At 59.1% G+C, this 57671-nt stretch carries 42 protein-coding genes, 1 tRNA gene, 2 rRNA genes and 1 riboswitch (2 of these 46 running past the window's edge); of the genes, 21 read left to right on the top strand and 24 right to left on the bottom strand.

Annotated features, from left to right (window positions below; all coding sequences use genetic code 11):
- Together cls and Asbog_RS02870 are read right to left on the bottom strand one after the other, a co-directional pair.
- Window positions 1-536, bottom strand: the start of a protein-coding gene (gene cls, locus Asbog_RS02875) for a cardiolipin synthase (RefSeq protein WP_062165677.1). It extends 913 nt beyond the left edge of the window; 536 of the gene's 1449 nt are visible here — the first part of the coding sequence; the start codon lies at window positions 534-536; its stop codon lies off the left edge, out of view.
- Between the two features lie 118 nt (window positions 537-654).
- Window positions 655-1167, bottom strand: a complete 513-nt coding sequence (locus tag Asbog_RS02870; protein ID WP_062164022.1) for a hypothetical protein — start codon at window positions 1165-1167, stop codon at window positions 655-657.
- Window positions 1168-1411: 244 nt separating this feature from the next.
- On the opposite strand from Asbog_RS02870, the gene Asbog_RS02865 reads away from it, so the two are divergent.
- The 4 genes from Asbog_RS02865 to cyoD are packed head-to-tail and all read left to right on the top strand — an operon-like array spanning window position 1412 to window position 5412.
- Window positions 1412-2344 carry a cytochrome c oxidase subunit II gene (locus Asbog_RS02865; RefSeq protein WP_062164021.1) on the top strand — a complete coding sequence of 311 codons (933 nt, stop codon included), beginning with the start codon at window positions 1412-1414 and terminating at the stop codon, window positions 2342-2344.
- A 37-nt stretch (window positions 2345-2381) separates the two neighbouring features.
- On the top strand, window positions 2382-4445 hold the full coding sequence (locus Asbog_RS02860) for a cbb3-type cytochrome c oxidase subunit I (protein WP_062164020.1): 2064 nt from the start codon (window positions 2382-2384) through the stop codon (window positions 4443-4445).
- Window positions 4445-5098: a cytochrome (ubi)quinol oxidase subunit III gene (locus Asbog_RS02855; RefSeq protein ID WP_062164019.1), complete on the top strand. Its 654-nt coding sequence runs from the start codon at window positions 4445-4447 to the stop codon at window positions 5096-5098. The genes Asbog_RS02860 and Asbog_RS02855 overlap by 1 nt, the downstream gene beginning before the upstream one ends.
- Complete coding sequence (cyoD, locus tag Asbog_RS02850; protein WP_062164018.1) at window positions 5095-5412, top strand: cytochrome o ubiquinol oxidase subunit IV; 318 nt, start codon at window positions 5095-5097, stop codon at window positions 5410-5412. The genes Asbog_RS02855 and cyoD overlap by 4 nt, the downstream gene beginning before the upstream one ends.
- 9 nt (window positions 5413-5421) lie before the next feature.
- Here the strand turns inward: cyoD and Asbog_RS02845 are convergent, their stop codons facing one another.
- From Asbog_RS02845 to Asbog_RS02830, 4 genes are all read right to left on the bottom strand, one after another.
- Window positions 5422-7512, bottom strand: coding sequence for a Hint domain-containing protein (locus tag Asbog_RS02845; RefSeq protein WP_062164017.1), 2091 nt, complete (start codon window positions 7510-7512; stop codon window positions 5422-5424).
- A gap of 471 nt (window positions 7513-7983) precedes the next feature.
- Window positions 7984-8862 (bottom strand): SDR family oxidoreductase, encoded by an 879-nt coding sequence (locus tag Asbog_RS02840; protein WP_062164016.1) that lies wholly within the window; start codon window positions 8860-8862, stop codon window positions 7984-7986.
- A gap of 180 nt (window positions 8863-9042) precedes the next feature.
- Window positions 9043-10665, bottom strand: a complete 1623-nt coding sequence (locus Asbog_RS02835) for an NAD(P)/FAD-dependent oxidoreductase (protein ID WP_062164015.1) — start codon at window positions 10663-10665, stop codon at window positions 9043-9045.
- Between the two features lie 205 nt (window positions 10666-10870).
- A complete protein-coding gene (locus tag Asbog_RS02830) occupies window positions 10871-12559 on the bottom strand; it encodes a M28 family metallopeptidase (protein WP_371861659.1) in 1689 nt (562 codons plus the stop codon).
- Window positions 12560-13275: 716 nt separating this feature from the next.
- Here Asbog_RS02830 and Asbog_RS02820 point away from each other — a divergent pair.
- The 4 genes from Asbog_RS02820 (at window position 13276) to Asbog_RS02805 (ending at window position 17979) form a co-directional block, all read left to right on the top strand.
- Window positions 13276-14394, top strand: a complete 1119-nt coding sequence (locus Asbog_RS02820; RefSeq protein WP_083510922.1) for a cation diffusion facilitator family transporter — start codon at window positions 13276-13278, stop codon at window positions 14392-14394.
- Complete coding sequence (locus Asbog_RS02815; RefSeq protein WP_023979167.1) at window positions 14388-15287, top strand: cation diffusion facilitator family transporter; 900 nt, start codon at window positions 14388-14390, stop codon at window positions 15285-15287. The genes Asbog_RS02820 and Asbog_RS02815 overlap by 7 nt, the downstream gene beginning before the upstream one ends.
- A gap of 140 nt (window positions 15288-15427) precedes the next feature.
- Window positions 15428-16864 (top strand): chloride channel protein, encoded by a 1437-nt coding sequence (locus Asbog_RS02810; protein WP_062164013.1) that lies wholly within the window; start codon window positions 15428-15430, stop codon window positions 16862-16864.
- Between the two features lie 119 nt (window positions 16865-16983).
- Complete coding sequence (locus tag Asbog_RS02805) at window positions 16984-17979, top strand: LLM class flavin-dependent oxidoreductase (RefSeq protein ID WP_062164012.1); 996 nt, start codon at window positions 16984-16986, stop codon at window positions 17977-17979.
- A 143-nt stretch (window positions 17980-18122) separates the two neighbouring features.
- On the opposite strand, the gene Asbog_RS02800 is transcribed toward Asbog_RS02805, so the two are convergent.
- The 8 genes from Asbog_RS02800 to Asbog_RS02765 all read right to left on the bottom strand — a co-directional run bounded on the left by Asbog_RS02800 (window position 18123) and on the right by Asbog_RS02765 (window position 31226).
- Window positions 18123-19955, bottom strand: a complete 1833-nt coding sequence (locus tag Asbog_RS02800) for a glycoside hydrolase family 15 protein (protein ID WP_062165675.1) — start codon at window positions 19953-19955, stop codon at window positions 18123-18125.
- A 111-nt stretch (window positions 19956-20066) separates the two neighbouring features.
- On the bottom strand, window positions 20067-21581 hold the full coding sequence (locus Asbog_RS02795; protein WP_062164011.1) for a carbohydrate porin: 1515 nt from the start codon (window positions 21579-21581) through the stop codon (window positions 20067-20069).
- Between the two features lie 217 nt (window positions 21582-21798).
- The gene (locus Asbog_RS02790) at window positions 21799-24249 is read right to left on the bottom strand and encodes a TonB-dependent receptor plug domain-containing protein (RefSeq protein ID WP_083510920.1); all 2451 of its coding nucleotides are present in this window, start codon (window positions 24247-24249) and stop codon (window positions 21799-21801) included.
- 136 nt (window positions 24250-24385) lie between these two features.
- Window positions 24386-25042 carry a histidine phosphatase family protein gene (locus Asbog_RS02785; RefSeq protein WP_083510678.1) on the bottom strand — a complete coding sequence of 219 codons (657 nt, stop codon included), beginning with the start codon at window positions 25040-25042 and terminating at the stop codon, window positions 24386-24388.
- Window positions 25039-26358 carry a cobyrinate a,c-diamide synthase gene (locus Asbog_RS02780; protein ID WP_062164008.1) on the bottom strand — a complete coding sequence of 440 codons (1320 nt, stop codon included), beginning with the start codon at window positions 26356-26358 and terminating at the stop codon, window positions 25039-25041. Before Asbog_RS02780 ends, Asbog_RS02785 begins: the two co-directional genes overlap by 4 nt.
- Window positions 26359-26448: 90 nt before the next feature.
- The gene (cobN, locus tag Asbog_RS02775) at window positions 26449-29796 is read right to left on the bottom strand and encodes a cobaltochelatase subunit CobN (RefSeq protein ID WP_062164007.1); all 3348 of its coding nucleotides are present in this window, start codon (window positions 29794-29796) and stop codon (window positions 26449-26451) included.
- 3 nt (window positions 29797-29799) lie between these two features.
- Window positions 29800-30813 carry a cobalamin biosynthesis protein CobW gene (cobW, locus tag Asbog_RS02770; protein WP_062164006.1) on the bottom strand — a complete coding sequence of 338 codons (1014 nt, stop codon included), beginning with the start codon at window positions 30811-30813 and terminating at the stop codon, window positions 29800-29802.
- Window positions 30810-31226, bottom strand: a complete 417-nt coding sequence (locus tag Asbog_RS02765; RefSeq protein WP_083510677.1) for a DUF1636 family protein — start codon at window positions 31224-31226, stop codon at window positions 30810-30812. The genes cobW and Asbog_RS02765 overlap by 4 nt, the downstream gene beginning before the upstream one ends.
- Window positions 31227-31369: 143 nt before the next feature.
- Window positions 31370-31574: riboswitch (cobalamin riboswitch) on the bottom strand.
- A gap of 164 nt (window positions 31575-31738) precedes the next feature.
- On the opposite strand from Asbog_RS02765, the gene Asbog_RS02760 reads away from it, so the two are divergent.
- The 3 genes from Asbog_RS02760 to Asbog_RS02750 all read left to right on the top strand — a co-directional run bounded on the left by Asbog_RS02760 (window position 31739) and on the right by Asbog_RS02750 (window position 34776).
- Window positions 31739-32443: a response regulator gene (locus Asbog_RS02760; RefSeq protein WP_062164005.1), complete on the top strand. Its 705-nt coding sequence runs from the start codon at window positions 31739-31741 to the stop codon at window positions 32441-32443.
- Entirely contained in the window at window positions 32440-33867 is a 1428-nt protein-coding gene (locus tag Asbog_RS02755; RefSeq protein WP_062164004.1) for a HAMP domain-containing sensor histidine kinase, read from the top strand. Before Asbog_RS02760 ends, Asbog_RS02755 begins: the two co-directional genes overlap by 4 nt.
- A 141-nt stretch (window positions 33868-34008) precedes the next feature.
- Window positions 34009-34776, top strand: coding sequence for a DUF3313 family protein (locus Asbog_RS02750; RefSeq protein WP_231944644.1), 768 nt, complete (start codon window positions 34009-34011; stop codon window positions 34774-34776).
- Between the two features lie 457 nt (window positions 34777-35233).
- On the opposite strand, the gene Asbog_RS02740 is transcribed toward Asbog_RS02750, so the two are convergent.
- The gene (locus tag Asbog_RS02740) at window positions 35234-36736 is read right to left on the bottom strand and encodes a Hint domain-containing protein (protein WP_062164002.1); all 1503 of its coding nucleotides are present in this window, start codon (window positions 36734-36736) and stop codon (window positions 35234-35236) included.
- A gap of 685 nt (window positions 36737-37421) precedes the next feature.
- Here Asbog_RS02740 and chvE point away from each other — a divergent pair.
- The 5 genes from chvE (at window position 37422) to Asbog_RS02715 (ending at window position 43058) form a co-directional block, all read left to right on the top strand.
- Entirely contained in the window at window positions 37422-38501 is a 1080-nt protein-coding gene (chvE, locus tag Asbog_RS02735) for a multiple monosaccharide ABC transporter substrate-binding protein (protein WP_083510675.1), read from the top strand.
- Window positions 38502-38505: 4 nt separating this feature from the next.
- A complete protein-coding gene (mmsA, locus tag Asbog_RS02730) occupies window positions 38506-40104 on the top strand; it encodes a multiple monosaccharide ABC transporter ATP-binding protein (protein ID WP_062164000.1) in 1599 nt (532 codons plus the stop codon).
- A 5-nt stretch (window positions 40105-40109) separates the two neighbouring features.
- Window positions 40110-41366, top strand: coding sequence for a multiple monosaccharide ABC transporter permease (gene mmsB / locus Asbog_RS02725; protein ID WP_083510674.1), 1257 nt, complete (start codon window positions 40110-40112; stop codon window positions 41364-41366).
- 190 nt (window positions 41367-41556) lie between these two features.
- Window positions 41557-41868: a hypothetical protein gene (locus Asbog_RS02720; RefSeq protein WP_146926463.1), complete on the top strand. Its 312-nt coding sequence runs from the start codon at window positions 41557-41559 to the stop codon at window positions 41866-41868.
- Between the two features lie 5 nt (window positions 41869-41873).
- Window positions 41874-43058 (top strand): glutathionylspermidine synthase family protein, encoded by a 1185-nt coding sequence (locus Asbog_RS02715; protein ID WP_062163998.1) that lies wholly within the window; start codon window positions 41874-41876, stop codon window positions 43056-43058.
- A 231-nt stretch (window positions 43059-43289) separates the two neighbouring features.
- Here the strand turns inward: Asbog_RS02715 and Asbog_RS02710 are convergent, their stop codons facing one another.
- Window positions 43290-44165, bottom strand: a complete 876-nt coding sequence (locus Asbog_RS02710) for a peptidylprolyl isomerase (protein WP_231944643.1) — start codon at window positions 44163-44165, stop codon at window positions 43290-43292.
- 441 nt (window positions 44166-44606) lie between these two features.
- Here Asbog_RS02710 and Asbog_RS02705 point away from each other — a divergent pair, with 441 nt between their 5' ends.
- Window positions 44607-45404, top strand: coding sequence for a hypothetical protein (locus tag Asbog_RS02705; protein WP_146926461.1), 798 nt, complete (start codon window positions 44607-44609; stop codon window positions 45402-45404).
- Window positions 45405-45554: 150 nt separating this feature from the next.
- Here Asbog_RS02705 and Asbog_RS02700 read toward each other — a convergent pair whose 3' ends face one another.
- The 5 genes from Asbog_RS02700 to Asbog_RS14470 all read right to left on the bottom strand — a co-directional run bounded on the left by Asbog_RS02700 (window position 45555) and on the right by Asbog_RS14470 (window position 51685).
- Entirely contained in the window at window positions 45555-45893 is a 339-nt protein-coding gene (locus Asbog_RS02700) for a TfoX/Sxy family protein (RefSeq protein WP_062163995.1), read from the bottom strand.
- A 93-nt stretch (window positions 45894-45986) separates the two neighbouring features.
- The gene (locus Asbog_RS02695; protein ID WP_062163994.1) at window positions 45987-49142 is read right to left on the bottom strand and encodes an error-prone DNA polymerase; all 3156 of its coding nucleotides are present in this window, start codon (window positions 49140-49142) and stop codon (window positions 45987-45989) included.
- Window positions 49139-49402 (bottom strand): hypothetical protein, encoded by a 264-nt coding sequence (locus Asbog_RS02690; RefSeq protein ID WP_062163993.1) that lies wholly within the window; start codon window positions 49400-49402, stop codon window positions 49139-49141. Before Asbog_RS02690 ends, Asbog_RS02695 begins: the two co-directional genes overlap by 4 nt.
- Window positions 49402-50961, bottom strand: coding sequence for a Y-family DNA polymerase (locus Asbog_RS02685; protein ID WP_171840653.1), 1560 nt, complete (start codon window positions 50959-50961; stop codon window positions 49402-49404). Before Asbog_RS02685 ends, Asbog_RS02690 begins: the two co-directional genes overlap by 1 nt.
- On the bottom strand, window positions 50852-51685 hold the full coding sequence (locus Asbog_RS14470) for an ImuA family protein (RefSeq protein WP_171840652.1): 834 nt from the start codon (window positions 51683-51685) through the stop codon (window positions 50852-50854). The genes Asbog_RS02685 and Asbog_RS14470 overlap by 110 nt, the downstream gene beginning before the upstream one ends.
- Window positions 51686-51866: 181 nt before the next feature.
- Between Asbog_RS14470 and Asbog_RS02675 the strand changes: the two genes are divergently transcribed.
- From Asbog_RS02675 to Asbog_RS02660, 4 genes are all read left to right on the top strand, one after another.
- Window positions 51867-52769 carry a hypothetical protein gene (locus Asbog_RS02675; protein ID WP_062163990.1) on the top strand — a complete coding sequence of 301 codons (903 nt, stop codon included), beginning with the start codon at window positions 51867-51869 and terminating at the stop codon, window positions 52767-52769.
- Between the two features lie 4 nt (window positions 52770-52773).
- On the top strand, window positions 52774-53766 hold the full coding sequence (locus tag Asbog_RS02670; protein ID WP_171840651.1) for a DUF2961 domain-containing protein: 993 nt from the start codon (window positions 52774-52776) through the stop codon (window positions 53764-53766).
- Window positions 53767-53929: 163 nt separating this feature from the next.
- The gene (locus Asbog_RS02665) at window positions 53930-54625 is read left to right on the top strand and encodes a DUF421 domain-containing protein (RefSeq protein WP_062163988.1); all 696 of its coding nucleotides are present in this window, start codon (window positions 53930-53932) and stop codon (window positions 54623-54625) included.
- A 251-nt stretch (window positions 54626-54876) separates the two neighbouring features.
- Window positions 54877-55629 (top strand): glycosyltransferase family 32 protein, encoded by a 753-nt coding sequence (locus Asbog_RS02660; RefSeq protein WP_171840650.1) that lies wholly within the window; start codon window positions 54877-54879, stop codon window positions 55627-55629.
- A gap of 103 nt (window positions 55630-55732) precedes the next feature.
- Here the strand turns inward: Asbog_RS02660 and Asbog_RS02655 are convergent.
- The 3 genes from Asbog_RS02655 to Asbog_RS02645 all read right to left on the bottom strand — a co-directional run.
- A tRNA-Met gene (locus Asbog_RS02655) sits at window positions 55733-55809 on the bottom strand.
- Between the two features lie 35 nt (window positions 55810-55844).
- A 5S ribosomal RNA gene (gene rrf, locus Asbog_RS02650) occupies window positions 55845-55959 on the bottom strand.
- A 113-nt stretch (window positions 55960-56072) separates the two neighbouring features.
- Window positions 56073-57671, bottom strand: a 23S ribosomal RNA gene (locus Asbog_RS02645) (it continues 1142 nt past the right edge of the window).

Genomic DNA, 57671 nt, shown 5'->3' with positions numbered 1-57671 from the left:
TCATCGGCCATCACACGGCAGGTCACACCGCGCGAGGCGGCACGGCAGATCGCATCGATGATCTTGGTACCGTTGTGATCGGTCAGCCAGATATAGAAGCAGATATGAACATGATCACGGGCCGCATCGATATCACGTACTATCGCGTCGATGGCAGTGTTGGAATCTGGCAGCAGGCGCGCCTTGTTTCCTCCCTCGGGCGGGTAACCGCTCGCTGACTGGCCGACCCTGAAAAGGGGCGCGAGGCGCGGCGGCAGATGATATTTCTCTTCAGCGTCGATCAGGGCTTCGCTGGTCTTGCCGGGAATACGGAGCGTCTTGCGGGCTTCGGTGATGCGGCTCACCAGCCTGCTGCCCATATTGGTCTCGCCCAGCATCAGATAGGCGAGCGTACCCAGAATGGGCAGCGCCGCAATGATCGCGACCCAGGCTACTCGTGAGGCAGGCTGACGGTGCGGACGCATCAGGGCGCGCCCGATAAAGATCATCTGAACGATGAAGCTCAACGCTGCGCCAGTCAGACGCCAGCCGGTCATTTCCATCCGCAAAAATCTCGATTGCTGAGGGGATCAAGAGAAGGGAACAAGGCAACGGTTCAGGTCCTGCGAACCGGGAAGCGCGCCCTCTACCCCGGTTCGGCGCCTGGCGCGGTTCTTATTGGGCCGCCAGCTTTTCGGTCTTGTCCGGCAGGATCCTGAAGCGCAGACGCATCACAGAGGCCCCAACATGGGCACCTTTGATGCTCATGGTCAGGTTGAGTTTGACGCCATACTGGTTCTCGAGCACCGCAGCCCCGACACCGGAGCCGATGGCGGCATCTGCCTTGACCGTCCAGTACGTGCCATCGAACTGATCAAGGCGAGCCAGATCCTTCACCGTGCCGGTACCTTTGACGGTGATATAGCCAAGAGACGCGATCCCGCCCCCGCCGATCTCGAAGGCATAATCCCTGCCATTGTGGTGGAGGGTTCCCTTGCCCCATTCGTACCCCAGACCACCCCCGATTTCTTTCAGACTGAAGGAGATGGTGGAGTCAGTCGTGGCGGCGTCGGCTGGCTTTTCCTGCGGCAGGGCGGATGTCGCCATACCGGGCAATGCATGAGCGGTTGTGGCGAGGAAACACAGAGGGAGTGACGCGGCAAAAGCCGCAAAAGAACGTGGGGTCATGACCTTCGCCTCCTTTTTTTGTTCGCTCAGGCTTGCTGTTCAGACGCCTCAGCCACCGCGCAGTTGCCTGAGGCCCAGTGTAGCGCCGAAAGAACAGCCTGCCTATCGCCCAACCGGCAGGCGTTCCAACGCCTTGGGGGACGAAAACATCAGACATGAAAAGACATTTTAAGGAGAAAAGAGGGAAACACTGATCACGATTCAGAGTTATCAGCCCGAACCCTTGCCATGGAACACGCCCCACGTGCCACGCCTCGCCCCGAACAGGTCGGCCCTGCGCCCTGGCCGACGTGTCCTTGCCCTGACAGCCATGGCACTGCCGCTCCTCCTGCTCGGCGGATGTCAGACAGACCATATCTCTTTTCTCGCCCCCGCAGGCCCTATTGCAGCATTGCAGAGACACTGGTTCGAGCTTCTGGTTGCAGGCCTGATTCTGGTCATTCTGCCCGTGCTGATCGGCGTGCCGTTCTGCCTGTGGCACTACCGGGCTGAGAACAGACGAGCGACCTTCCGACCGGACTGGGATTTCGCCCTGCCCCTCGAATTTCTCGTCTGGGGCTTTCCTGCTGTTGTTGTGATTGCTTTCTCCCTGCTCGTATGGGGGCCAGAGCGTCGTTACAGCCCGGAGCAGCCGATCACTGACGGTGCTCCGCTCAGCGTGGATGTGGTGGCCCTGAACTGGAAATGGCTCTTCATCTATCCCGATGCGCATGTCGCGAGCCTTGACCATCTGGTGCTGCCCAAAGGACGCGAAATCGTCTTTCACCTCACCTCCGATGCCACCATGCAGTCGTTCCTCATCCCGTCTCTGGGTAGCCAGATCTATGCCATGGCGGGCATGGTCACCCGGCTTCATCTGCTGGCCGACCGACAGGGCCGGTATCTGGGCGAAAACACCCAGTTCAACGGCATGGGCTTTCAGGATCAGAAATTCGCCGTCGATGTGGTGCCGCCCGACCAGTTCGAGCAGTTTCTGACGCAGGCCGGCCAGAGCAACCTGCATCTCGATACCCAGACCTATGACGCCGTGCGCAAGCAGGAAAATGGTCGCAAGACAGCGCAGACGCTGCTGCATGATTCCAATGCCACCATGGCCAGCTTTTCGGCCGTACCCGACACTTTCTTTCATGACATCGTCAGCCGCTACGACGACTCCATGCCCCATGATCACGACTGAACTGCCGTGACCCCGCCGTTGCTCACGCACCGCCCCCATGACCGGAGACCCGCTTTTGCGCCATTTTCTTTTTGGTGAGCTCGGCTATGACGCCCTGCCATTTTATAGCGCAATCGCAACGGTTGCCGCGTCGGTGGTGGTGCTGGGGGCTCTGGCCGTGCTGGTTTTTGTCACCTGGCTGAAAGGCTGGAAGGCACTCTGGACCGAATGGCTGACAAGCGTGGACCACAAGCGCATCGGCATCATGTACGTGGTGGTCTCATTCGTCATGCTGGCCCGTGCAGTAGTCGAGGCCGCTGTCATGCGTTCACAGCAGGCCGTGGCCTACAACAACCCCGGCTTCATTCCGCCGGAACATTTCGCCCAGCTTTTCACCACGCATGGCACGATCATGATTTTCTTCATGGCCATGCCGTTCCTGATTGGCGTGTACAACTTCGCCATGCCGCTCCAGATCGGCGCGCGGGATGTCTCCTTCCCCGCCATGAACTCCATCAGTCTGGGCCTGACCAGCGCGGGTGCGGTGCTGATGATGGTTTCGCTCTGCGTGGGCAAGTTCTCGACAGGAGGCTGGACCGGTTATCCCCCTTATACGGAGCTGTCATTCAGCCCCGGCGTGGGGGTTGATTACTGGATATGGGCGCTCACGCTCAGCTCCATTGGCAATACGATGACCGGCATCAATTTTGCCGTCACGATCTACAAGAAGCGTGCGCCGGGCATGACCCTGTTTCGTATGCCGCTTTTTGCCTGGACGGCGCTGTGCATCTCGATCCTGATGATCTTTGCCATGCCGCCGCTCACGGTCGCGACACTCATGCTGGCGATGGATCGCTATCTGGGCATGCATTTTTTCACGAACGAGCTTGGCGGCAACATGATGAACTACATCAACATGTTCTGGCTGTTCGGTCACCCCGAGGTCTATATCCTCATTCTGCCCGCCTTTGGCGTCTATTCCGAAACCATCGCGACGTTCTCGAACAAGCGACTGTACGGTTACACCTCTCTGGTCTGGGCCACGATCTCGATTGCCGTTCTGTCCTTCACTGTGTGGCTGCACCATTTCTTCACCATGGGGCAGGATGGGAACGTCAATGCGGTATTCGGCATTGCCACCATGCTGATTGCCATTCCCACCGGGGTGAAGGTGTATGACTGGCTGCTGACCATGGTGCGTGGGCGCATACGGACCAGCGTCCCGATGCTCTATGCCTGCGCCTTCATGGTGCTGTTTGTGGTCGGTGGCGCAACCGGTGTCATGCTCGCCAATCCGGGCTTCGATTATCAGGTGCACAACACCCTGTTTCTCGTCGCGCATTTTCATAACATGCTCATTCCCGGCCTGCTTTTCGGTATGTTGAGCGCCTATCATTACTGGTTCCCCAAGGCATTCGGGTTCCGGCTTCATGAAGGCTGGGGCCGCGTGATTTTCGGTTGCTGGGTCGGCGGCTTCATTCTGGCTTTCATGCCGCTCTATATTGTGGGTGCGCTTGGCATGCCGCGACGGAGCCAGGAGTTTTTCGAGGCGGTCTATCGCCCTTATCTCTGGGTCGCGCTTTGCGGCGCATTACTGGTCCTGTGTGCGCTGGCTAGCATGGTCATTCAGCTTTGGATAAGCATCCGTGATCGCCAGCGCCTTGCTGTGCCGGCCGGCGATCCATGGAATGGCCGCACCCTCGAATGGTCGGTGGCGGCACCGCCACCCGAATACAACTTTGCGCTCATTCCCCAGATCGACAGTGTCGATGCCTTTCATCAGGCGAAGAAGCAGCATACAGCGTGGCGCGCACCCGAGCATTATTACGATATCGAACTGCCTTCGAGCACGCCGGTCGGGTTTGTCTGCTGCGTGGCCAGCGGCGTGTTCGGCTTTGCGCTTGTCTGGCACATCTGGTGGGCGGTCCTTCTTGGCGCAGCGGTGTTTTTCGGGGCGATTATCGTACGCAGCTTCAACCGCAATACGTCCTATGTGATCCCGGCTGCGGAGATACGGGCGACCGAGGAACGCTGGCTGCTGACCCTGCGCGAAAGCCCGGCCATTTCCAATGATGCCATGTTTACCACCGCCAATCGCGGTCTGGTCAGGGAGCCTGTCTGATGGCGGCGGATGTTCACGGCAAGGGGCCGAGCCATATCGGGATCCGTCTCAGCCATTCAGCACCGGAATCACACCAGGAAGCTGTGCGCTCCCAGGCCGAGGAAGCCCTGTTCGGGTTCTGGGTCTTTCTGATGAGCGACCTCATCATCTTTTCGATGCTCTTCGCCACCTATGCGACAATGGGGCACTCTCTGGCCGGTGGGCCCGGCCCGCATGAACTGTTCGATCTTTCCTCCGCAGCGTGGGAGACCGTGGCCCTCCTGCTGAGCAGCTTCACCTGCGGTCTTGCGACGCTAGCCATGCGTTATGACCGCTCGACGGGCAAGACACTATTCTGGTTTGCAATCACCCTGGCGCTGGGCATCGTGTTCCTGTCGCTTGAGCTGCATGACTTTATCAGCATGGCGCAAAAAGGCGGTGTTCCGTCGCGATCCGGCTGGCTCTCGGCAAGCTGGGCGCTGATCGGCACGCATGGCCTGCATGTCACGAGTGGCTGCATCTGGATGCTGATCATGTTTGCGCAGGTCGCGAAATTCGGCCTTGATCCGCTGGTGCAGACACGCTTCATGCGCCTGGCCCTGTTCTGGCATTTTCTCGATATTGTCTGGATCGGGATTTTCTCGATCATCTATCTGCTGGGAGCCCTGTCATGAGCGATCGTCATGCGCAGGAGCGCCGTCAGGAACTGCACGGCTACATCATCGGCCTGGTGCTTGCACTACTCCTGTCCGCCATACCTTTTGCGGGGGTCATGCTCGGGCTGTTACCGCGCCCGAGCCTGATCTGGATCATCGCCCTGCTGGGGCTTGCTCAGGTCGTGGTGCATTTCCGGTTCTTCCTGCACATCGACCTGTCACGCTCCCATCGTGACGACCTGCAGTTGATCCTGTTTTCGCTGCTGATCGTCATTCTGATGGTGGGTGGAACGCTATGGGTGCTCGGCAACCAGCGCCATATGATGGGCTAGGGCCGCCAGTCAGGCAGCTCGTGCTTTACGAATGGCCTGCCTGTCGCAATACGGTCCGGCGGCGACAATGCGTACGCTGAGCAGTGCAGGATCGTCCTGCACGGGCAGGTCGAGCGGCAAGGTGGCGTGACCCAGCGTCCAGCGACAATCCCCGCCCTGTGCCCCGTCCCATCCCGGCAAGGCGTCCTGTTCCAGATGGGTCCGGATGTCATGCGTGCCATCCGGGCGATAGAGCGTGATATCACCGACCAGCACACCGAGTTCGCGACGGTCATCAACGAAGGGCCCCAGCGTATCGAATGGTCGCGCACGGCGTGACACAAGCCTGACGCGCTCTACCCCCGGCGGGAGAGAGAACAACACCTGATCGCCAGCACGTCGCCGCTGTTCGATACGTCGCCCGCCGTCAGTCACAAGATACAACCCGTGATCGTGGTCAGAAGCGCCTCTCGCTGTCTGCTCACTGCTGCACCGCGCCAGAATAGCGTTGTATATCGGCTCGACAAAAGTCCGATCAACACGCAAGGGCGCTGCCCCGTGAGACGCCCAGCTGCGATAGCGTGTCAGACCCTTGCCTTCGCGATCATGCAGCGGCGTGACGGTATCGAGATAGCTCTCGGTAAGGACGTTGTTGGCGCAGATGATGCCATGTCGGGACAGTTCGACATGGTAGTAATCATAGCTTTCATATTCGCGCGCATAGCGAATAGACTGCCCTTTGACGAGCATCCGGGCCGGTATGAATCCGCCATCAAAGTAAAGGCAATGCTCGGCCGTTACCAGCAGATCCCGGTCGGGTATGTTCTGCCCGAGACTATGCGCGCTGATCCGGACCGGGAAACCGGCCATATCGTCATCATGCAGGTTCTCGACGATGGCGCGCGCTTTACAGACGCGTGAAACTATCTCGACACAACGCACATCATCCCGACAGACCACGACTTCCTGTCCTGCCCTCAGGGCCTCGACGGCGCAGGGGCCTTGCGGCGTCTCGATCATGGCACCCGCAAGAAAGCAGGTTGTGGCGGTACCGCCGTAAATCGAGAGCTGCCCGCCGGACGTTACCACCGGATCAATGATCGTCGCGCCACTGCTGATGACGACAGGTGCCCCTGCCGAAATCGTCGGGTTGATGAGAGTCGCCCCATCAAGCGCGTAAACCGTATCAGCCGTGTAGCCGCTATTGAGAAAGATATCATTGACCGAACTTGCGCCCGCACTGTAGCGCACCGGGTTCGAATTCAGCAGGTTGCCACTCGTGATCCCGCCGCCATCGACATAGACATACCCGTTATTGATCTGGGAATTGAGCAGGGTTCCTCCGTTGAGCACCGAGACGACAGGCGTCCCCCCCAGGACGAGCAGCCCGGACACGGTCGCACCACTGGCAATATAAAGCGTGCCACCACTCAAACGGAGGGGAGCCTCGACAGCCGTGCCGGCAGCGTTTTTGTAGATGGTCTTGCCGCCACTCAGCACCGCCGACCAGACACCTGTCACCGTTGTCACCCCGCTTGTGGGCATGACAGGCGCCGAGTTCACTGGCGTACCAACAATCGTACTGATGAAGGCCGAGCCACCCGGCTGAATATTCAGCCCTGAGACAACCGAACCCGCACTGAACGTGACAACCCCGCCGGACGACACGGTGACGCCATTGACCGTAGCACCTGAGTAGAAAATCATCGGGCCACCAGCAGATGTCGTGGCGTTGGTTACAATCGAGCCTGCACTGAAATAGGCGGTATCGGTGCCATAACCGCCACCAGCGTAATATGAGTCGCCAATCGACTGGGCGCCACTGAAGTAATAGGCCGGGTCGGAATTGAAAACATTACCGCTGGTTGTAGCCCCCTGAAGCGCGGAGACATAACCATTGGTGATGGTTGAGCTGAGCAATGTGCCGCCGGAAGACACAATGATGTTGGGGATATTGCCAGAATTGGACACACCGGCAGCGGTTGCACCACTTGTCACATAGAGCGTTGCCCCCCCGACAAGCTGTACCGGGCCTTCCTGGATCGTCGTGCCGCTTTGATAGACCGTCTCACCTTTGTCGTTCAAAACTGCGGACCAGGTTCCCGTGATGTTGGTGGCCACTCTCGCATTCCTTCAGCATCCGTGCCGCCTGCGATAACCATGACGCACGCAATCACACCAGGAAATTGGAGAATACGTCACGATCTACACAAATACAGACAGCAAATATATAATATTATCACGTAGAGATAAAATATGGAGTAGAGATTATACTCCATACATACATCAACGAATTTGCATTGATTGCATTTTAACAGTCATTAATCATAATAACAAACAGGTTTATATGAGTTATCGTGTCAAATGCGTCAAATTATTATTTCTTATACTAATGAGTGATTATGTTTGAATTGAACGGCCTCGGTTAACTCATTATTTGGGAAGAGTTCCGTATTCGGCCCAATAGGTCGTCTCCTTAAGCGCGGGCCGCCTGTCCGAGCTGCCGAACCGATCTTGATTACCTGCAAGAACACCCGATGCAGCGATCACGCCACATCGGGTGTCAGTTCCTCGGTGGACTTATGCCCGGCCTTAGAGTTGCGGCATGCCGCCATGCACCGGCAGCAGGGCTCCTGTCGTGTAGCTGTTATTCGGGTCTGCCAGATAGACGTAGGCTCCCGCCAGTTCAGCCGGCTGGCCAGGACGCCCCATGGGGGCCTGCGAGCCGAAATCCTTGTGCTGTTCGGGCGGCATCCCGGTTGCAATGAACGGTGTCCAGATCGGGCCGGGGAGCACTGCGTTTACGCGGATACCCTTCTCGACCAGGCTTCCGGCAAGCCCAACGGTGAAATTGGCAATCGCCGCCTTGGTCATGGAATAGGGAATGAGAATGGGCATCGGCGTGCGTGTGTTCACCGATGAGGTATTGATGATCGAGGCCCCCGGCTTCAGATGCGGTAGGGCTGCCTTGGTGATGTAGAACATCGCATGGATATTCGTGTCGAAATGGCGACGCCATTCCTCATCCTCAATATCAAGAAAATTCTCTCTTGGATGCTGGAAAGCGGCGTTATTGACCAGAATATCGAGCCCGCCGAAGGCCTCAACCGTCTGGCTCACCAGATGCTCGCAATGGGATTTTTCGCGGATATCGCCGGGCAGGAGCAGGCAACGACGACCGGCCTTCTCCACCGATTGCGCAATATCCTGCGCGTCCTGCTGTTCGGCTTCGAGATAAGACAGGGCAATGTCCGCCCCTTCCTTTGCATAGGCGACTGCCACGGCGCGCCCGATGCCGGAATCACCCCCTGTAATCAGGGCGACGAGACCGCTCAGGCGATTACTGCCCTGATAACTCTCATCACCGTAATCGGGCTCGGGCTTCATCCTTGCGGAGACACCCGGGAATTCCTGCGGTTGCACCTCGAAAGGAGGGCGGGGATAACGCGTGCGGGGATCGATAAGGGTCATGATGGCTCAACTCTCTCAAGGTGGTGAGCCTGCAACGACGGCCAAACGACGCGGTTCTGCCTATTTATTATCGCGCTGCCATGCAACTCGTGGGCCGGACCGCAGGCGCAGTGAAATTACCCCGCTCCATGCAAAGCAGATGCTACCCCTTCGTATGAGCGAATATGCCGCCGCCGAGACTCAGCCCTCGGCACTGGCCTTAGCGCCCTGATGATACCCGATCACCCATTCGGCGGCGCGTATGCCATCGATACCCGCCGAAAGAATACCCCCGGCATAGCCTGCGCCCTCACCCGCCGGGAAAAGGCCGACCAGCCCGGGGCTCTGCCCCGTTTCGTCACGCGGCATCCGGATGGGCGACGAGGTACGTGTTTCCACCCCGGTCAGCACGGCATCGCCCACCGAGAACCCCTTGAGCTTGCGCTCGAAAGCCGGCAGCGCCTCGCGAATGGCCTCGACCGCGAAATCTGGCAGGCAAAGCGACAGATCCGTTGGTGTTACACCTGGCTTGTAGGAGGGCACGACCTCACCCAGATGGGTCGAGGGGCGATTGGCCAGAAAATCCTCAACGCGCTGGGCGGGCGCGCGATAATCCCCGCCACCCGCGACAAAGGCAGCCCGCTCCCAGTGGCGCTGGAACGCAACGCCGCCCAACACATCCCCCGGATAGTCACGCTCGGGCGAGACATCCACCACAATTCCGGCATTGGCGTTACGCTCGGCGCGCGAATACTGGCTCATGCCATTTGTCACGACCTGTCCCGGTTCGGAGGTAGCGGCGACAACCGTGCCACCAGGGCACATGCAGAAAGAATAAACCGCCCGACCGTTTTTTGCATGATGCACAAGCTTGTAGTCGGCCGCACCCAAAAGCGGGTGGCCACCCTGATCGCCAAAGCGTGCGCAATCGATCAGCGATTGCGGATGCTCGATACGCACCCCGATGGAGAACGGCTTGGGCACCATGGCCACGCCCGCGTCACGGAGCATCTCGAATGTATCACGCGCGCTGTGACCCACCGCCAGAATGGCGCGGTCGGTATCGAGCGTGCTGCCATTGGAAAGAACGAGCCCCGTCAGACGTCGTGGTTCGCCCTCGGTACGCAGACCATCGACACGCACACCAAAACGATACTCGCCCCCCAGACGCTCGATCTCGGCACGGATATGCTCCACCATCGAGACCAACCTGAAGGTTCCGATATGAGGCTTGGAAACGTAGAGAATTTCTTCCGGTGCGCCTGCCTTGACGAACTCTTCCATCACCTTGCGGCCCAGATGGCGAGGATCGCTCACGCCGCTATAAAGCTTGCCGTCCGAGAAGGTCCCTGCCCCACCTTCACCGAACTGCACATTGCTTTCAGGAGTCAGTTCTGAGCGACGCCACAGGGCAAACGTATCCACCGTGCGCTCACGCACGATCTTTCCGCGCTCGATAACGATGGGCTTGAGACCGGCCTGCGCCAGAACCAGCGCCGCCATCACACCGCAGGGCCCGGCGCCGATTACCACGGGACGAAGAGGGCCCGGTTGAGCCGAAAGCGCCTTGTAGCTTATCTCTGGTGTCGGCATCACCGAGACCGTGTTTTCATGGGCGGCGAGAACGGCGTCTTCATCCTCGACCGCGCAATCGATGCTGTAGATCAGCATGATGCGCCCGCGCTTGCGGGCGTCATAGCCACGCCGGGCAATAGTGAATGCGGTCAATGCCTCGGATGGCACACCGAGACGCTGGAGAATGGCCTCGCGCAGGGCATCGTCTGAATGGTCGAGAGGGAGCCTGAGTTCTGTTAGCCGGATCATGTGGGCTGCAAGTCACGAACTGGGCGTGTCTTGTCAAGAAGAATAGCGCGATCCTCCTCGATCTGACGGTCTATGCTGGCAGGACGAGCCCTCCTCTGCACAATGTCACCTTGTGCTGTCGCCATCGGGATACGTGCCCACTGCATTGCTGATAGCCCTATGACAGGCAGGGCTGAGGCCATTCCCGGCCTCCACCCCACACCCGTCAGAGTGCGGGGCGCTGCGACTCCGTGTGTTCACGGATCGCCTTGAATTCCGAACCCTGCTTCCAGCTTGGCCACATGCGCGAGAAGGCCAGACTTCTGCCCACTTCGTAAAGTGCCGCGGCGTCCTCAGCCGCCCCGCGCAGATCCCAGCTGGCGCTCCAGGCATCGCAGGGCTGATGATAGCAGGCCATATACCCCTCAAGCCATTTGCGACCCGCAGGAACACCGCCGTTTACGAGGTCCGGGTATCCGGCCAGATCCATGATCGGCAGCACCGGTACACCGGCACGGGCAAAAGGCAGATGATCGGCGCGATAGAAAGCCCCGCGTTCAGGCAGGGCTTCGTTGACGGTCACACGCCCCTGCGCGGAAGCGATCGTCGCGAAGTCATCCTGCAGACTATCCTGCCCGGCCCCTACGAGGAAGGCATTGCGCGAAAGACCTCCCATCTGCAGCACGTCGATTGTGAAATTCGCAACCGTCTTGGGCAGGGAAATCAGGGGATGCTCGACATACCAGGTCGACCCCAGAAGCCCACGTTCCTCAGCTGTCCAGGCGCTGAAGAGAATCGTCCGCTCCGGCTGAGGGCCGGATTTGAAGGCACGGGCAATTTCCATGACCGCCGCAATGCCCGAAGCGTCGTCAATGGCGCCGCGCCGTATCAAGGCCTCGCCATTGGGACCGCGGCTTTTGCCGAACGCATCCCAATGGGCCCCGTAAACGATCGTTTCGTCAGGATGAGTGCTGCCCGGAAGCTTGGCCAGAACATTCCGGCTTTGCAGATGCGACGTGGTGACATCCAGCGTCGTGGTCATGGTGACACCCGGCAGGGTGACAGGCGTGAAATCGGCGCGACGTGCCTGCACGCTCAGCTTGTCCAGATCGAGACCCGCACGAGCAAACAGGTCATGGGCCGCCTGCCCCTCCAGCCAGCCTTTGACGACCAGCGATTCCGCCTTGCCCTTGCGCTCGAGATCGAAGGCCTCTCCTCCCGCCGCAATGACGGTGCTCCACGGATAGGAAGCGGCCTCTGTATCATGAACGATCAGAGCACCAACGGCGCCCCTGCGGGCCGCTTCCTCGTATTTGTAGGTCCAGCGGCCATAATAGGTCATGGTCCGACCACCGAAGCGGCCCTTCACAGGCTCATCCGCAGCCGCCTTGAAGTCAGGATCGTTGATCAGGATGACCGCAATCTTGCCCTTGAGATCGACATTCTTGAAATCATCCCAGTCGCGGGCCGGTGCAGTGACGCCATACCCGACAAACACGAGCGGCGCGTCCGTAATGCGTATCTGGGACGAAGGTGTCCCGGTAGTCAGATAGATCTGTTCCGATTGATGGAAATCGAGCCCTTCCGCCCCACCGGCCTTGAAATGAATCAGGGAGTCGGGCGCGATCCGCGTATGGATCATCGGGACTTCCTGGGTCCAGCTCCCGTTATCCCCCGCCGGCTCCAGACCAATCGCCTGAAACTGGGAGACGATGTAATTGACCGTCCGGATCGCCCCCATCGTGCCGGGTGCCCGTCCCTCGAATGGATCTGAGGCAAGCGTACGAATCACATCCGACATGCGGCCGGGCTCCATTGGCGCATAGACCAGCGGTTCAGCCGCACGGGCTGGCATTCCGGCCAGAACCGTTCCGATGATGAGGGCTGCAACGGAAGGGCGTAGCGATCGCATCATGTTTTCCTTGCTTTTATGGGACGCGATAACGTCTCGGTCACGCTGATCCGCTGAAAGCGGCACGGTGGTGATAGAGTAATGAGCGACAATTCCGCTCCGGATCCTGTGTTTTATTCCCACCGGGGAGGACACATCGCCCTTCCGGGAGTGAAGAGATCCGGCTGAAGCCGGACATGGAAACTGTGACGCCGCAGCCCCTTGGCACATCTGCCCGATGGACGACCGGAACTGGCCGCGCACGACCGGAACTGTCCTTTCGGAAGCCGGAAGACCCGAGGCGCAAACTCGGAAAAGCTGAGAGACCTTCACCAGAATACCCAATAACGTTAAAAGCTCATTAACGGCCAGTAGCCCAACTTCGTGCCACGCATACCACCCCAATAAAGCCGATAATTCAATAACGAAATTGAATGATTTGATGACAAACCCTTTCTGGACGGAATAACCACCCGAATCATTCACTTTCCATTCTATTCCTTTATCAGAAACCGGGCACATACATGTCGTTAAACAATCGATGCATTACAATTTGACTAAGTGTTTCGTAGTAACGATTTTAGAATTACGTTAACTTTTGAGACAGAATCACCCATATTGTGCGCCGCACGTCATTTCTCGCCCACAGTTCGGCTTCGCCTTGGCGGGTATCGTGTCGATGCCCTATATGATCCCTGACCAGCACAATCCCTGTGGCAATTTCTTTCGAGAGCAATTTCATGGCCGAACACGCCTGCGACCATGCCCACCACCATGATCATGACCCGCATGGACATGACGCGGATACGCATGAACACGGTCATGACGATCACGAAACGCACGGGCATGGGCATGGGCATGGGCATGGGCATGGGCATGGGCATGGGCATGGGCATGGGCATGGGCATGGGCATGGGGGACATCACCATGTTCATGAGCCCGCAAGTTATGGCGGTGCGTTCCTTCTGGGAATGGCGCTGAACATTGCCTATATCGTTGCCGAGACCATTTGGGGATTACTGGCTCATTCCCTCTCGCTCCTTTCGGATGCTGGCCATAACCTTTCCGATGTGCTTGGACTTGGGGCCGCATGGCTTGCCCATAGTCTGGCCCGGCGTGCGCCGACCACGCGCTTTACCTATGGGCTCAAGCGCTCCACCATCCTCTCGGCCCTAGGCAATGCGGTACTGCTGCTGCTGGTGACCGGCGGCATCATCTGGGAGGCTATCACGCGGCTTGTCGCGCCGGGGGAGGTTGCCGGGCGCGTGGTCATGCTGGTGGCGTTCGGGGGGATTCTGGTCAATGGCGCGACAGCCCTGCTTTTCATGCGGGGCGGCAAGGATGACCTCAATCTGCGCGGTGCCTTCCTGCATATGGCCGCCGATGCGCTCATGTCCTTTGCTGTGGTCATTACGGGTTTCGTCATCATGATGACGGGCTGGACCATTCTCGACCCCATCGTGAGCCTGCTGGTCTGTGTGTCCATCATCATCGGTACGTGGTCCCTTCTGCGCGCCTCACTCGATATGGCACTCGACGGCGTGCCCGAGCAGATCCGTCTGGATGAGGTCGAAGCCGGCCTGCTGGAGCTGCCTGATGTTGAGGGCCTCCATCACCTGCATGTCTGGTCGCTCAGCACGACTGAAACCGCGTTGACCGTTCATCTTGTCAGCAATGCCGACGCCACGAGGCAGGCCGGTATCCTGCGGGAGGCGACCGCCATGCTCGCCAAGCGCTTCAGGATCGGCCATGCGACCTTCCAGATCGAGGCAGCCGGGTCACCCTTTCCCTGTAGCCCTCATGATCACGGGATGACATGCGGCGACAATCCTGCCTGTCAGGGTGCCGTTTCATGCTGAAGCAGCCCGAAAAGATCGTTTTCGGCTGGTTCTCGCTGCTCGTCAGCCTTGTTGCCCTCGGGCTGAAATACGTGGCCTGGCGCGTCAGTGGCAGTTCTGCCCTGCTGTCGGACGCGCTTGAGACGATCATCAATGTCGCTGCCGCTCTGGGGGCTCTGTGGGCACTGAAAGTGGCGCAGCGTCCAGCGGATGAGAACCATACCTACGGGCATGACAAGGCCGAGTATCTCTCTGCCGTGAGCGAGGCTGTTCTGGTGGTGCTCACCGCCATAGGGATCGCCTGGGTCGCGTGGCAGAGCTGGTGGGCGCCCAATCATGATCTCGCCCCGTGGCGTGGCATCGTGTTCAACGCGCTTGGCGGTGTGGTCAATCTGGTCTGGGGGCTCGTTCTGGTGCGTCAGGGCCGCATGCGCCGCTCGCCCGCCCTCACAGCCAATGGCCGCCATGTCATTTCCGATGTCTGGACCACAGTCGTCCTGGTGATTGGTATCGCGCTCATTCCGCTCACCGGCTACACGCGCCTCGATGCCATTCTTTCGGCCCTTGTGGCCGTGAACGTCCTGCGCGTCGGATTCGACATGATGAAGCAATCCATCGCCGGTCTGATGGACGAAGCGCCGGACACGGACACACTCCAGATGATCCGCGCAGTCATCTCTGAACATGCCAGCGGTGCGATCGAGGCCCATGACATCCGGGTACGTACCGCAGGCAGTGTCAGCTTCATCGAATTTCATCTGGTGGTGCCTGGCACCATGACGGTATCGGACTCGCATGATATCTGCGACCGGGTCGAACACGCCTTGCGCCGTCATATCGGACGCGCCCTTATCCATATTCATGTCGAGCCAGAAGAAAAGGCCAAGCAGACCGGCATCCCGGTGCTGGCCTGAAACGATGAACGGGCGAACCGGAAAAGGCGACGCCCGTTACGTTTTTTCGTGACAAGAGTTTCTTGACCAGTCGCCTGGGGTGCTGGCAGGAGCGTTCCTCATCGGTCGGGGCTTCCTGACCCTCAGCCAGGCGAGAACCTATGCGCCCCAGCACCGCTTTGCGGCAAAAGAACCGGATTCTGCACCTGCGCCGCTCTGCGCGCCGAACCACCACGCAATGGCGACGCACCCTAACCTACTGGCTGGGCGCCATTCTGGTGGGCGTCGTGGCTGTCGCTTTCGCTGGTACGGCGGACTGGGCCGCACGCGCCAGAGGCCGTCTGCTGCACTGGGATCCCTATGTCATGCTGGTGGTCGTACCCGCGGGTCTGGCCCTTTCAACCTGGCTCACCCGTCGCTTTTTTGCAGGTGCGCAAGGCAGTGGTATCCCCCAGACCATCGCCACACTGCATATCGAGAACTTCTCGATCGTTAATCGTGTTCTCTCGCTGCGCATCGCCTTCGCCAAGATCATCCTCACCTGTTTTGGCCTGCTTGTAGGCGCATCTATCGGCCGCGAGGGTCCTACGGTGCAGGTTGGCGCCGCGATCATGCACGGCTTTTCGCGATTGCTTGGCATCTCGAACGTGGCAGCCCGTCGCGGCGCCATTCTTGCTGGCGGTGCCGCAGGCGTCTCGGCTGCCTTCAATACGCCTCTGGCCGGAATCGTTTTTGCCATTGAGGAACTCTCGCACTCCTTCGAGCAGAAAACATCGGGCACCATGCTGACCGGTGTCGTGCTCTCCGGTGTGACGGCCATCGCTCTCGTCGGCAATTACTCGTATTTCGGGCATACGGATGTCGATGTCCCCATTGGCACAGCCTGGATTGCGGTGCTGACCTGCGGCATCGTAGGGGGGATTGCGGGCGGAACATTCTCGGCCCTGCTCATCCGCTTCTCCAAAGGCCTGCCAGGGCGCATCGGGGCGCTGATCAAGGCACGACCAGTTGCCTTCGCGGCGTTGTGCGGTCTGGTTCTGGCACTGCTTGGGCTGGTATCGCACGGCGCGACCTACGGCACAGGCTATACCCAGGCACGCGCGATCATTGACGGCTCGGAGCATTATCCGGCGTCGTTCTTCGTACTGAAATTCATCGCGACCGTCGTGTCCTATTGCTCGGGTATTCCGGGCGGCCTCTTTGCCCCTTCCCTGTCCGTTGGTGCCGGAATCGGCGGCTGGATCGCGCAATATCTGCCCCATACAACAGCTGGCGCCGTGGTGCTGCTGGGTACGGTGGCCTATTTCTCTGCCGTGGTGCAGGCCCCGCTGACAGCGACGGTCATTGTCATGGAAATGTGCGACAACCAGCAGGTGACGCTTGCGCTGATGGCCACGTCCTTTCTCGCTTTCGGTGTCTCGCGCATGATCTGCAAGCACGCGCTTTATGGCGCGCTGGCCGACCGCTTCATGGAGGCAGCGCATAGCGCCGCCCCTGCCCCGATCTATACGCGCAGCAGCCCCAACCCCAGCCCTGCCATCGAGACTCTGGTCGAGGAAAGCGACCGGAAACCGGGCGACAAGCCCCACGAGGCCTGATCCGAGGCCAGAGCCCGGCGGTTACGTGCCCCGCGATTGATCTGATACGCCGCGAGGCTACGCCCCCCGGATCGCTCCGGGGGCTTTCAGAGCGCCAGGCAGCATCCCATATCGGGATTATGACACCGCTCTCAGTACTCGATCTCTCCTTCATTCGCGAAGACGGCACGGTTCGGGATGCTCTTCTTGAGTCCCGCAATCAGGCAGTTCATGCGGAGGCCCTTGGCTTTCATCGCTACTGGGTGGCCGAGCATCACGCCATGCCCGGCATTGCCTCGGCGGCCACAAGCGTTGTGATCGGCCATCTGGCCGCAGCCACGCAGACAATGCGCATCGGGGCGGGGGGCATCATGCTGCCCAACCATGCGCCGCTCGTCATCGCCGAGCAGTTCGGCACGTTTGAGGCGCTCTTTCCCGGACGCATCGATCTCGGGCTCGGCCGGGCACCGGGTTCCGATCAACGCACTATGCGTGCGCTGAGGCGTCATATCGACCACGCCGAACGCTTCCCCGATGATGTGCTCGAGCTCATGGCCTATCTCTCGCCTGCAGGCAGCGCCAATGGTGTAGTGGCCACGCCGGGCGCCGGAGCAAACGTGCCGGTCTGGCTCCTGGGGTCATCGCTGTTCTCGGCGCAGCTTGCTGCGGCGCTGGGACTGCCTTTCGCCTTTGCATCGCATTTTGCGCCGCAGATGATGGAGCAGGCGATCGCGCTTTATCGTCGCGACTTCCAGCCTTCGGCCCACCTGGCCGCACCCTATGTAATGCTTGCGGTCAACGTGATTGCCGCCGACACAGCAGAAGAAGCCGATTATCTTGCCACGTCACGGCGCCTGTTCGTGGCAGCCCTGCGTCAGGGGAAACCCGGACGCATCCTGCCGCCGGTCCTGCCAGAAGATCTCCCCTGGCCTCGAGAGGTCAGTGCACAACTCGATACGATGCAGGGTACCAGCCTGATTGGCACAAGTGAGCAGGTGGCTGAGGGTATGGAGCAATTCATGTCCCGCCACGCGCCCGATGAACTGATGATCAGCGCGCCGATCTATGCCCCCGCAGCCCGCCTGCACGCACTGACGCTTGCCCGCGAGGCGTGGAGGCTTACGGGGCGCAGCTGATTCCGCCCTGCACGCAGTTAGTCCTATCTTGCTCCTGCGTCAGGCCCGGTAACGGACCAACAGGATGCGAAGCCGTGAGAGTGAGCCGTTCACCCTTAACCAAAGCGTGAACGGCCCATCCAATCGTCAGTGCAGTGCCCGCCTCAGGACAAATCAAAAGCCTTCATCCTGTTGCCTGCAAGCGCGCAGGCTGCATGGATGACGCCGAGATGGCTCAGCCCCTGCGGTGTGTTGCCCAGATACATTCCCGTCTCCGGGTTGATCATTTCGGCCATGATGCCGGTATTGCTCGGCAGACGTTCGAGGAAACTGGCGTAAAGCGTTTCGGCCTCATCTTTCTCCCCCAGAAGATACAGCGCCTCGACCATCCAGCAGCTACAGGCCAGAAAAGCGCCCTCCTCCTCACGCATGCCGGTATAGCGGAACAAAAACGGCCCGTGGCCAAGTTCCTCTCGTATCGCACGCAAGGTCGAGAGCATACGATCGCGCCTGTCCAGACCAAAGGGAACGGCAAGCGCGATCGATGCGTCCAGACCGTCCGATCCGGGGTAGAACAGATAAGCCTTGCGCCTGTCGCACCAGCACTCACGGTCGATCCATTCCAGGATACGCTCTTTCTCACGCGCCCAGCGCGGCGCGCGGTCCTTGGCCAGATGCCCACGCTCGGCCATCTGGCATGCGCGATCCAGTGCCTGCCAGCAGCTGATCTTGGACATGGTATAGTGCTGGTCCTCGGTCAGCTCCCAGATCCCGGCGTCTTTCTGGCGCCAGTGATCGGCGCAGCGATCGGCGAGATCGGCGAGAAGCACGGCGGTTTTCTGGTCGAGCAGATTGCCTCGCGAGACGAACAGCGCCGCCGTCTCGAAAATATCGCCATAAATACCATGCTGATGCTGACCCGCCGCGCGGTTGCCGCTCACGACAGGCTTGATGCCGCGATAGCCCTCAACCTCGTCGTAGACAATCTCGTCATCGACACTCTGCCCGGAGAGGCCATACATCACCATCGGGCCTGACTCGCCAAGGTGATGCACAAGCCAGGCCAGCGCGGCCTTGACCTCCGCCACCGCGCCAAGCCGCAGGAAGGCATTCGCCACATAGGCGGCATCGCGTATCCAGGCGTAACGGTAATCCCAGTTCTTGCCGTCCTTCAGCCGTTCGGGCAGCGAGGTCGTGGCTGCCGCCGCAATAGCCCCGCTCGATGAATAAAGCAGCAGTTTGAGTGCCAGCGCACTGCGCCGGACCTGCTCACGATAGGGGCCGTCATAATGGAGCGTGTTGGCCCAGCTACGCCACGCCTCATCACTGGTCTCGATACGCCCGTCGATCTCCTCGACGCTCGGTACGGCAAGAGGCTCGTTTTCGGTTGCGACCAGCGCCACGAGGGCATGGGTTTTCTCACCCACCACGATCTCGGCCTCGATGGCCTCGTCCTCTTCGCGGAGGATGCGCATGTTGGGCGTGTGCACCATATGGGCGAGCACGGACCCCACATGGAAGATATTGCCGTTCTGTGTGGTCTGGATCCAGGGCGCGACAGTGCCACAGCGCGTACCGAGCCTGAAACGCACGATGAATGTCATGCGCCCCGTCAAACCCTCGATACGCCGTGCAAATTCGGTCCAGGGCAGACGCCCGGCGAAGGTACTGTTTAGCGATTCTGTAAGCCTGGCCGAACCCGTCTCGGTTTCGATCAGGGTTTCGAGAACATTGCTGTCCTCACGATAGCGCCGCGTGGCCTTGTAGGCGCCGACAGGGCGTATCTGGAAGAAGCCGCCCGCACGATGCAGGAGACGATCAAACATCGGAGGCGAGTCTATATTGGGAACGCAGAGCCAGTCCACACTACCATCCGGCGCCAGCAGCGCCACACAACGGCCGTCGCCAAGGGCTGCATAATCCTCGATTGGCCAGAACCCGTCGAGGGGCCCTGCGGGAGAGAGCTCCCTGGCCAGTGCGGGAAGGTCGTGCGTCATGGGCGCTTCTCTCTCGATCATGCTGAGCTGACAGGCCGTGGCGATGGCCAGGCAGTCTCGTCGGGCCATTGCAACAATCGAGAGAGGGGCAAGGTTGCCCCCCGGTATTTTTCAGAAGATTTCTATGTGGCTCTTGAAGCCCAACATGGCTTGGTCGCGCAGCTGTTTCTGGGCACCCGGATTGAAATAATACTGGAAGTCAGGCGCAAAGGTGACACCGCGCAGCACGTGGATCTGATACATCGCTTCCACGACATACGCGCTGGTCTGCGGGAACAGCGAACCATTGGGCAAAGGCAGGCCCTGCGCTGCGTACAGACGCTGGGAGCGCGTCAGATCGTCCGACACATGGGTCCATGAAAAATTCACGCCGACCGCATCGAGCGGGCGCGACTTCCAGAAACCGCGATCCAGCACACCAAACGAAAGCTGATCGGCGCGGGTCTGTGTCTGGGCCTTGTTGAAATAGGCAGCCCCGATCAGGGTCACACCGGCATCAGGGGCCTGACCGGGATGATGATAGACCATCTGGTCAACCAGCCCCCAGGCGGCCCAGGCACCATGCACATCGCGTGGCTTGAGCCCGCTCAGGGCAAAGGGATTGCCGTTGCCGTCGTAGTAATTGTCCTTGTGGTCTGCCGTGTCATAGGCGAAGCCCGCCTTGTAATGGCCCGGCAGGGAATGGTCATGGCCGAAACGCGGCTCCCAGATGAACTCGACCGGCATGGCCTCGCCATCGATTGTGGCACCGTTGAACTTGAAACCCGTGCGCATCTGGGCATTGCCGTAAATGGCCTGTGTCTGGGTGAAATAGACACCGAACTGGAAGATCGTGTTGTCGGTCGGTCTCAGGCGGAAGCGGGCTGCCCAGTTGGCGTCGGGATAAGAGGCATGGGCGGTGTTATCGCTCGACGCTTTCGGATTGCCGCAGAACGCGTTGTTCATGAAGTTGCAGTAGAGCGGGTTGGCCGAGAAATCTGACAGGAAGGACATGCGCCCCGCTGCGACATCGAAGCGGTCGTTGAACATCGTCTCTTCGCCATAGGCGTAAACAAGGTGGACGAATACGTTACCACCGCCGCCATAGATTTCCTGACTGGGGTTCAGATTGTCTCCGAACATGCGGCTGGCCGGAATACCGTAACGCCCGACAATCACGTCATGGGTGGAGAAACCGGTCCAGCCTGCCAGACGCTCCCAGTCGATATCGTTTTCCATCGAATACTGACCGGCATTGCTGGCGCCTTGGCGCAGACCAAGGCCTTTTGTCGGGGCATTGAGCATGCCTGACATCTCGTTCGTATTGTCGAGCAGGATCGCTATACCGCGTTCACGCAACCAGGCATTGATGCCCAGAGGATTGACGAAAATTGCCTCCGGCTTGGGCAGAGGGGCGACCGTCGTGTCCTTGTGCAACTCCGAAAGCGATGTCTGGGTCAGGGCAGAGGGCTGCTGCCCTGCATTGACCGCACCGAGCCCGGCGGGGGCAGGAACAGAATTCGCTGCCACGGCGGGGCCGGTCTGTGCGGATGCTATGGCCGTTGTTGACTGCTGCGCGTGAGCCACGGAGGTCAGGCAGGAAACGGCAAGGCAGGCGGAAAAGAAGCGCAGGACGGTAGAAGACAATGTCTGGCTCAAGCTCCCTGTGAACAGATGACCGTCTTTTAAGAAAACTGACAGGTTTTTTGGACCCTGAGAGTCGTCATTTTATGCCGGTTTCGTGAGCAGACCACCACTGACGGGGAAAAAACACCGTTAAATCTGATGCAAAGCCCTCACGACAAATCATTGCTGGACCGGCATAGCCGGTCGCAGCAGGGGGAACGTCGCGTTAATCGCCGATTCAGAGATCGTAATTCACGCGGAAATAGTAGTAGCCGCCGTTAATGCCGAGCTGTGACGTGCTCATGTAATATTGCGGGGCACCCAGGTAGCGGTTTCCGTCAGGCACGCGGCTGGGATAGGCCGAGAAAATGTTGTTGCCGCCGATCGTGGCCGTCCAGCGCGGGGTGATGCGGTAGGACACGTCCAGATTGGTCGTCCATTTCGGCTTGTTCTGGTACTCCAGAAAATGCGTCGTGCTGAACTGATAAGGGCCCGGCGCATAATAGGTCAGCTGGTTGGTTGTCTGGCCCCAGCGGATCTCGTGCAGGCCGACGATCCACTTGGCGTGTGTCCAGTTTCCACCAAAGATGATCTTGCTGCGCGGATAGGCCGTCGTCAGATAGGCAATCGACGCTGCATTGAGCAGCGGCGCGCCCGTGACGGGGTTGCTCGCCTGATGCGACAGACGCGTCCGGTTGAGGTTGATCGCGGCATCCCAGTCGATACGACCATAGGCGCCGAGCTTCGTCAGATAGGTGACCGTGATATCCAGACCCTGTGTGCGGGTGCTGGCCACATTGGCAAACCAGTTGGCCGTGATCGCACTCTGGTTCCATGTGCTGATATCTGCGGGCAGCGCAAAGCCGTTCATCTGCATGGCGCTGATGGCCGTTGCACCCGAGATATTGCCCCCCGGCATGATCCGGTCGCGCATGTTGATCTGGTAGATATCGGTCGTGACATGCAGATTGCGGATCGGCTCGACGATAAACCCACCCTCGGCATTGGTCGAACGCTCCGGCTTCAGGCCAGACGAGCCATTGGCCAGCGCACCGGGTGAGCCCGCACCGATCAGACCACGCGCTGCAGTCGGCGAGATATTGAGGGCCGAGTAGTATTTCTGGGCCAGTGTCGGCGCATGAAAGCCGTTGCTGATCGTGCCGCGCAGCGCGATACGGCGCGTGATGTCATAACGCAGCGAGACCTTGCCGTTCTGGGTGTTGCCCACATCGGTATAGTGCTCGTAACGCCCGGCCAGGTCGAGTTGCAGCCCCTTGGCGAGATAGGTCGAGATATCGAGATAGCCCGCCGCGACATCGCGGCTGTAATTGCCCGCATTGCCCGGATTGGTACCCGCCAGAGCATCGGAGCCATTACCATAGAGCGACCCCGGCGATCCCGTTCCCACGGAATAGCCTTCATAGCGATAGGACGCGCCACCGGCGAAGTTCACGCTATGCGGCCAGCCACTGAACGTGAATTTGCGGCTGAAATCGAAATCATTCGTCCATTGCTGGTTGTTGAAACCCTGGACATTGAATGAGGTCGGCGTGGCGCCAGTCGCCTTGTTGGTCGAGAGATTGACCGAGTTGATCAGCCCGATATCGTCGTAATCGCGGCCATAGACGCTCGACACGTCCCAGTGCCAGCCACGGAAATCACCCTTGATGCCAGCCTTGAGCTCATAGTCATTTTCGTTGAGCGTCTCGACCGGCGAATAGCCCCAGGGGTAGATCGCCTTGTAGGCGGGATAGGCATTCAGCGATGAGGCCAGACGGTAGTTCTGGTAGGATTGCGCATAGCGATGGGCATAGGTGCCGAGTGCGTAAAGCTGGATGTTGTCCGTCAGATCATAGCCTGCATTGACGGAAACGCTCTCGCGCGTCTGCTCCGGCTGGCTCAGGATATTGTTCTGATAGGTACCGGTGCGGTTATCGGCAGCACTGCGATAGGTGTGATCCTGATGGACGAAGTCACCGCTGACATGCACGAAGCCGCGCGAGCCCAGACCGGCCCCGCCATCGAGATAGACACCCTGCTGGAAGCCATCGCCCTCTGATGTGATGCCGGTAATGTTCTGGGCATGAAAGCCACGCGCCTGCTTCTTCAGGATGATATTCACCACCCCTGCCACGGCATCCGAGCCGTACTGGGCGGAGGCACCATCACGCAGCACTTCCACATGGTCGATCGCCGACATCGGGATCATGTCAATGTCAGATGCCGTCGAGCCCTGCTGCGGGCCCGGGTTGGAATAGATATTGGCCGTGTTGTGACGGCGCTTGCCATCAACAAGTACGAGCGTCTCATTGGGGTTCAGGCCACGAAGGCTGATCGTGTCCGTCATCGCACCCGCATCGAAACCGGCGGTCGGGGTGGTGAGCGACGGCAGAAGAAGCGAGAGCGCATCGCGCAGCGTGCCCTGCCCGGTGGCAGCAATCTGCTTGTGCGACACGATATCGAGCGGCGCGATGGAATCACGCGCCTTCTTGCCGATCTCGCGCGTGCCCGTCACCACGATGGCCTCACTGCCACCATCGGCATCGCCAGCGTGAACCGGCGCAGACTGGCGCGTGCGCAGCGCGTTTTTCTTGCCGGCATGGCTGGCCGCCGGTTTGGCCGGGGCCGCAATGCTGCTTGCGGGGTCTGCTGAGGCTGTTTGCGCCAGCGCCTCACCCCCGCAGGACATCAGACACGTCGAGGCAATGAGGAAAAACACCCCCTTGCGCGCAACTGATGGCAGGAGGGTATGGGAGCGTAACAGCATGACAAACCTTACCGTTGATTCAGGATTGCCCCACTCCTCATTCGTCTGTTGCAGTTTGTCAACGGATCGGCGGCTTTTGCGCAACAAACCCACCGGGATTGTTGAAAAAATGCAACAGAATTGCCGCACCCTGTGCAGGGGCCGGGTCTGACACCTCGAAAGGGCGGCGCTCCGCCAGCGCCAGCATCACGCGCAACGGGCCACCATGTGTGACGATGCAACAATCCTGCGCCGCCGCCATGCGCTCCTGCCAGAAACCCGTCACACGGTGCGACAGGGCCTGCACGGTTTCGCCCCCACCCGGCGCATACCCCATCGGGTTGTCCGCCCATTCATCCAGCGCATCGCGGGGCACGTCTGACCACAGACGGTTTTCCCAGGTGCCAAAATCCAGCTCGGCCAGACGGGAATCGCTCTCACACGCCATCGGCCTTTGTCCTGCCTGAGCACCCTGTCCGGATACATCGACCAGCAACTGAGCAGAGAGCGCGCAACGTGATGCGGGCGCATGAAACACCCGGATTTCAGAGGGCAAAGGAGCCCCCATCGTGCCTGAGGATCGCGCGACCGTTCCGTCGCACCAGATACGTTTCCAGCCAGCGACACAGTCCTGCCAACCCGTGGCCAGATCAACATCCAGCCGCCCGTAACACAGACCCGCCGCCACCTGCACCGCAGGGTGGCGCGCCAACAGCATGGAAAAAGCCGGTGTCATGAATCTGAAGGTGGTCTGGGACCAGACAGCATGTGAAAGAACGTGCCCGAAACCAGACCACGTCGGCTGCCCGCCTCGCCGAGATCCTGCCCCTCACCATCACGCAGCGTCACGAAAGCCTCGTCCGAGCCGCGATCCGTGACGCTCGCATAATGGAATTCATGCCCACGCAGCACCTGTCCGGCCGCGCCGAGCACGCCATCATGGCACAGCCGCGCTTCACGATAGCCGAGCACCATCCTGCGGCGTGCGAAGGAGGTGCGGTGCGATAACAGCCCCAGCATAGGATGGGTCGTACCCGATGCATCCTCGAGACCCGCGCCCAGCACCATATATCCGCCACACTCGCCATGGACCGGTCGTGTCTCCGCAAAACGCGTCATGCCTGCCCTGAAGCGGCTGGCTGCTGCCAGTGATGCGGCATGCAATTCCGGATAACCACCGGGCAGCCAGCAGCAATCCGCATGCTCCGGTGGTGCTTCATCAGCCAGGGGCGAAAAGGGCAGGATTTCCGCCCCGGCCTCACGCCATGTCCGGGCATGATGGGCGTAAAGGAAGGAAAAGGCAGCATCATCAGCCAGAGCGATAACCTGCCCCGGGGGCCTGAGTGTAGCCCTGTCCTGCGGGGCAGCCGGGCGATACACCGCAGCCATGTCGAATATGGCGTCAAGATCGAGCTCGGCATCGGCCTTGTCTGCCAGAGCCGCAAAAAAACCAGCCAGATCGCCACGCTCGCGCGCCTGCACCAGCCCCAGATGACGCTCTGGCAGCACGATACCCCTGTCGCGCCGGAACACGCCTAGAGGAGGATTCCGCAAGGCGGCGCGGCAGAGCCTTTCATGACGGTCCGAAGCGATATTGTTCAGAACGGTGCCGGCAATGCGCACATCAGGCATCCAACCGGCCATACCCTGTGCAATGGCACCCACGGTCTGTCCCTGCCCGCTCGCATCGAGCACCAGCAAAATAGGCATGGCGAAAAGCGAGGCGATATCGGAGGCGGCCCCACGTGCGCCGTCCTCAAGGGAGAGACCATCGAACAGCCCCATGGACGATTCCACGATGACCAGATCCGCCTCTTCCGCCGCCTGGGCCAGCCCTGCGGCCATCTGGCCACGGGTCATCGCCCAGCTATCGAGATTGGCGCAGGGTGCCCCGGATGCCTCCTGATGAAACGCGGGATCGATATAGTCGGGGCCTGTCTTGAGCGCCCGCACCGTCAGCCCCCTGCGGCGGAAGGCGGCAATGAGCGACAAGGTGAGCGTGGTCTTGCCCGAACCGGAGCGCGGGGCTGCCACCATCAGCATACGGGTCATGGACTCTCTCTCATGATGGATGCATTCACGAGCCTAGTCTTACGCCTCAGAACCGCAGGCGCGCTGGACCGGGGTTGCCCTCTTCGCAGATCAAACCGGCTCATCGTCGCTCGCCAGCACTCTTGCGACGGCATTGCTGCGCGGCCGCCACAGATCGCGATCGAGCAGATCGGCAAAACGGTGCTTCATGTCTGACAGTGCCTCCGGGTTATGGGCCTCCAGAAACGCGGCGCATTCCTCGTTTTCCAGCAAAGCCGAGAAGGCAAGATCGATCTGTCGGTCCAGCCGTGTGGGCAGGGTCGCCGCCCAGCCCTGAAGCGCTGCGACACCACGCGCCATTTCCGCCGCACCCCGATAGCCATGGCGCATCATGCCCGCAATCCAGCGCGGATTGGCCAGTCTGCCCCGTGTTACACGCGCCACTTCCTGCGCCACATCGCGCAGCCGGGGCGTATCGGGCTGGCTGGTATCGCCATGAAGCAGGATCGGTGAATTCCCAAGGCTGGACGCTGCGGCACCGAGCCCACCTTCATGCGCTGCCATATCAACGCTTTCGAGCAGATCCGTCTCGGCATGGTCCTGCATGTGCAGCACGACCTCTGCCCGGCCGAGACGACTGGCAAGCTCCGCCCCGGCCCTGACGCCTTCCCGACCGCCGCCATAGCTCCATTGTGACCCTTCAAGATAGCGACGGCCAAGCTCGTCCCTGTCCTTCCAGCCCCCCTGGCTCAGTGACGCCTCGAGTCCTGTGCCATAGGCCCCCGGTGCCGCACCGAATATGCGCGAACTGTCAGGGTCGAGAGTGAGCGGGTTCCACTCCGCGTCTTCGGCACGCGCGGCTACGGCGCGTGAGGCCTGATCAAACAGATCGATCAGCCCCGGAAAGGCATCGCGGAACAGCCCAGATATACGCAAGGTGACATCCACACGGGGCCGGTCAAGCACGGTGAGCGGCACGATCTCGAAGCCGCAAAGCCTGCCACTTGTGGCATCCCACCGGGGCTGAACGCCCATGAGCAGGAAAGCCAGCGCCATATCCTCCCCCCCCGTGCGCAGCGTGGCGCTGCCCCACAGATCGAGCACGAGATGACGCAGGTTTTCGCCTTCCTCCTGGATATGCCGTGCCAGCAGAAGCTCGACCGTACGATGGGCCAGAAGCAGGGCGGCCCGCGTGGGCACCATGCGCGGGTCGGTCGTTGTCAGGTTGCGGCCTGTCGGCAGCACATCCAGACGCCCGCGTGTGGGTGCGCCCGAGGGGCCGGGGGGGATGAAACGACCATCGAGCGCCGCCAGAAGAGCCAGACGCTCGGCCTCGGGACAGGCATTCAGACGCGCCCGCACCGCCTCGGGGGGGACATGGGCTGTTTCGGACAGCATCGCGACCAGCGCATCATGGCGGGGCGGCGTACAGCCGAAAACATGCAGGCCATCGCGTATCTGGAGGTCCTTGACGTCGCACAGATAGGCATCGAGCCGCGCCAGCGCCTCGGCCTCATCCGCCGAATCATCCCTGGGCGTCCCCACGCGTGCCTTGCGCCCGTCGGCCCCTTCCCGGCCGGTAGCGCATGAATGGCTTTCGGCCAGCACTCCCAGATCGGCAGCCCGATCAAGAATCTGACGGCGCAGCATGGTGCCGCGTCGCTTGTCCAGCCCGTCTGCCTCGGCATATTCGTCGATCAGGCGTTCAAGGGACTCCATGGCGCTGTCGAGCCCTGCACGCTGCACGGGCGGGGTCATGTGACCGATCATCACCGCACCGAGGCGCCTCTTGGCCGCAGCGGCTTCACCGGGGTTGTTGACGATGAAAGGGTAGATGACCGGTACCCCGTCCAGCAGCACAGCGGGGGCACATTCAGGTGAGAGCGCCACCGCCTTGCCGGGCAACCATTCCAGCGTGCCATGCGTGCCCAGATGTATCATTGCACTGATATCGCCGATGCGGCGCAGCCAGAGATAGAAGCCGATATAGGCATGGCAGGGCGCAATATCGGGGTCGTGATACTGCGCCTTGCGGTCAGCTTCCTCACCACGACCGGGCTGAAGGGCCAGAATGAGGGCGCCGACGCGCAGAAAGCGCGCCTTGACCGGCTGAGAGGGCATCCCCCATGTCGCAATGATTTTTTGCCGGAACGACTCAGGCAGGGTGTCGAAAGCCGCCCGATAGGCGTCGGCACTCATGATGAGAGTGGGCGCGGCGCGGCACAATCTGTCTGGCAGTTCTGACGCGACAAGAGGCGGCACGTCGTATCCCGCACTGGCCAGCATGGTGGCGATGGCCTCGACACTGGCAAAACTATCCAGCCCAACAGCGTGGGCGGCCTGCCCTTCGGCGCCGGGATAATCGGAGAGAACCAGCGCCAGACGCCGCTCGCCTGGCGTTTCGGCTGCCAAACGCAACCAGCCCTGCATCTGGCGCACAATTTGCGCGATACCGGGGGCATAAGCCACGCGCCGGGCTGGCAGGCCGGGCGGTGCCTCATCGCGAAACGATATGGGTGCCCCTGAAAGACGACCGTCAAATTCGGGCAGGACGATCTGCATGGCAAGATCGGACGGTGACAGCCCCCGGGCGGCCTTGCGCCACCCTTCAAGCGTCGTGCCCGGCTGGAGCAGCTGGACGATGGGCACACCCGCTGCTTCAAGGACCGATGCCCCGCCATCATCCCCACGAGAGGCGAAGAACGTGGCATTCAGAATGATGTCGGGGGGATCGTCCACAAGCCACCGGTCGAGAAAAGGCACGACTTTGGCCGCGCGAAGGGACGAGACATACACCAGATCGACCCCGCATCCGGCAGCCGCGATCGCCTCTGCCAGCGCATCGATCCCATCGAGATCGGCAGAAAGGAGGTGGGCGCGGTAGAACACGACCAGAGCCCGACTGGAGACGTCCGTGTTCAGGCGACGGTAAATTCCGGCCTCAGGCAGCTTTTCGGCCTCGGCCCCGTCATCCGCATTTAATCCGCCAATAGCCCCCATAAGGGTGAGCGCACAGCGCAGATTGCGTGTTCCGCCCTCGCGAAACAGGCTGTCGAGCCGGGCCCACTGGGCGGGCGCGATGCTCGAAAGGCTTTCGAGTGCAGTATTCGGCGTGGCCTCGCCGGTGATGAAGGCCAGTGGAATGGCCTTTTCCCGGCAGACGAGCCTGAGTTCATCCACGCCGTAACGCCAGTATTCGGTACCCCCGAGCAAGCGCACCACTACGCAACGTGCATGGGCAATCGTCTGCTCCAGATAAAGATCGACCGACAGGGGATGACGCAGGCGCGACAGGGTGGCGACCTGTAAACTGGGGTCTGACGCCCTGTGCACATCGCGCAGGCCTAGCAAATCACTTTCGGAAAACGACAGCAGGACAAGATCGGCTGGCGCGTGGGCAAGGTCCTCGGCCACAGCCTGCCCATCCAGATCATGCGTTTCCCGAAAGAGAATATGCACGGCTCAGCCTGCGTCGAAGCTGCGCTGCACAGCCGCGGGGTCAAGCCCATGCAAACCGATCACAACCAGCCTGCCCTCTGGCGCCTCGCCCTGCTCATAGGCATGTCGGATGCGCGCGCCCACCGCCTGCACGCCCAGACGAAGGCTCTTGCCGGCCACGCGGGCAAAGCCTTTCATACGCAGCACATCATGCTCACGCGCCACCTTCTCGAGTCTGGCGATAAAGGCTTCGGCACTGGCCTGTTCGGGCAGGCTCAGCACGAAACTCGTAAAATCGTCATGCTCATGCTCATCTGCCCCGTCATGATGCGAGGGGCGTGCTGCCAGATCGTCCTCTGCCGCAGCGGCAAGGCCGAGCAGCACAGCCGGATCGACACGCCCTTCACGGGCGCGAATCACGCGCACCCGACGCTTGCGTGCAGCAAGACCGGCCTCGACCGCAGTGAGGGCGGCGTCATCCAGCAGATCCGTCTTGTTGAGGATGACCAGATCGGCTGAATCCAGCTGATCCTCGTAAACCTCTTCGAGCGGGTTATCATGGTCGAGCGACTCATCTTCCTCGCGCTGCTTCGCCACGGCCTCAGGGTCATCGGCAAAGCGGCCATCGGCCACTGCCGGCGCATCTACCACGGTAATCACGCCATCCACCGTCATGCGCGTGCGCACGCTCGGCCAGCCGAACGCCTTGAGCAGCGGCTTGGGCAAGGCAAGACCCGAGGTCTCGATGACAATGTGATCGGGTGGGGTCGGGCGATCAAGAAGGGCTTCCATGGTGGGGATGAAATCATCCGCCACGGTGCAGCACAGGCAGCCATTGGTCAGTTCGACAATATCTTCCTCAGGGCAGTTCGGAATACTGCACCCGCGCAGGGTCTCGCCATCGATGCCCAGAGAACCGAATTCATTGACCACGATCGCGATGCGGCGGCCATCAGATTTCTCGATCAGGTGACGCAGCAGGGTGGTTTTACCCGCACCAAGGAAGCCGGTGATGATGGTAACAGGAATCTTGCTCATGACAGTCTTTCAGATGCGGCAGGTTGGGCAGGTGCAGCAGGTTGAAGAGATTCGCCTGACGGCGACAACTGGCCAGGAAAACGCCCCAAAATAATATCGCGCAGGCTTTCAGGACGCTTTGAGGGCATGACCGTACCTGAGCGCGAGTGTTCATAGGCCTTGGCATAGACCATCAGATCCTCCGCCAGTTCAGGCCTCAACCCTCCCAGAAGCCACGACCATTTGCCGGGCATGGACAGGGTGGCGGTGCAGCCCCGCTGGCACGCCGCAAGACATTTGACCCCCTCGACACGCACACCGGCGGTGGTCGCCTGCTGCAAGAGGGCCTCGTGCAGCGCCTCACCCCCATCCCTGCAGGTAAGGCAGACATGAATGACGGGAGGCGTATCGCAAGATGTTATCGGTTCGGCCATGAACAATCCCGGACCAGGCCCGCAAAACGGGCGCAACAGGGCACAAGGATGATTGCCGGGATATCCCGGCCTGCCATAAGCCGCCCCTCGATGAAGGGTGCGGGTTCATGGTCTGTCGCGCTCCGGGCACCCCGCCGGATCGTGAAATCGGTGACGCGACGGCAGGTCTCCTGGCTCATGGTCCCGGTTGCCCGGCATTGCCGCCCCCTTCCCGGCATGGTCACCAGTGGGCTGCGACGGCAATGACATACCACCTACAGTTGCGGGGGCAGCGCAGGACTGATGCACATGGCACGCACCTGCTTCCCTTTTCACCCCTTGCGAGGCACCGTCGCTTATTTCCTAGCAGCTTTGCCAAAGGAGATGCAAAGCCCGGAAAGGACAGGGCGACGCGCGCCTTTCCCCTGTGACCCGGAGCATCGCTCCATCCGATTGTTTGCAACTTGAAACATCATGTCCGTTGCTGACATCATACGGACGAGCCTGCGTGATACGACTGAGGGATGACCCCAATGCCTCATCTTCTTCTTGTCGATGATGACCAGGATATCCTGACCCTTCTCGGCAGTTTTCTGCAAAAGCATCACTATCAGATCTCCACGGCCGAAACGGGCGAGACCATGTTTGCCATTCTGGACAGGCAACCGGTCGATCTGGTGATTCTCGATATCATGCTCCGCAATGAGGACGGGTTCAGCCTGTGCCAGCGCCTGCGTGCCCGATCCCGCATCCCGGTCATCATGCTTTCTGCCATGGCCGATCTGACTGACCGTATCGTGGGGCTCGAGATCGGGGCCGATGATTACCTGACAAAGCCATTCGACCAGCGCGAGCTTCTGGCCCGGGTCAAGGCGGTCCTGCGTCGTGCTACCACGCCGGGCGAGACAACCCCGTCGCTGCGCCCTGTCCTTCGTTTCGGTCGCTGGGTTCTGGATGTTGCCCGTCGCGAACTACGCGCGCAGGACCAGTCGCTCGTCCCGCTCTCGGGGGGTGAATTCGATCTGCTGCTGACTTTTGTCGAACACCCGCAACGCGTTCTCACGCGGGACCAGCTGATGGATATGGCTCGCGGCCCCGACCATGCCGCCTTCGATCGCAGTATCGATGTGCAGGTCAGCCGCCTGCGCGCCAAGCTGGAGGACGATCCCAGAAATCCAACCCTGATACGCACCGTGCGCAATGGCGGCTATATGTTCACCGCCGCGGTGAAACGATGAGATGGGCGAGGCTCCCCCCCGATCGCATTTTCACACAGGACACCATCTCCCGCCGCCTGATTGTTACTGTGGCCCTTGCCGCCGGGATAACGCTGCTGTTGCTCGCGGTCTTTGTTGAATTTGGCGGCCAGTGGAGCAAGCCTGATATTGAAGCCACCGGTATGGTGAGAGAGGTTGGGGCCGTGCTTCGCATGGTGCGGGTCGCCCCCGCCACGGACAGGGAAACGCTGCTGGCAGCAGCGCAATCGAGACAGATCCATTTCGGGTGGTACCCGGAAGCCTCGCCGCTCGCGAAGGCTCTGGCTGCGGGGCATTACCGTCGCAGCGAGATTGAGGAGAGCTGGCATTTCCTGAGCCCGTTTCTGGGGCAAAGGCCTCCTGCCATCGCGGTGTTCCAGGAAGATAACCCTGTCTCTACCCTCCCCGGCCTGCCCTATGACCGTTCGCTGTATCACGACGCGTATTTCGTCGGGATCCAGCTCGATGACGGCAGTTGGGTGCTTTGTGTTGCCCTTCAGCGTTTCTGGGGGCTTTACGCCTTTCAGCGCCTCATGCTGGAAGGCATGATGCTGTTTGTCTGGATCATCGCGGTGTCACTCATCGCCTCACGCCAGCTTTCACGCCCGATCGAATATCTGGCCCATGAAGTCCGCAGGCTCGACGCGCAGCCCAATTATGCGGGCGTTAGTGAAGCGGGGCCCAGAGAGATCCGTCAGGTGGCGGTGACGATCAACGCCATGCAGGCGCGTATCGCGAAATTCATCCTCGATCGCACCACGATGCTTGCTGCCATTTCGCATGATCTGCGCACGCCGCTCACGCGTATCAGACTACGCGGAGAGTTCATTGATTGCCCGACGCAACAGAAACTCCTGTTTCGCGATGTTGACGAGATGCAGGCCATGATCGATGGCGCCTTGTCGTTCTTCCGCGACGATGCCTCCCATGAAACACAGACGGCTTTCGATCTTTCCGGGCTGCTTGAAACCGTCGCCTATGATTTCTGCGATCAGGGGCATGATGTGCGTTACGACAATCCGGGTCGAGTGGGATATCGCGGTCCGGTTCACGCCATGAAGCGCGTTTTCACCAATCTGGTCGAGAACGCGATCAAATATGCAACGCCACCGCAGATTATCCTCGCGCCAGCCGATATGACAGACGCATCACCCGCAGGGATTCGGGCGACGGGCTGGGTCGTCACCATTCTCGATCAGGGTCCAGGGATTCCACCTGATGCGCTCGATGCCGTGTTCGAGCCGTATTTCCGGCTGGACAAATCGCGCAACCGGCAGACAGGCGGGGTTGGACTTGGCCTCACATCGGCCCGTACCGTCATGCGCGGTCTGGGCGGCGATATCATCATCGAGAACCGGGCGGAAGGCGGATTGCGTGTGCGTGTCCTGTTGCCCGCTTCCGACTGAAAGACGCCAATATTTCCACATGGCCACAGACGGGACATAACGCAGAAAGACGCGACCGGCAGAAAGAGGGAAATCACCCGGCCCGTCCCCTGTCTGTCAGGAGACTGTGCCGCCTTTCCTGCCCGGGAGACGCGCCTGACCATGCTTCGCCTGCCTTACGCCATTCGTTCCCTCACCCGTTCTCTGGCCCGCAAACCCGCCTCACCACGGCGGATGAACCCCGGATTTCTGTATCCCGTCCTGATAACCAGCATGATGGCGCTGAGCGCCTGCGCCGGACAGGGAACGACGAAGACCGGCTTCATTGCGCCCGAGACCTATGGGCTCATGGCCCATCCTGACAATCACGGTGATGATCTGGTTTTTGCTCCCAAGGCACCGGCCGGAATCATCTACCGTTATGCAGTCATCGAGCCAGTGCAATGGCGCCCGACGAGCAAGGCAGCCCATCTCTCCCCGCAAGCCCAGCAACGCGTGATACGGGCTTTCGAGGATGAATTGCACAAGACACTGGGCAAGGATCTGGTGATCCTGAACGAGACCGGCCTTGCCACCCTGCCCCCCGGCACAATCCGCATCAGAGCGGCCATCACCAATCTGCGTCGCAGCCAATGGTACTACAATGCCTTGCCGATTATCGCCGGATTTGCGGCCGGTGCGGCAGGAGGCGGCTTGCCCCCCATTCCCCCGCCAGCACCAGGGGGCGCCAGCGAGGAACTTCTGGCCATCGACGCAAGCAACGGAAGCACGCTTATGGCCATCGCGACCTATAATAACGGCATGCCGTGGAACATGATGGGGCAATGGCTGCCCTACGCCCATGCCCGGCGTGCCTTCCATCTCGCAGCGAATCTGATGGATGAGGAGATGCACAGATCGGGCCTCATCACCCGACCGCTCTCAGGCTGATTGCCGATGCTTTCCACAAGCCCATTGTCCAGAGCGCGCGGAGGGGGGGCGGTTCGGCATTGAGGCCCGCGCACCCTCATCCCCCCATCATATGTCCCGATGAGACGAGGAGTGTTTTCTCATGCACCCGTTACGCCTTGCCGTTAGACGACATTGGCCCCTGCTCGGCCTTATCATCAACCGGGACGTGCTCACCCTGACCGAGCATATCCTTTCGACAATTTTTCATGGTGTTCCGCAGGGCCCTATCTGGCCATCCCGCCTGTCTCGATCGCCCTGTCGGCTTTCTGCCCCATGGCGAAAAAGGGAACGATCAGCCTCCCTGAAGCAACAGATGGAGTGCCTTTTGCACCGAGATCATGCGGCACGAGAACATGATACCTGATGTCGCCCATGTCGTGCAGGACAGGCAGGCAAAAAGCAGGAGATTCTGCCTTCTGCCCCATCCGGATCCACGTCAGGCTGCGACCTGTTCGCTGGCGACCGTCCCTGTCGAATAATCCTGGAAATACAGTGCCGTCTCCAGCACTTCGATCGTCATAAGAGCCTGTGTTCCCAGCGCCTCACCGAGGGGAAGCAAAGCCCGCCCATTCGTCCAGCGCGACTGCGCGCCTGCACCCTCATCATGCCAGCCTGCAACAGCATGACCGTCGAGATGGGCTCTGATAGAGCGCGTTATGTCAGACCCGAACAGGGTGACCTCGCCCACGCGCACCCCAAGGTCGCGCCTGTCATCGAGATAGGGGCCATGTGTGTCACAAGGGCGCGCATGACGTGAAACGATCTGCACGGCATTCTGCCCCGCGGGCAGGGAGAACACCGCCCAGCGCTGATTGAGGCGGATCGGGTTCAGGCGACGTCCATCCGCCAGAACCAGATGAAGGCCGGCATCATGCTCAAGTACTCTCATATGGGTCTGCGCCTGCAAACCCATAGCCGTAGCCTGCTCATTCAGGCGGGTATGAATGGTATGGGCCAACCCGTGATCCGTGCATAGAGGTGCCGCAAACGCCGCCTCGGCCGACGCGTTCAGCCCTGCCCCATCGGCATTCCCCCCGGCACTGCGACGCACAAACTGGCGCACGTCATCACGCAGGGTTTCGGTCAGGATACCATTCGCCCTGACAATGGCATGACCTTCGGTCTTGAAATGAAAATAGGGATAGCGCGTCAGATCGGTCAGATAGAAAACAGACCGGTGATTGACCAGCATTCTGGCCGGAAGCAGCACGCCATCGATCAGGAAACAATGTTCGGGTGTCACAGACAGGGTCTTATGCGGCAGGCCCCCGCCAAACGCATTTTCGAGAATGCATATTGGCCTGTGATCCAAATCATCATGCCCGGTATGCCCGACCTGGCCCGTATCGCGCCCTGCCCATGTGATTTCACGCAAACCCATCCGCGCACCCTGCGCGTCATAGGTCATCACGCTCTGGCCGGGGACGAGTTCTTCAACACGGACTTCACCGCACTCGGTCTCGATCAGCGCGCCTTCAAGGAAGCAATAGGCCGGGCCCGCACTATACATTTCCGTGCCGGGAGGCAGAAAGCCATTGGGTCCATAGGAGTTGCTGAAGGGCCGTCCGGGCAGGACGAGCTCGATGTAGGAAGGCTCGCCTGACATGTTCTTGGTACTGAAATACATGCTCGTCGTATTCGCCTGACGGTCATAGCTCGTCGAGACCCAGATGGAGTCATTGGCGTTGTTGATCACGCGAAAATAGAAATCGACCCCCGTGCTACCAGGCGGCAGATTGACGTAGATAATCCAGTACTGTCCCGGCGCAGTAAGAGCGTTGATGTCCACATCGACTGTTCCCCCTCTCGCCCCGATATCCAGCTCATACTGGTAAAAAGACTGGCTGCGCGGCAGGTCGGAGGCCCTGATTGAGAAGATACCCCCGTCAATTGCATAGTGAGGGCTGCCGTCAAACCGGCTCTCAGTAGGCGTCTGCATGAATTGGATATCTCTCGCTCTTGCCGTCGATTAGGTGACCAGGAATGGACTCCTTATTCTTATGAAGAAAAAATATTTATTACAATAATATATACTATATTCATATATTATTCATAATATAGACTGTTTTAGTCTCAAAAACACGTTCATGCGTTTTGGTTTTCTCAACTATAAATATAATTTTTATCATGACGCTCAAGGTGGATACTTACCATAGACCTCACCCAACATCTCTTTCTATCGTGAAACACCGCGAGTGCGCGGTTGGTGAGCACGGGACAGGTACGTAGTTGTCACGTCCTGCGCCGATCCTGTCAGGCTCATGCCCCGCCTCATCGAAACAGGCCCGAACCGGGGAAAGGGCATCATTGTCACGTTACCGTGAAACGTTAATTATGTTATTTATAACGTCAAAATGATATGTTTAACTTGTTGCATGTTACGCTTTTTTGTTTCGTGAGGCGTGACATAACCATCTTTTCAGAAAGCTTTTTGCATACAGGGATCGCCCTCCCTGCCGGATTTTCTCTCAAGCGTCGGTCTGTCTCTCGATCTGCCTTCGGGACGTTCAGGAGCTTTCCGACGCACCCTTTCATCAAGCTTCGACCTCTCTCCCGCCGTTGTCTCTGTCGCAGCCCGCATCATGCCCAGCGCGGCTTGTGACCGGAATTTTGGACGTCACGTCATGAGCAGAATCAGTACCGGTCTTGCCTCTCTTGCCCTCGTTACCACCGCGCTTTTTGGCCCGGCCGGTCTGGGGAGCGCCAATGCCGACGACAAGCCCACTGTTGGCATCGCCATGCCCACCAAGTCGTCCGCGCGCTGGATTGCGGATGGCAACAACATCGTCAAAACCCTGCAATCGCGCGGCTATCATACCGATCTGCAATATGCCGATGATGACGTGCCCAACCAGGTCTCGCAGATCGAGAACATGGTCGCCAAGGGTGACAAGGTTCTGGTGATCGCTGCCATCGACGGCACCACGTTATCCGACACGCTTCACAAGGCCGCACAGCGTGGTGTGAAGGTCATTGCCTATGACCGCCTGATCCGCAATTCACCCGATGTGAGCAACTACGCCACCTTCGATAATTTTCAGGTAGGCGTGCTTCAGGCGAGTTCGCTGGTAAAAGCCCTCGGGCTGCCCGACGCGAAGGGGCCTTTCAATATCGAGCTTTTCGGTGGCTCACCGGACGATAACAACGCCTATTTCTTCTTCAATGGCGCCATGTCGGTGCTCAAGCCCTATCTGGATAGTGGCAAGCTGGTCATTCCGTCCGGCCAGAAGACCATGGACAAGGTTTCAACCCTGCGCTGGGATGGCGCTACAGCGCAGTCGCGCATGGATAACCTGCTGAGCGCCTATTACACCGATCGTCATCTCGACGCCGTGCTCTCGCCCTATGACGGCATTTCCATCGGCATCATCTCCTCGCTCAAGGGCGTAGGCTATGGCAGTGGCGACACGCGGATGGCCTATGTCAGCGGGCAGGATTGCGAAATTCCTTCCGTCAAATCCATCCTCGCGGGCGATCAGTATTCCTCGATCTTCAAGGATACGCGCAAGCTCGCCGGCGTAACGGCCGATATGGTCGATGCCATGCTGGCCGGCAAGACTGTGCCTGTGAACGACACCAAGAGCTATAACAACGGTGTCAAGATCGTGCCCGCCTATCTGCTGACGCCCGTCGTGGTCACCAAAGCCAATATTCGCCCGACCCTGATTGACAGCGGCTATTACACCGCAAGCCAGATCGAGTAGCGTCATGAACCCCATTCTTGAAATGCGGAACATCGCCAAGCGTTTCGGACCCGTAAAGGCCCTGAGCGATGTCAGTTTTTCGGTCGAGCCTGGCGAGATTCATGCACTCTGCGGCGAAAATGGTGCAGGCAAATCGACCCTGATGAAAATCCTGAGCGGGGTATACCCCGCCGGGAGCTATGACGGGCAGATCGTGTTCGATGGTGAAGAGCGCCGCTTTGCCGATATCAACGGCTCTGAGGCGCTTGGCATTATCATCATCCATCAGGAACTGGCGCTTATTCCGCTGCTTTCGGTGCAGGAAAACATCTTCATTACCCACCCGCCGGGGCGCTTCGGCGTGATCGACCGCGACGTGGCGCGTGTGCGGGCGCGTGATCTGATGCGTCAGGTCGGGCTGACGGATGCACCCGAAACACTCGTCACGCATCTGGGCGTGGCCAAGCAGCAACTCGTCGAAATTGCCAAGGCGCTCTCGAAAAAGGTGCGCCTGCTCATTCTGGATGAGCCGACAGCCAGCCTGAATGAGCGTGACAGTGCGGCCCTGCTCGATTTGCTTCTTGCCTTCAAGGCAGAGGGGCTGTCGTCCATTCTCATTTCGCACAAGCTGAATGAAATCTCACGTGTGGCTGATCGTATCACCGTACTGCGCGACGGGCGCAGTGTCGGCACAATCGACTGCCGCAACGGCCCTGCAGATGAAGACGAGATCATCCGTCTCATGGTCAATCGCGATCTGGAGCATCGCTACCCACCGCATACGCCGCATATTGGCGAAATGCTGATGGAGGTTCACGACTGGTCGGCCTGGCACCCCCTCCACCCCGACCGTCAGGTGATACGCCATGTCGATTTCCACGTTCGCGCAGGCGAGATTGTGGGCATTGCAGGCCTCATGGGTGCGGGGCGCACGGAATTTGCCATGAGTCTGTTCGGACGCTCCTTCGGCACGCACATATCGGGTGATGTCACCATGCGCGGCAAGGCGGTCGATGTCTCTACTGTAAGCCGCGCCATTGCGGCCGGGCTCGCCTATGTCACCGAGGATCGCAAGGAACTCGGGCTGCATCTGAGCAACGAGATACGCCACAACATCTCCCTGGCCGAACTGCGCGGCATCGCTCATCATGGCGTCATTGATGACATTGCCGAGCTGCGTATCGCGCAGGATTATCGCAACAAGATGCGCATACGCTCGCCCGATGTGCAGCAGATGGCGGGCAAGCTCTCGGGCGGCAACCAGCAGAAAGTGGTGCTGTCCAAATGGCTGTTTACCAACCCTGATGTGCTCATTCTGGATGAACCCACGCGTGGCATTGATGTCGGGGCCAAATACGAAATTTATGCCCTGATCCAGCAGATGGCCGATAGCGGCCGGGGTTGCGTGGTCATTTCATCCGAAATGCCTGAATTGCTTGGCATATGCGACCGTATCTGCGTGATGAATGAAGGGCGTTTCGTGGGTGAGTTCACCCGCGCGGAAGCCAGTCAGGAAAAGATCATGCGCGCCATCGTGCGCAGCACATCTGAATCCATGCCGATTGCCACCATTCCAGGCGAGACAGCCAATCTCGCTGTTTCCTCTCTCGCTGCGGGAACGTAACAACCATGAGCGAACATATTCTCCTCCCCGGCAATCCACTCTCTCCTGCTGGCGATACCGGACCCACCGGTGGTGCACCGGGCGGCCACAAGCTGGGCAATAGCGCGATGGGGCGGTTCATCCGCAATAATCTGCGCGAATACGGTATGTTCATCTCGCTGGTCGCGATCGGGCTGTTTTTCGAGATCGTGACCAACGGGACCCTGCTTCGTCCGCTGAACCTGACCAATCTGGTGCTCCAGAACAGTTACATCGTCATCATGGCGCTGGGCATGTTGCTGGTGATCATCTCGGGCCATATCGATTTGTCGGTCGGCTCGGTCGCTGGTTTTACAGGGGCCGTGGCAGCGGTGCTGATGGTGCAATGGCACTGCAACGTCGTCGTGACGACACTGACCTGCCTGGCCACTGGCGCGCTGATTGGCGCGGCACAGGGCTACTGGATTGCCTATTTCAAGATCCCGTCCTTCATCGTGACGCTGGCAGGGATGCTGGTTTTCAAGGGACTGGCTCTGGCCCTGCTGGGCGGCCAGTCCCTCGGGCCTTTCTCGACCGTTTTCCAGAAGCTTTCTTCCGGCTTCATTCCCGAGTTTCTGCCCAAAATCGGGCATTACAATCCGACCTCGCTCATTCTGGGCGTGATCGTGGCGGCGGCCATGGTGTTTGGCTCGGTCCGAGCGCGGGCGCGCTATCAGCGCAACGACATTGATGTCGAGCCCATGCCGCTTTTCATCGGCAAGAACATCGCCGTTTTCGGGATCATCGTTTATCTCGCCACCCTGATTTCCAGCTATCGTGGCCTGCCCAATGTTCTGATCATCATGGCCATGCTGATTGCGCTATACAGCTTCATGACCAGCCGCACCACGCTGGGGCGGCAGATCTACGCGGTGGGTGGCAATGTGCGCGCCGCAGCGCTTTCGGGCATACGCACCGAGCGCCTCACCTTCCTCACCTTCGTGAATATGGGCGTACTGGCTGCCCTTGGCGGCCTGATTTTTGCTGCACGGCTCAACACCGCCACACCCAAGGCCGGACTTGGCTTCGAGCTTGACGTGATTGCCGCCTGCTTCATCGGCGGGGCCTCGGCCTATGGTGGTGTCGGACGCGTTGGAGGCGCAGTGATCGGTGCCATGATCATGGGTCTCATGAATAACGGCATGTCGATCTTGGGTATCGGCATCGACTACCAGCAGGTGCTCAAGGGACTGGTGCTACTCGGTGCCGTCTGTGTTGATGTCTATAACCAGCGCAGGGCATGACAAGCCCTGTATTGACGCACCCGCTATCCGCCCCCTGCCACTGCCTGAATGACCGGCCCCGCAATAAGGCAGGGGGGGATACACGAAAATACAGATCTGCCGCTTTTTAACGTGCCGGATCCACTGTTCTTCCCCTGCCAGCCCCAACTGCGTTACAATGCCTCCCTATCCTTGTTTGTGGAGGCCGATCATGAAACGCAGAATGTCGAAGCGCTTCGGGGTCGGACTGTTACTGGCCGCTCTGGGCACGGCGGTCATCCTCCCCCGTCTTGGCGCAACAGGTTTTTCCTCCCCTACTAGCAAGCCCTGTCCGCCGGGCCGGCGCACCATGACTGGCCAGCAGCGTTGCGACGATGACGATACCGCAACGGGTAGCCACGGTAGCACCGTTACCGCCAGTGGCAGGTCAGGGCATTGGTGGCGCGCCTCCGAGGATACCGAATCCGCTGGTCATGCCGGTTTTGGCGAGAGTGCCAGTGCCCATGCATCGGGCAGCGAATAACCCGGATGCCGCACATTGGCCGGGTTGAAACATGCCCGCGTCCAGACTGGACGCAGCAGGCCGCCAAACTTGGCTATACCTATTATCGCAATGATGACGGCACCTATGCCTGGCGTGAGGATGTGCGATACGAGATCACCCGTTCTGCGCTTCGCCTTGTGTCAGAGGCTGCAGAGACCCTGCATGCGCTGTGTCTTGATCTGATTGCCGATGTCATGCGCCGCCCCTCGGGGCTGGATGATTTTCACATTCCACGCAGTGCCCAGGATGTGGTGAGACAGTCGTGGCACCAGGGCGATCCGTTTTTGCTCGGGCGCTTCGATCTTGCCTGGAACGGCTCCCGACTCAAACTGATTGAATATAACGCCGACACCCCCGCCACGCTGCCTGAAAGCACAGCCATGCAGAACCTGTGGCACAGGCAATGCGGCGGCCCCCATGGTCACGCCCCGCTGAAGGCCAGCGCCATCGTCAGCAGGCTGAAATCCCTGCGCAGGGCGGGTCATATCGGCCGGGTGCTTCATATCGTGCCCTATCCCGATAATCTTGAAGACACGGTCCATGCGCGTTTCTATGAGCATTGGGCGCGGAAGGCAGGGCTGGAGGCAATCCATTGTGATCTCAAAGACCTCGACATCACGACTGGAGGCGAACTCCTGCACCGGGGTGTCATCATCCGCAGCATGATCCGTATGTATCCCTGGGAGCTGATGTTCAGGGATAGCGGGGTGCGCCATCTTGGTGGCTGCGGATGCCAGTTCCTGAACCCGCCCTGGACGGCCCTTCTTTCAAACAAGGCGCTTCTTCCAGCCCTGTGGCGGCTTTTTCCGGATCATCCTCTCCTGCTCGAGGCCGCCTTCAGCCCGGAAGAGCTGAGCATCGGTCCGAAGGGGAGCTTTGTCGAGAAACCCATCCATGCGCGTGGCGGAGAAAATATCCGCATCCTGAATGCCCATGGCGCGCTTTGTGCCGAGAGCGGTACTTATGGCCACTACCCGAAAATCTATCAGGCCTATGCCGATCACCGCATCAGCGGCGTCCATGCCTCGATCGGCGCCTGGATTGTCGGGAAACGTTTCTCGGGGCTGACCATACGTGAGAGCCATGATGCGATCATCAGGCATAATTCATCTATCGTACCGCATGTTATCCTCAGGCGAGGCGGCCTGGCAGGTTTTCTCGGCGGATAGTCGCCGCCACGGTCCGTATCCGTATATCAGCCTGTAAAAGCCGTTCCCGCGCAGCTCATCGGGAGAATCCGCCTCTGTGGGCCAATACGACACGTACCGGCACCGCCAATTTTCTCAAGCTTGAGCCACTGCGTGCAACGACGTTGCTGGCCTCTAGGGGGTGGTGGTCACCTGTTACAGCGTCGTCGCGGAAAGAACATATGGGCAAGCCCGCTCGCGTTTTCGCTGTCGCTAGTCGTGTTTCGTCTTTTTCTCACGTGACGGGACAGGCACGTTACAGAGCGAGACCCCTCCTGCAGGGTGCACGAAAAAAGGATCGCGCCGTGCTGCACGGGCTGCCAGATAATCGTGAAAACTCTGGCTGTCGGTGCGCATGACCTGCATGGCAGGACGCAGGGCCGCAGGAAGATCTGCAGCAAGCGTCATGCTCGCAATCGGCACATCCTGCCTTGGATCTGTGTGAAAACCGAGCTTCCCGGTGCCTCGTGGCAAGGCGCTCAGATGCTCCATGCCTTGCAGCACGCGCCCGACGACGGCCAGGTTGCGATCAAGCTGACGCGGTGCCTCGCCATTGACCACATAAAGTTCACGCCCGTCCCCCGTATCGGGCGGCATGTCCCGCCCGACACCGACCACACCATAGCATTGCGCTGGCCAGATCTGCGCGCCCTCGCGACCGACGAGCCAGCCCGAAGCTATGCCGGACTCTGTTGCATAGGGGTCAGGGTAAGGGAGTGGTGTGTAGTCCAGTCCTTTAAGAGGCCGCTCATATTCGGCAGGAGGACGAGCCATAAACCCCTCGGGTAAAGGGGACGCCTCGTCATGCACACGCCATTGCACGACATAATTATCCTGCACTCGGGTAACCGCACCGCCATCCCACTGATGGGACCGGGCAAGACGCACGACATTGGCCACATGCACAGGGGCAAATTCAGGCGCGAGTTCGATCACGACCCGCCCGCCATCTGCCAGTTTCATGACCAGAAGACGCTCCGGCGCGACATCACTCCAGTCAGCATTCGGTGCCTGGGCGACAATTTCAGCCGGGCTTGGCGCGGCTGCGGCAGCCGCCAGGCCAGGAAACAAAAGGATTAGAGCAGGCAAGATAAGTCGCATGTCATGACATTGCCCTTCTAGGGCAATCCTGCACAAGACCTTGCAAACACAGACCATGCTCAAAATTTCTACCCTGAGCGTCACTATTTTGCGCCTGAATGGCGGACCAGCGCCTCTCACCTCGAAGGGAGGCTGATTTTTCTTGCTCTGGCTTTGATCCACTCACTAACCTCAGCGAAGTTGCGCAGTCATATCCCAACGGAATTCCCATATCAGCCTCCCAGGAAAGGCCCCGTCGAGCCCATGAAGAAAAAACGTGCCGCCCTCACCGCGTGGCTGCTGTTTTTTTGCGCTTCACAACATGCTCGGTCTGCCGAGGTTACCATTCCAACAGTGTATGAGGCGGGGCATTTCTTCGCAGTGCCTGTCACCGCTCAGAGCCAGACCCTTCACTTTCTTGTGGATACAGGAGGGGGAGGTGGAGCAGGCATGATGTTAATCGCACCAGAAGCTGCCAGGAAAATCCGTGCTCCGACTTATCGCTGCAACGATGTCGCTACAGGCCGGATGATCGTGAAATGGCCGGAATTCACGGGCGCAGCAGGGCTACCTCACCCGCCATTGCCGACACCCTGCAATGCCATGGCGCTTGTTGTACCCATCAAGACAGGCAGGTTGGTCGAAGATGGCATAATCGGCGGAGGGTATCTGCCCCAGTTCCACGCCTGGCATTTCAATTATCCTGATCGGCGTCTCTCGGTCGAAGATGGCGACTGGAAAATACCATATGGGAAAACAGTTATCCCGCTGGGATTTCCAAAAAATGCGCAGGGAACACATACTGGCCCATTCCCGAGCGTCGAGATGCAAGTCGACGGACATTCCATCGCCATGCTGCTCGATACAGGAGCCACTGCCATGCAGACTGCGGCAGGCCTTAGGGCGACCGGGGCCCCTCAGGTGCATGGGCAAGGAACGACTTCATACATCACAACAAGTGTCATGAACGCATGGCACAAGATGCATCCGGACTGGCCCATTGTCGTGAATGGTGACGGCTTGATGCCTGCACGATTGATTGAGGTCCCACAGATAAAATTCGGCCCCTATCTCATCAGTCACGTGTGGTTCACCGAACGACCGAATAGAAATTTCGGCATGCATGGCGTGGGGCAGTATATGGATCGTGAAATTCAGGGTGCTTTGGGCGCAAATGTCCTGAGCCATTTCGATATGGTCATCGATTATCGTCACGATTGCCTTGTTCTTCTGAGCAAGCCGGTTTGAAGAGAGTACGGCCATCATCACCAAGCACTCATTACCCCTGGGCTAAAACCGGATAAAAATCACGCCCCGTAGACCGCGCCAATACCAAGCCCTGAAGGCGTCAGATCCTTTTTTAGATGCTATCTGAAGAGCTCATGCCTCCTTCGCCCTTCAATGCGATTTTTTCGCAGGAAGCGCCGCAATAGAGCGCGCCACCCAGATTTTCAGCTCATCCAGACGCGTATGCAGAGACTCCGGCACAACGACATAGGTCTTGCTGGGAGCGCTTTCCGGTTCATAACGTAGGGCACAGGCACCGGGGAGTGCCAGGAGAGCCTCACGATCCTTGCCGCTCATCTTCAGGGCCAGGCCGACATTGGAGAGGGAAGCAAAGACCTTGCCGCCGGCATATCCCATGATCCCGCCGAACATGGGCTTGAAGGACAAATCAAATTCCGCCAGCTCCGGTATTGTCAGTATTTTCTGCAAAACAGCAGGATCATAATTCATTATCTTATCCTGTCCCTAAATCTATGCTTGAAGATAACAGAAAGACCGAAAGATTAATTATTTTTTTCCAAAATGAAGAAGCAAGTCTTTATCTCAATGAAAATCCCGCGCCTTCAATCTAGGTGCCACCGCCCCCTCTTCTTCCTCGGACACGGCAATAGAACGCATCATATTCGTAATATCCTCCAGACGCTGCATCACCACGTGAATGACCTCTCCTTCACGCTGGAGCGTTCCGTGGCAGGCCACAGCGTTGACACCAATCACAATGCGACGCTGGGCTTCGGCGCGGTCTTTCCAGATGATGATATTGGCTGTGCCGGTTTCATCCTCCAGCGTCATGAACATCACGCCATGGGCCGTGCCCGGGCGCTGACGCATCAGAACCAGCCCCGGTACCACCACGCGGCTGCCATCGCGCAACCGGCGCAGATCGGCACAGGTCACCATGCCTCGCTCAGCCAGTTGCGGACGCAGAAACGACAGCGGGTGCTGGCGCAAGGTCAGGCCGAGCGTGTTGTAATCTTCCACGACCTCACGACCCTCGCTCATGGGGCGGGGGGCGTAATCAGGCTCGATCACTTCGGGGCCAGGGCGATTGAGCTTGCGATCGGCCGCGGCAAAAAGCGGCAGAACCGTATCCGCCAGCCCCTTGATGGCCCAGAGTGCAGCACGCCGATCAAGATCGAGGCTGCGAAAGACATCTGCTGCCGCCAGCGCCTCAAGCGCCGAGACAGGAATGGCAGCACGACGCCAGACATCATCGAGCGACTCATAGGCTGGAAAGCGATGGGCGATCAGTTTGGCCGCGTGATCGTTCGACAGGCCCTTCACAAAGCGCAAACCAAGACGCACGGCCAGTGTTCGCTTGCCCCGGTCAGGCTCAAGCACACAATCCCAACGCGAGGCATTGATATCGATAGCGTGCACGGTCACGCCATGCTCACGCGCGTCACGCACCACCTGAGCCGGGGCATAAAATCCCATAGGCTGTGAATTGAGCAGGGCCGCACAAAACACATCGGGATGGTGGCATTTCAGATAATTAGAGACATAAGCCACAAGAGCAAAACTCGCCGCATGGCTTTCGGGAAAGCCATAGGACCCAAAGCCTTCAAGCTGACGGAAGGTGCGTTCGGCAAATGCGCGATCATAATGATTGGCAACCATGCCCTCGATCAGCTTCGTTCTGAAATGCGAGACCCCGCCAGTGAACTTGAACGTCGCCATGGAGCGGCGCAGCTGATCGGCCTCACCGGGCGTGAAGCCAGCGCATTTGATGGCCACCTGCATGGCCTGCTCCTGAAACAGGGGAACACCCAGGGTCTTGCCAAGAATCTGTCTGAGTTCCGGCTGCGGGTAATCCGGCAGTTCGATTCCCTCACGCCGTCGCAGATAGGGATGGACCATATCACCCTGGATGGGACCCGGGCGCACAATGGCCACCTGAATGACGAGATCATAGAACGTCCTGGGCTTGAGGCGCGGCAGCATGGACATCTGGGCGCGGCTCTCGATCTGGAATGTGCCCAGCGTGTCGGCACGGCGGATCATGGCATAGGTCGCGTCATCTTCAGGCGGTACCGAGCCCATATCGAGCTGGCGGATGCGATGCTCAGCCAGAAGCTCGAACCCCCGGCGCAGACATCCCAGCATGCCCAGACCCAGCACATCGACCTTCATGAACTTGAGAATATCGATATCGTCCTTGTCCCAGACGATGATCTGCCGGTCCTCCATTGCCGCAGGCTGAATGGGCACGAGTTCATCCAACCGGTCGCGAGTCAGCACAAAGCCCCCCGGATGGGTGCCAAGCTGGCGTGGTATGCCCACCAGCTCAGCAGCCACACGCAGGGTCAGCGCCAGGCGTCGATCTGACAGATTGAGGTTCAGCTCCGCCGCACGTGCCTTGAGCTGTTCCGGGTCCCCCAGTGACGAGGCAAGATATTTCGAGAGCAGACCCAGCAGATCCTCGCTCAACCCCAGCACCTTGCCCGTTTCGCGCAAGGCCCCCTTGGGGCGATAGCGCATGAGGGTGGCACACAGCGCTGCATGGCTACGGCCGTAGCGGCGATAGATCCACTGAATGATTTCCTCGCGCCGGTCGCTTTCGAAATCAACATCGATATCGGGGGGCTCACGACGCTCTGCGGAAATGAACCGCTCGAACAGAAGGCCGGAACGCACGGGGTCGATCGCCGTGATGCCCAGCACATAGCAGATGGCGGAATTGGCGGCAGAACCACGCCCCTGACAGACAATATCGAGCGCACGCGCCTGATGCACGATGCTGTGCACGGTCAGAAAATAGGGCGCGTAATCAAGCGAGCCGATCAAGGCGAGTTCATGGGCGATCTGTTGCCTGACCGCATCCGTCACCCCGGCAGGATAACGCCTTGGCAGGGCCTCCTGCACCAGACGGGTGAGGGTCTGCTGCGGCGTCTCATCCGGCCGGTCAGTCTCCTGCGGATACTGGTAGCAAAGATCATCCATCGAAAAGCGGCAATGCGCTTCGATCTCGGCCACGCGGGCCAGTGCTTCGGGAAAAGCCTCATAAAGCTGCGCCACAGCACCAGGCGTCTTGAGGGCCCTGTCACCATGATTTTCACGTCGCTCCCCCAGCGTATCGAGCGTGCAGTTCTCACGAATGGCAGTTACGACATCCTGCAAAACATGGCAGCGTGCCTCGTGATAGAGCACATCGCCCGTCACCACGGCGGCTACGCCACAGGAGGCGGCCAGTGCCTCCAGCGCCCGCAGGCGCAGCAGGTCACCCGGCGCATTGCGATGCGAAAGCCCGCCATAAACTGGCTGGCTATTGGCTGCACCGATCCGGGCCAGATGCTGGAACTGCTGCTGTGCCTGGGCATCGGGCTGATCGGGCAGAAGAACCAGAATAAGCCCCCGTGCCCCCTGGAGCAGATCTCCCCAGTCGAGCGAAAAGACGTCCCGCGCACCCCGGCGGTGCCCAAGCGTCAACAGACCGCAAAGCGCCCCCCACCCCGCACGATCAACAGGATAGGCCAGAAGAGTCGAGCCTTCGAGCAGATCGAGCCGACAGCCCGGCAACAGCCTTACACCGCTCTGACGCGCGGCATCATGGGCGCGCACCATGCCGGCCACCGAATGGCGGTCGGTCAGCGCGAGCGCCCTGTGCCCCTGGGCCTGGGCGACAGAAAACAGGTCGTGCGGCGCACTTACGCCACGCAGAAAGGAATAATAGGACGTGACATGAAGCGGCGTGGTCATGCCCCCTCGCCTTTTGCCCTGTCATTGGGATGATGATGCCGGCTCGTATCATGCGCCACGGCATCGGCACGTTTCATGAGCACGAAACCGCAACGCGCCAGATGCGCCACCAGCCGCTCGGCCACGAGGGTCGCCATCAGTTCATCAGCATCATGAACACGCCGACGCCCGTCAAAACGCAGGGCATGGGTCAGAGCCTCCGCAATCTCGCGGGGCTCGGCAGGACGCATGACCGGAGGAGAGGGGAAATCCTGTGTCATCAGAACAGCCCGTGGACGAACCACGCCCCGTCACCCGACCAGGGATGCTGACCGTCCCCCCGACGAAACAGCCAGAAGCGATCGCCTTGCTCGGTTTCCACAATCCAGTAATCGCGTATGGCCCCTGCCTGCGCGGGATGCTGCCACCAGGCACCATGTAGCCGCTCCGGCCCATCAGCCCCGCAAACACGCAGTTTCTGCCCTTGCCAGACAAAGCCCTGAGGCGCGTCGTGGTCCGTCAGTTCTGGCGCGGCGATAGCGCGTGGCGGTGCAAAAAGCCGGGTTGGTCGCGGCCAATGTGAGCGCCGCAAAACGCCTTCCAATGATGGAACAGGCGCAAGGCCTTGTGTCTGGGCCATCTCGGGGAAGGGTGAGTCGGTTTCCGCCAGATGATAGATCGCTCGCAAACCCGGCTTGTTGCGTAGTCGTTCTGCCAGAACCACCAGCGATTCTCCTGCCGGGGGATGACCTGCCTGAAGAAGCCCGCCCGCTCCTGTGGAGGACTCCGGTAACATGGCTTCCTCTGTCACCGGCGAGCGGGGCTGGGCGTGACCGACATGCAGGCTCATGACTTCGATGCCAAACCCTGGATCGATTGTCTCGATACGCTCCTGAAGCAGGCGGGACAGGCGCATGGCCTCGTTAACAGGCTCAGCCGTTCCCACCCGCACTGCCTGAACCACGTCATCCACGCGATGGCAAAGCAGGTCGACCCGGCGCGCGCCAAGGCCCCTCTCCTGCAAAAGGGTCGCGATATCCTGACACAGGACGTCCATAACCTGCGCGATGCTTTCGGCCGTGCCGATTGGTTCCATCAGATGGCGCTTAACGCTCAGGGCTGTTGCAGGCTGATCGAAATCCAGAGCTTCTTTCTGGTGCCCAAGCGCCTGATCAAGACGACACAGCACCGCCTTGCCGAAGCGGCGCGTCAGCGCAGCACGCGGCACGGCACGCAGATCCGCCACACGGCTAATTCCCAGAAGACCAAGCCGCGACTGTGCCTCGTCATCAAGCCGCAAGGCAGCGACGGGCAGGGAGTCGAGTGCTGCAGCCACGCTGCCAGAGGGAATACAAAGCAGATCCTTTGCGCCGAAGCGGGCCAGAGCATGAGCCGCTCCAGCCGTATCGGCCAAGGCTGCACGAACGGCATACCCCTGCGCCATGAGCCTGTCCCTTACGGTTTCCAGCATGGCGACCTCACCTCCAAAAAGATGGGCGCATCCCGTGCTGTCGATCCACAGGCCATCTGGCGAATCGACCGCGACAAGAGGTGAGAAGCACCGGCACCATGATGCCAGCCTGTGCAAGGCGCGCGCATCGGCTGCGGGCGTAACGGGATGCGTCGCCAGATCCGGCACAAGACTGCGTGCCATGGCCAGAAACTGACCTTTCTCCGCCCCGCAATCCCGGGCCGGTTGATTGACCGCCATGATCTTCCGGCTCTGGCCCTCACGACCATAAAGGGCCAGAGGTCTGGCGGGGTCGGCTTCGGGATGCCCCTTGTGCCAGAGGGTCGTGTGCCAGTGGGGCAGCCACAGGGAAAGAAACCGACGCATCATGGTCTGTACCGACCCTCCAGAACAGGGCATCACCCCCACGACGTCGCAAAAGGGAAAGGGACAGCCCCCCCGAAGCAGAGGGGAAAGAGCGCAGCCCCACCCTGACCGCATCGGCACGCGCAGGGCCGATGCGCCAGCGCGTCCAGCAGGAATTGGGCGAAAGAGGCTGTGCATGACGATGCACGACAAACCCGGTGACCATCGTCTTTTCTGCCGCCAGATGCAGGCGACGCGAGGCTGTAAGGGATAACGGTTCAGGCAGGTCAGCCACAACGGCTGTCACCCCTCTGGTGCGCAGCACATCTTCCATCGTACCAACTAGGCGCGCAGCTTCGACCTCAACACAGAGCAGCCGCGCGCCATCCAGCCCGGCATCACGCAGCCCCGCCAGGACCGGCACGGAGGTAAAGCCGGAACTGCCGCCCCTTCCCTGCGCTGCTCCGCGATGCCCTATGGGGTGATTCTCGGAGAGGGCAGGCACAAGCCAGATGACAGGCCCCGCACTCCGCGCCAGAATCTGCGCTATGAAACGCGTCGGGCGGGCGCAAAGCCCCTGATCATGTCCCTCCCCCAGAAACTCATGCACAGCCCCTCGACGCAGCCCACCCTTGAGCGCCTCGTCAACGGCAGCCATGCCCGTCTGTAGGTAAAGCGCTGCAAAACCGCGCTGATAACGCTGCTCAATCTGCACGATGCTGTCGCGCAACATAGCCATACTCGCCATGAAAGACCCCCTTTCACGGCAGCGATATCACAAGAACAAAACATGAACAATGAATCAGTGAGCAGCTTGCCTCAGACAAGGAGCGGCAGATTACTTTTTTTGCCTCGATACACTGTGTATTTCTATCAGACGTAGTTTCGATTATGAGCTAAAGAAAATAAAGGATACGGCGAGACAAAAAATGAAACGTGACTGCTTTGTAATACCCTGCAATCTGCCCAAAATGAATTGGCTCATTTCGTTCATTAATTCTATCGAGTCTCGCACACGTAACTGTAGTTTTGATATCATACTCGGCGCTTCCAATGAGGAGGAATACCGTCGGTTTGCGCGGATGGTGCCTTCACTCTCAAAAGAAATAAATATCGTCATTATTAATATTGATAGTTATCTGCACCGGGTAGCAAAATCTGAAGAAGCTGTTTCACGGTATATACACAACAAGGATCGGTGTATCGTAAACATCAAGAAGTTTGTCCTGCTGAAATGGGCATATGAGCAGGGATATGAGCGAATTTCGAGCGTTGACGGAGATACGGCTGCCGTCAAGGATATGAGCGATATCTTCGATGTCATGCAAAAGAACTACCAGAAGAAAATACTGGTTGGCTCATGCATGCGCCATCATGAGATCTCAGCTATTACAGCAGATTGTCTCCGGCATTTTGACGGCGAGGAAACAGACGGTCTGAAAAATTCCGAAGGTGATATTCTTTACACATGGTTTTTCGATGCGCCCTACTATGAAAGCACAGATCTAGGCGAGTTTTTTGATTATCTATCTGGAAGATATGGTTCTTTCGCAAAATTCCTAGAGATCGTTCGATACGAGGACTTTGAACATCAAATATTCCATTATTGGCTCTATATAAAGAAGGGCTATGAGGTATTTGACTTCAAGTTCATTACTGACAACTTCAAACCAGAGTCATTGCTTTATACCCACCTTCTATCGATAAGAGATTATAGAAACTACAGTCCAGTCTGGGTCTATACTTGGGAATATCTACACCAACCTGATATTGTTGATGGCATTCCAACCATTTACATGCTCAACCATTTCGACCGTATGGGACTTTTTTGACCATATGAGCTCAGACATCCTGCCTTGGATACGTTTCTGGATTACCCCTGTCCTGATCATTTGTTCAATCAAAACAGGGGTGGCTCAACCGTCTGTATGGTCATCGCATTGGGAACGTGTGGTCGTCGCACCAGGGCACGACCTCCCCCTAGCGGTGCGACATGATGATGCTGGCAACGTGAAAATCATTAATATCGCTTTGGCTGGGGAAGGCCCTGACGTTGATCTTTCCAGTCTCTCTTTTGAGGTTGATGGCGAGAAAACACCCAGTGTCGTGCTTTCTCTGGGGCTTTCAGGGACGTATGGGGCAACACGTTTCCATTCACGTGCTGTCTCCTGCTCGAGTTCGATCGGTCGCTTGGGCTGTACGCTCAACCTCAGAATACCCTATCGTAAAAGCCTTCACGCCCTTTTTCACAACGGAGGCCTGCATCCCCTTAAATTATGGGGCTGGCTGCAGGGCGAGTCAGATCCCTCCACGCGGCCAACGGAGGAACTCCACACAGTCAGTGGAGGCGATCAGTACCGGGGGCAGATTGCCGTTCACCCCTATGAGGAGATGACTCTTCTTGACGTCAATGGACCAGGGCGGCTGGCCGGACTACAATTTTTTATGGATCGGCATAACGATCAGCCTGGAACCAACGAGAACTGCATAGAAGGTAATTTTCGCTACTACATCGATGGGGCGACTGATCCCCAGTACGAGTCCTCTGGCACTGAAGATTATTTCGGATCATCGTTCAATTTTCAGGACGCTCCTTTTTCCAGCGACAGCTTTGGTGTCTTCTACAACCGTTATGCAGGCGCAAGTGGCCCAGGTATCACCAGTGATCAGGTCTCGGCCTGGCGATGGCATCAGGACGATCCAATAAGATTTACGCATCATCTGCGTGTCACATGGCAGTGTGGCGATCGTGACGGGCCGGAAATTCCGATATCGCCTGCCGGTATTGCCTGGACAGCTTATTACTATCAGTCGCTTTCTCAAGAGTGACCAGGATCACCCTTTGCTCAAAGGTGTTCTCCTTACTGAACCTGCTACTCTGTCGGTCGTTTGAACCGCCTATGCTTTCAAAAGCGTATTGGACGTAGAGATTTTCCCGGTGGGAGAGCCTGCGCTATTTGTGTGTTGTGAACTCTATGAAGGCTGCCTAGTCGTGATCACCGTCTACCTCTGGGTTATTCTCAAGCTCGTGATCGGGTTCTCCCTTATCATCACCTATCTGAATGTCACCGGGCGCAATCAGATTGCCATGATGTCGGCGGTCGATCTGGTTGGTAACTTCATACTGGGCGGCGTTGTCGGAGGTATTCTCTACAACGACAAACTACCTATCCTGCATTATATCGCCCTGCTCATCCTGTGCATCCTGCTCATGGCGCTTTTCAACTATCTCTCACGCAAAATCCCTGATCTGAGAAAACGCACGATAGGCGAGCCAATCACCCTGATCCGTAATGGCGTCTTCCTCATCGAGAACTTCAATGAGAACGCGAGCCGTATCGACCTCAAGGATGTCGCAACGGCTCTGCGGATGCAGAACATCTTCAGCTTTGATGATATCGATTTTGCCCAGATCGAGACGACAGGCCATGTCAGCGTCATCATGAAGGAGGAAACCAAGAAGCCCGCACAGTTCCTGGTTCATCGCGGTGAAATTCTGGAGAAGGAACTGGAGGCGCTCAAGCACTCGAAAGAATGGCTTATGGCAATACTTTCGCGCCGCGGACTGGCTGATCTCGAAAAGATCTTCCTGGCAGAGTGGGTTGGCGATCATCTACTGGTGGTGACAACGGATGGCGTCGTTCACACGGATCTTCAAACCGCCGATAGTCTGACCGGCACGAACTGATTGGCCTCTCACAAGACCACACCATGCAAGTCCACCGACCAAGGCGCGGAAAAGAGATTTGAACTCGGCCTTATATGCAAGCAGAACGATGAAAGTAATCGGGTGTTCGTAACCCCGATCATGGTTATGAGAAGCAAGACAGGGTTGGAACATATGCCTTGCACAGGGGGCTGATGACAGTTCAGGACATGAAAGCGGGTAATGCAATCTCTGCGCCTGCCGCCTTGCGTCGCGTTAGTAAAGGGGATCGTATGGCCTGTTTTGATCTCCTGGCAGAGGGGGTCGACAGTCACTGGTTCAAGGTCGTTCCACCAGGGCAGGATAACGGGTTACCTTCATCCATTCCTTACCGGATTATCCAGTATTGGCATGCTGCAAACCCACCCGAGGATGTGCGGCGCAGCATCGCAACAACCATTGCCATGAACCCTGAGTGCCAGCACGAACTGGTTTGCGATGCCTCAGCACGCGCCTTCATGTATCAGGAACATGGCAATGAGGGCCTCAGACTTTTCGATTGCTGCTTTCATCCAGCCATGCGTGCCGATTTCTGGCGTATTGCTGCTCTGTACAAACATGGGGGCATCTACATGGATGTCGACACATGTTCGCATGCACCGGTTACACGCATTGCGGCAGGGGCAGATTTTTCCTGCCTGCTGACCTATTCGTTTGGATCACCCTGGTGTGTCGATAACGACTTCATCATGACCCAACCGAACCATCCTGTGATCGGCGCCATTCTGGAAGGGATCTTCGCAAACCTGAAACGCTACTGCCATGTCGGCGATTTCGAGAATATCTGGGTTGAAACAGGGCCCGGCGTCACCACGATCGCTTCGATGCGTTGGCTGTCGCGGATTGTAAATGATCAGTCTGTCTCTGATGATCATGGTGGGCTTGCGTTCAGGCATCACAACGCAATTGCAGAAGCTTTTGATGTAATTGATATGGACTACAAAAAGACACGGCTTGGCAATTGGCGCAGGGCTGTTCCGAGCTGACTGATAGGCTTTTGTGCCCTGCCTGACGTTCAGACGCGCGCGTACATACGCCTATGCTCATGGAGAGAGCTGCGCTGCGTCGTGTCTGTATGTGTGGGTATTTTGGTTGCGGGGGCAGGATTTGAACCTGCGGCCTTCAGGTTATGAGCCTGACGAGCTACCGGGCTGCTCCACCCCGCGGGGGTGGTGGTGTGTTTTGTGGGGTGGATCAGGGGACCTGGCGGCGACCGACTTTTCCGCATCTTGAGATGCAGTATCATAGGCGCTGGGGCGTTTCACGGCCGAGTTCGGGATGGGATCGGGTGGAAGTCTCCCGCCATAGCCACCAGGTCTTCTGATCCACCCGACAACTGTGTGTCGGTGTGGAGGTTGGTGTTTGTGTATGATGAGTGTGATTGCGTGGATGATTGCTATGCATGTGTATGCTCTCTTTTGGAGAGCGTTGTGTGAGCGATATGGGCGATTAGGACCGGTTAGCTTCACGTGTTACCACGCTTCCACACCCGGCCTATTGACGTGATGGTCTTTCACGGCCCTGTGAGACCTAGTTTTGAGGTGGGTTTCCCGCTTAGATGCTTTCAGCGGTTATCCCGTCCATACTTAGCTACCCGGCTGTGCCGCTGGCGCGACAACCGGTACACCAGAGGTATGTTCATCCCGGTCCTCTCGTACTAGGGACAAATCCTCTCAAGTCTCATACACCCACGGCAGATAGGGACCGAACTGTCTCACGACGTTCTAAACCCAGCTCACGTACCACTTTAATCGGCGAACAGCCGAACCCTTGGGACCTGCTCCAGCCCCAGGATGTGATGAGCCGACATCGAGGTGCCAAACCTCCCCGTCGATGTGGACTCTTGGGGGAGATCAGCCTGTTATCCCTAGAGTACCTTTTATCCGTTGAGCGATGGCCCGTCCACGTGGGACCACCGGATCACTATGGCCGACTTTCGTCTCTGTTCGAGCTGTCACTCTCACAGTCAGGCGGGCTTATGCCATTGCACTCGACAGTCGGTTTCCGACCGACCTGAGCCCACCATCGCGCGCCTCCGTTACACTTTGGGAGGCGACCGCCCCAGTCAAACTGCCCACCATGCAGGGTCCCGGACCAGGCTAGACTGGTCTCGGTTAGACATCAGAAAAATTCAGGGTGGTATTTCAAGGACGGCTCCACCGGTACTGGCGTCCCGGGTTCGTAGCCTCCCACCTATCCTACACAGGATGTCTCTGATGCCACTGCAAAGCTGCAGTAAAGGTTCATAGGGTCTTTCCGTCTGACCGCGGGTACCCCGCATCTTCACGGGGAATTCAATTTCGCTGAGTCGATGCTGGAGACAGTGGGGAAGTCGTTACGCCATTCGTGCAGGTCGGAACTTACCCGACAAGGAATTTCGCTACCTTAGGACCGTTATAGTTACGGCCGCCGTTTACCGGGGCTTCAATTCAATGCTTGCACATCTCCTCTTAACCTTCCGGCACCGGGCAGGCGTCAGGCCGTATACGTCGTCTCTCGACTTCGCACAGCCCTGTGTTTTTACTAAACAGTCGCTACCCCCTGGTCTGTGCCACCCGCCTATGGTTGCCCACGGACGGGTCTCGCTTATCCCGAAGTTACACGAGCAATTTGCCTAGTTCCTTCAGCATCGTTCTCTCAAGCGCCTTGGTATTCTCTACCAGTCCACCTGTGTCGGTTTCGGGTACGGTCTATACGCCAGAGCTATTTCCTGGAATGCTCCAAAAGCCTGGTCAATCCAATAAGACCAGACAACATATCGCATTCGTCACTTCTGGCAGGCCCAGTAATATTCAACTGGTTCCCATCGACTACGGCTTTCGCCCTCGCCTTAGGGGCCGGCTCACCCTGCGTGGATTAACCTTGCGCAGGAACCCTTGGACTTTCGGCGACAGTGTTTCTCGCACTGTTTGTCGCTACTCATGTCAGCATTCGCACTTCCGATATCTCCAGAGAGGGTCACCCCGTCTCCTTCGCAGACCTACGGAACGCTCCGCTACCGCGCATATCAAAGATATGCACCCACAGC

This window comes from Asaia bogorensis NBRC 16594 (genome assembly GCF_001547995.1).
GTDB classification, from domain to species: domain Bacteria; phylum Pseudomonadota; class Alphaproteobacteria; order Acetobacterales; family Acetobacteraceae; genus Asaia; species Asaia bogorensis.
The sequence above is the reverse complement of the archived record's forward strand: the minus strand, read 5'-3'. Positions and strand labels throughout refer to the sequence as shown.

What these genes read in the sequence shown, in the direction of transcription:
- Asbog_RS02870 (WP_062164022.1), bottom strand. Translation starts at nt 1,167, where the DNA reads ATGACCCCACGTTCTTTTGCGGCTTTTGCCGCGTCACTCCCTCTGTGT.
- Asbog_RS02860 (WP_062164020.1), top strand. Translation starts at nt 2,382, where the DNA reads ATGACCGGAGACCCGCTTTTGCGCCATTTTCTTTTTGGTGAGCTCGGC.
- Asbog_RS02855 (WP_062164019.1), top strand. Translation starts at nt 4,445, where the DNA reads ATGGCGGCGGATGTTCACGGCAAGGGGCCGAGCCATATCGGGATCCGT.
- cyoD (WP_062164018.1), top strand. Translation starts at nt 5,095, where the DNA reads ATGAGCGATCGTCATGCGCAGGAGCGCCGTCAGGAACTGCACGGCTAC.
- Asbog_RS02840 (WP_062164016.1), bottom strand. Translation starts at nt 8,862, where the DNA reads ATGACCCTTATCGATCCCCGCACGCGTTATCCCCGCCCTCCTTTCGAG.
- Asbog_RS02835 (WP_062164015.1), bottom strand. Translation starts at nt 10,665, where the DNA reads ATGATCCGGCTAACAGAACTCAGGCTCCCTCTCGACCATTCAGACGAT.
- Asbog_RS02830 (WP_371861659.1), bottom strand. Translation starts at nt 12,559, where the DNA reads ATGATGCGATCGCTACGCCCTTCCGTTGCAGCCCTCATCATCGGAACG.
- Asbog_RS02820 (WP_083510922.1), top strand. Translation starts at nt 13,276, where the DNA reads ATGGCCGAACACGCCTGCGACCATGCCCACCACCATGATCATGACCCG.
- Asbog_RS02815 (WP_023979167.1), top strand. Translation starts at nt 14,388, where the DNA reads ATGCTGAAGCAGCCCGAAAAGATCGTTTTCGGCTGGTTCTCGCTGCTC.
- Asbog_RS02810 (WP_062164013.1), top strand. Translation starts at nt 15,428, where the DNA reads ATGCGCCCCAGCACCGCTTTGCGGCAAAAGAACCGGATTCTGCACCTG.
- Asbog_RS02805 (WP_062164012.1), top strand. Translation starts at nt 16,984, where the DNA reads ATGACACCGCTCTCAGTACTCGATCTCTCCTTCATTCGCGAAGACGGC.
- Asbog_RS02800 (WP_062165675.1), bottom strand. Translation starts at nt 19,955, where the DNA reads ATGACGCACGACCTTCCCGCACTGGCCAGGGAGCTCTCTCCCGCAGGG.
- Asbog_RS02790 (WP_083510920.1), bottom strand. Translation starts at nt 24,249, where the DNA reads ATGTCCTGCGGGGGTGAGGCGCTGGCGCAAACAGCCTCAGCAGACCCC.
- Asbog_RS02785 (WP_083510678.1), bottom strand. Translation starts at nt 25,042, where the DNA reads ATGACACCGGCTTTTTCCATGCTGTTGGCGCGCCACCCTGCGGTGCAG.
- Asbog_RS02780 (WP_062164008.1), bottom strand. Translation starts at nt 26,358, where the DNA reads ATGACCCGTATGCTGATGGTGGCAGCCCCGCGCTCCGGTTCGGGCAAG.
- cobW (WP_062164006.1), bottom strand. Translation starts at nt 30,813, where the DNA reads ATGAGCAAGATTCCTGTTACCATCATCACCGGCTTCCTTGGTGCGGGT.
- Asbog_RS02765 (WP_083510677.1), bottom strand. Translation starts at nt 31,226, where the DNA reads ATGGCCGAACCGATAACATCTTGCGATACGCCTCCCGTCATTCATGTC.
- Asbog_RS02760 (WP_062164005.1), top strand. Translation starts at nt 31,739, where the DNA reads ATGCCTCATCTTCTTCTTGTCGATGATGACCAGGATATCCTGACCCTT.
- Asbog_RS02755 (WP_062164004.1), top strand. Translation starts at nt 32,440, where the DNA reads ATGAGATGGGCGAGGCTCCCCCCCGATCGCATTTTCACACAGGACACC.
- Asbog_RS02750 (WP_231944644.1), top strand. Translation starts at nt 34,009, where the DNA reads ATGCTTCGCCTGCCTTACGCCATTCGTTCCCTCACCCGTTCTCTGGCC.
- Asbog_RS02740 (WP_062164002.1), bottom strand. Translation starts at nt 36,736, where the DNA reads ATGCAGACGCCTACTGAGAGCCGGTTTGACGGCAGCCCTCACTATGCA.
- chvE (WP_083510675.1), top strand. Translation starts at nt 37,422, where the DNA reads ATGAGCAGAATCAGTACCGGTCTTGCCTCTCTTGCCCTCGTTACCACC.
- mmsA (WP_062164000.1), top strand. Translation starts at nt 38,506, where the DNA reads ATGAACCCCATTCTTGAAATGCGGAACATCGCCAAGCGTTTCGGACCC.
- mmsB (WP_083510674.1), top strand. Translation starts at nt 40,110, where the DNA reads ATGAGCGAACATATTCTCCTCCCCGGCAATCCACTCTCTCCTGCTGGC.
- Asbog_RS02720 (WP_146926463.1), top strand. Translation starts at nt 41,557, where the DNA reads ATGAAACGCAGAATGTCGAAGCGCTTCGGGGTCGGACTGTTACTGGCC.
- Asbog_RS02715 (WP_062163998.1), top strand. Translation starts at nt 41,874, where the DNA reads ATGCCGCACATTGGCCGGGTTGAAACATGCCCGCGTCCAGACTGGACG.
- Asbog_RS02705 (WP_146926461.1), top strand. Translation starts at nt 44,607, where the DNA reads ATGATGTTAATCGCACCAGAAGCTGCCAGGAAAATCCGTGCTCCGACT.
- Asbog_RS02700 (WP_062163995.1), bottom strand. Translation starts at nt 45,893, where the DNA reads ATGAATTATGATCCTGCTGTTTTGCAGAAAATACTGACAATACCGGAG.
- Asbog_RS02695 (WP_062163994.1), bottom strand. Translation starts at nt 49,142, where the DNA reads ATGACCACGCCGCTTCATGTCACGTCCTATTATTCCTTTCTGCGTGGC.
- Asbog_RS02690 (WP_062163993.1), bottom strand. Translation starts at nt 49,402, where the DNA reads ATGACACAGGATTTCCCCTCTCCTCCGGTCATGCGTCCTGCCGAGCCC.
- Asbog_RS02685 (WP_171840653.1), bottom strand. Translation starts at nt 50,961, where the DNA reads ATGATGCGTCGGTTTCTTTCCCTGTGGCTGCCCCACTGGCACACGACC.
- Asbog_RS14470 (WP_171840652.1), bottom strand. Translation starts at nt 51,685, where the DNA reads ATGGCGAGTATGGCTATGTTGCGCGACAGCATCGTGCAGATTGAGCAG.
- Asbog_RS02675 (WP_062163990.1), top strand. Translation starts at nt 51,867, where the DNA reads ATGAAACGTGACTGCTTTGTAATACCCTGCAATCTGCCCAAAATGAAT.
- Asbog_RS02670 (WP_171840651.1), top strand. Translation starts at nt 52,774, where the DNA reads ATGAGCTCAGACATCCTGCCTTGGATACGTTTCTGGATTACCCCTGTC.
- Asbog_RS02660 (WP_171840650.1), top strand. Translation starts at nt 54,877, where the DNA reads ATGGCCTGTTTTGATCTCCTGGCAGAGGGGGTCGACAGTCACTGGTTC.